We start from the raw sequence: 57458 nt of genomic DNA, 5'->3' as shown, positions 1-57458 counted from the left end.
CTTGTTCTGCTGCGCCCCCAGGATCTGCCGGGGGTCGTCCAGCGTCGACTCCACGACGGACACCATGTCGAGCGCGTACGACGGCGACTCGGGGTCGAGGAGGTCGAAGGCGGCCAGCGCGAAGGTCGACAGCGGCTGGTTCAGCGCGAAGTCCTGCTGGAGGTCGACGGTCAGCCGTACGATCCGGCCCTCGGCGTCGGGCGTGTCGAGCTGCTCGACCACGCCGCCGTCGAGCAGCGAGCGGTAGATGGCGATGGCCCGGCGGATGTGGCGGAGCTGCGCCTTGCGCGGCTCGTGGTTGTCCTCCAGGAGGTGGCGCATCGCGTCGAAGGCGTTGCCCGGACGTGCGATCACCGACAGCAGCATGGTGTGCGTGACCCGGAAACGGCTGGTCAGCGGCTCGGGGTCGGAGCCGATCAGCTTGTCGAAGGTGGACTCCGACCAGGCGACGAAGCCCTCCGGGGCCTTCTTCCTGACCACCTTGCGGCGCTTCTTCGGGTCGTCGCCCGCCTTGGCGAGCGCCTTCTCGTTCTCCACGACGTGCTCGGGGGCCTGCGCGACGACGAAGCCCGCCGTGTCGAACCCGGCCCGGCCGGCCCGCCCGGCGATCTGGTGGAACTCACGGGCGCGCAGGGTGCGGACCCGGGTCCCGTCGTACTTGGTCAGCGCCGTGAAGAGCACGGTGCGGATCGGTACGTTGACGCCGACGCCGAGGGTGTCCGTACCGCAGATGACCTTGAGCAGACCGGCCTGCGCCAGCTTCTCCACCAGGCGGCGGTACTTCGGCAGCATGCCCGCGTGGTGCACGCCGATGCCGTGGCGGACGTAGCGGGAGAGGTTCTGGCCGAACTTGGTGGTGAAGCGGAAGTTGCCGATCAGTTCGGCGATCTTCTCCTTCTCCTCCTTGGAGCACATGTTGATGCTCATCAGCGACTGGGCGCGCTCGACGGCCGCCGCCTGCGTGAAGTGCACGATGTAGACCGGCGACTGCCGGGTGTCGAGCAGCTCGGTGAGCGTCTCGGTGATGGGCGTCATCCGGTACTCGTACGACAGGGGGACCGGCCGGGTCGCCGACCGTACGACCGCCGTCGGGCGGCCGGTGCGCCGGGTGAGGTCCTTCTCGAACATCGAGACGTCGCCCAGCGTGGCCGACATCAGGACGAACTGCGCCTGCGGCAGCTCCAGCAGCGGGATCTGCCAGGCCCAGCCCCGGTCGGGCTCCGCGTAGAAGTGGAACTCGTCCATCACGACCTGGCCGATGTCCGCGTACTTGCCGTCACGCAGCGCGATCGAGGCCAGCACCTCGGCCGTGCAGGCGATGACCGGGGCGTCCGCGTTCACCGAGGCGTCACCGGTGAGCATGCCGACGTTCTCGGTGCCGAAGAGCTTGCAGAGGTCGAAGAACTTCTCCGAGACCAGGGCCTTGATCGGCGCCGTGTAGAAGGTGACCTTGTCCTGGGCCAGCGCCGTGAAGTGCGCACCCGCCGCGACCAGGCTCTTTCCGGAGCCGGTGGGCGTGGACAGGATCACGTTCGCGCCGGTGACCACCTCCATCAGCGCCTCTTCCTGCGCCGGGTAGAGGGCGATGCCCTGCCCCTCGGCCCAGGTCGAGAAGGCCTCGAAGAGGGTGTCGGGGTCGGCGTTCGGCGGGAGCTGATCGATGAGGGTCACGCCCCCCATCTTGCCCGGTGCCGGTACGGATCGCGGAACCGGAGGGTATGTGCAAGATCATCCCGGATAGGGTGGCGGACCAGCCCATCGGCGGCCGCGACTCAACTCGGCCGCGCCAGGGAAGAGATGGGGAACACACAACAAATGGGGCGGGAACGACCATGATGGGACCGGCGCACTCACTGTCGGGAGCGGCCGCCTGGCTCGGGGTGGGAGCCGCGGCCGCCGCAGCCGGCCACGCGATGCCCTGGCCGGTGCTCGTCGTCGGCGCACTGATCTGCGCGGGGGCCGCCCTCGCCCCCGACCTCGACCACAAGTCGGCGACCATCTCGCGCGCCTTCGGGCCGGTCTCCCGGCTGCTCTGCGAGATCGTCGACAAACTGTCGTACGCCGTCTACAAGGCGACCCGCACCAAGAAGGACCCGCGCCGCACGGGAGGCCACCGCACGCTCACGCACACCTGGGTGTGGGCCGTGGCCGTCGGCGCGGGCTGCTCGGCGGCGGCCATAGGGGGCGGCCGCTGGGCCGTCCTGGCCATCCTCTTCGTGCACCTCGTGCTGGCGGTGGAGGGCCTGCTGTGGCGGGCCGCCCGGGTCTCCAGCGACGTGTTGGTGTGGCTGCTGGGCGCGACCAGCGCGTGGATACTGGCGGGCGTGCTGGACAAGCCGGGTAACGGCGCGAACTGGCTGTTCGAGGCCCCCGGCCAGGAGTACCTGTGGCTGGGCCTGCCGATCGTCCTGGGGGCGCTCGTGCACGACATCGGGGACGCGCTGACCGTCTCCGGCTGCCCGGTCCTGTGGCCGATCCCCATCGCGGGCAAGCGCTGGTACCCGCTGGGGCCGCCGAAGGCGCTGCGGTTCCGGGCCGGGAGCTGGGTGGAGCTGAAGGTGCTGATGCCGGTGTTCATGCTGGCCGGGGGAGCGGGCGGGGCGGCGGCGCTCGGCTACATCTGAGCCGCCGACCACGCTGCGCGCCGCCGCCCGCCCCGGGTGCGGCGCTACGGTGGGGCCGGGGCGCGCCCGCCCCGCCCCCCGTGCTGTCCGACGCCAGGAGGCCCCGGCCGATGCCCGCTCCGTACCCGGTCCTTCCGCCCCACGACCACGGTCTGCTCGACGTCGGCGACGGCAACCGCGTCCACTGGGAGGTCTCCGGCAACCCCGCCGGCCGGCCGGCCGTCGTCGTGCACGGCGGCCCCGGCACCGGCAGCAGCCCGCGCAACCGGAAGCTCTTCGACCCCGACCGCTACCGCCTGGTCCTCTTCGACCAGCGCGGCTGCGGCCGCAGCACCCCGCACGTCGCCGACCCCACGACGAGCCTGGAGCACAACACCACCCCGCACCTGGTCGCCGACATGGAGAAGCTCCGCGAACACCTGGGGGTGGAGCGGTGGCTGCTCTTCGGCGGCTCTTGGGGCTCGACGCTGATCCTCGCGTACGCCCAGGCCTTCCCGGAGCGCGTGAGCGGGATCGTCCTCGCCGGGGTGACGACGACGCGGCGCTCGGAGACGGCCTGGCTGTACGGGGGAGTGGGCCGCTTCTTCCCGGAGGCGTACGCCAGGTTCCGGGCGGGGGTGCCGCAGGACGAGCGGGACGACCTGGTGGCCGCGTACGCGCGCCGGGCGTCCAGCACGGATCTCGCGGTACGGGACCAGGCGGTGGCGGACTGGTGCGCCTGGGAGGACGCGGTGCTGAGCCTGGAACCGGCGAAGCCGGCCGCCGCGCCCTACACGGGACGCCCGGAGGCGGGCCGGATCTCCCTGGTCCGGATCGCCTCGCACTACTTCGCGCACGGCGCCTGGCTGGCGGAGGGCGAACTGCTGCGCGGCGCGGGCAAGCTGTCGGGCATCCCCGGGGTCCTCCTCCAGGGCCGCCACGACCTGGGCAGCCCGCCGCACACGGCCTGGGAACTGGCCCGGGCCTGGCCCGACGCGAACCTGCACATCTTCGACGACTCGGGCCACATGGGCGGCACGGGAATGGGACAGACCCTCCAGCAGACCCTGGACCGGCTCGGCCGGGCGCCCCGCTAGGGGCGCGGGGAACCGCGCGAGCGACCCACCGCGAAGCCGCGCGGCCGAGCGCTTCAGGCGGAGGGGCGGGGCCGGGGCAGCGCCGCGGGCGACCGGGATTCCGGGCACGGCCCGCGGCGCGCCCGCACCGCAGCGACCCCGCCTGCCCTCGCCCGCCCCCCCGCCCGGCAGCGCACGTCCGCCCGGCCGGGAGCGGGCCCGGGGGGCCCGCACACACCCCCCGCCCGGCCTATCCGTGCCACGACCTCCACAACCCCGCGTACGCCCCCTCCGCCGCCACCAACTCCTCATGGCTGCCCAGCTCCGCGATCCGCCCGTCCTCGACGACCGCGATCACGTCCGCGTCGTGCGCGGTGTGCAGCCGGTGCGCGATCGCGATGACCGTCCGCCCCTCCAGCACCTTCGCCAGCGACCGCTCCAGGTGCCGGGCCGCCCTCGGGTCCAGCAGCGACGTCGCCTCGTCCAGCACCAGCGTGTGCGGGTCCGCCAGCACCAGCCGGGCCAGCGCGATCTGCTGCGCCTGGGCCGGCGTGAGGGCGAAGCCCCCGGAGCCGACCTCGGTGTCCAGCCCCTCCGCGAGCCCCTGCGCCCATCCGTCCGCGTCCACCGCGCCCAGCGCCGCCCACAGCTCGGCGTCCTCGGCGCCGACCCTGGCCAGCCGCAGGTTGTCCCGCAGCGAGCCGACGAACACGTGGTGCTCCTGGTTGACCAGCGCCACGTGCGCCCGCACCCGCTCCGCCCGCATCCGGGACAACTCCGCCCCGCCGAGCGTGAGTTCCCCCGTGCGCGGCGCGTAGATGCCCGCCATCAGCCGCCCCAGCGTCGACTTCCCGGCACCCGAGGGGCCCACCAGGGCGACCCGGGTCCCCGGCGCCACGTCGAGCGTCACCCCGTGCAGGACGTCGACGCCCTCCCGGTACCCGAAGTTCACCTCGTCCGAGCGCAGCCGCCGGCCGTCCGGGGCGAGGGTCTCGTCCCCGGCGTCCGGCTCGATGTCGTGCACCCCGACCAGCCGGGCCAAGGACACCTGGGCGACCTGGAGTTCGTCGTACCAGCGCAGGATCAGGTTGACCGGGTCCACCAGCATCTGCGCCAGCAGCGCTCCGGTCGTCAACTGACCCACCGTCAGCCAGCCCTGGAGCACGAACACTCCGCCGATCACGACCGACCCGCACAGAATGGTGACGTGGGTGGCGCTGACCACCGGGAACAGGACGGTGCGCAGCCACAGCGTGTAGTTCTCCCACGCGGTCCACTCCCGCACCCGCTGGTCGGACAGCGCGACGCGCCGCTCGCCGAGGCGGTGCGCCTCGACGGTGCGGCCCGCGTCGACCGTCTCGGTGAGCATCGCCGCGACCGCCGCGTACCCCGCCGCCTCCGAGCGGTACGCCGAGGGCGCCCGCTTGAAGTACCACCGGCAGCCGGTGATCAGCACGGGCAGCGCCAGCAGCACGGCCAGGGCCAGCGGCGGCGCGGTCACCGTCAGACCGGCGAGCAGCAGCACCGCCCACACCACGCCGATGGCGAGCTGCGGCACGGCCTCCCGCATCGCGTTCGCGAGTCGGTCGATGTCGGTGGTGATGCGGGAGAGCAGGTCACCGGTGCCCGCCCGCTCCAGCACGCCCGGCGGCAGGCCCACCGAGCGGACCAGGAAGTCCTCGCGCAGGTCGGCGAGCATGCGCTCGCCGAGCAGGGCGCCGTTCACCCTGGTCTGCCGTACGAAGAAGGCCTGGACCAGCAGCGCGGCGGCGAACAGTCCCGCCGTGCGCTCCAGTCGCAGGTCCTTCGCGCCCTCCGTCAGATCCTCGATGATCCCGCCGAGCAGGTACGGGCCGGCCATCGACGCGATCACCGCGAGGGTGTTGAAGCCGATCAGCGCGGCGAAGGCCTTCCGGTGCCGCCGCAGCAGCCCGGTGACGTAGTCGCGCACGGTCGCCGGGCTGCCCACCGGCAGCGTCGTCGCCGACTCGGGGGCGGCCGGGTCGTACGCGGGGGGAGCCACCCCGATGCTGGGGGCGCCCTTGGCCGTCGTGGCGCTCATGCCGATTCCTCGATCTCTTCTCGTACGGTCGTCTCACGGGCCGACAGTTCGTGTATCCGCGCGTCCGGGGCGGCCTCGTCGTCCGTCTCACGCGTGACGACCGCCCGGTAGCGCGGCTCGGTGCGCAGCAGCTCGCGGTGGTCGCCGACCGCCGCCACCGTCCCGTCGTGCACGAACACCACCCGCTCGGCCTGGTCGAGCAGCAGCGGGGAGGAGGCCAGGACCACGGTCGTACGGCCGGACCTGAGCCGGGAGACACCCGCTGCCACCCGGGCCTCGGTGTGCGAGTCGACGGCGGACGTCGGCTCGTCGAGGACCAGCACCTCGGGGTCGGTCACCAACGACCGTGCCAACGCCAGGCGTTGGCGCTGGCCGCCCGACAGCGACCGGCCGCGTTCGGTGATCCGGGTCTCCATCGGGTCGCCGTCCCCGGTGGCCGACGCCTGGGCGAGCGCCGCGAGGACGTCCGTGCACTGCGCCGCGTCGAGGGCCTCCGCCGCGGACACCTTCCCGGACGCGGGTACGTCCAGGAGTTCGCGCAGCGTGCCCGAGAGCAGCACCGGGTCCTTGTCCTGGACGAGGACCGAGGACCGCGCCGCGATGAGCGGCAGCTCGTCCAGGGCCACCCCGCCCAGCCGCACGGACGCGAGCTTCTCCGCACCGTCCTGCGCCCCCGCCGGATGCCCGCCGAGCCGCTCCGCGAGCCGCCCCGCCAGGTCCGGGTCCCCGCACACCACGGCCGTGAACACCCCCGAGGGGGCCAGCAGCCCGGTCACCGGGTCGTACAGGTCGCCGGTCGGCGACTGCGCGGCCTCCTGCCCGTCGCCGGGCGCGGTGCGGCGCAGGGCCAGCACCCGGGCCGCCCGCTTGGCGGACGGCTTCGAGAAGCTGTAGGCCATCGCGATCTCCTCGAAATGGCGCAAGGGGTACATCAGGAGCGTCACCGCGCTGTACACGGTGACCAGTTCGCCGACGGTCACCGTGCCCTGCCGGGCGAGCCCGGCCCCGTACCAGACCACCGCGACGAGCAGCAGACCCGGCAGCAGCACCTGGACGGCGGCGATCAGCGCCCACATCCTGGCGCTGCGGACGGCGGCCTTCCGGACCTCCTGGGAGGCCTCGCGGTAACGCCCGAGGAAGAGCTCCTCGCCGCCGATGCCGCGCAGCACGCGCAGGCCCGCGACCGTGTCGGACGCCAGCTCCGTCGCCCTGCCCGCCTTCTCGCGCTGCACGTCGGCCCGCGCGGTGGCCCGGGGGAGCAGCGGCAGCACGGCGAGCGCCAGGGCCGGGACGCCGACGGCGACGACCACGCCCAGCGCGGGCTGGTAGACCACCAGGCCGACACAGACGACCACGAGCGCGAGGACGGCGGCGGCGAACCGCGACAGCGCCTCGACGAACCACCCGATCTTCTCGACGTCACCCGTGGAGACGGCCACCACTTCGCCCGCCGCGACCCGCCGGGTCAGCGCGGCCCCCAGCTCTGCCGTCCTGCGCGCCAGCAACTGCTGCACCCGCGCCGCCGCCGTGATCCAGTTGGTGACCGCCACCCGGTGCAGCATCGTGTCGCCGAGCGCGAGCGCCACCCCCATCAGCACCAGCAGCCCCGCACCCAGCGCGAGCCCCTTGCCGGACCGGTCGACGACCGACTGCACGGCGATGCCCACGCCCAGCGGCAGCCCCGCCACGCCGAGCTGGTGCAGCAGTCCCCAGCCCATGGCCCTGACCTGTCCGCCGAGCTGGTTGCGTCCCAGCCACAGCAGGAACCGGCCCCCGGAGCGGACGTCGGGTTCGCCGGGATCGTGATACGGAAGATCCTTGATCTGCATGAATTCCTACGGGTCGGCGCGCCGCCGGTACACGGCGGGGTGCGGGTGCGGACGACGGGGGACGCGGACACGGGCGACGGCGGAGCGGAACCGGTCCGCCGCCGCAAACCGTGCAAGGTTCGCGCTTTTCGAGGCCCGCGGGCAATCGAATTACCCGCAGGCCCCCACAGAACCCGCCAAAAAGTCCGCGCCCCGCCGCCGGCCGGGACCGGCGTTCCCGCCGGTCCCGCGACCCACCCCGGTCGCAGCGCGCCACGCACACCGGGGACGGCGCGGCCACCCGGCAACCGGGCCGGGCCCGGCAGGGCCCGGCCCGGTTCGCCGCCTCAGGCCTTCGGCTTCGCCGAGTCCACGCCCGGCCGCGCCTTCTTCCACTCGCCCCGGGTGAAGTCCGGGATCTGCTGCGGGGCGCCCTTGGCCCGGATCGACAGATGGCTCAGCGGCACCGGCGCCGTCCACACGGCGGCGTCGTACACGTCGAAGTCCGGCACCAGCCCGAGCTGCATGCACTGCATCAGCCGGAACAGCATCAGGTAGTCCATGCCGCCGTGGCCGCCGGGCGGGTTGGAGTGCTCCTTCCACAGCCAGTGGTCCCACTCGGCGTACTTCTTGAAGTCGTCCCACTGGTCGTTGGTGTTGGCGGGCTCCAGATAGATCCGCGGCGGGTAGTCCTCGAAGAGGCCGAGCGTGCCGCCGAGGCTGTTGATCCTGCTGTACGGGTGCGGGGTCGACACATCGTGTTCGAGGCGGATGACGCGGCCCTTGGCGGTCTGGACGAGGCTGATCGTACGGTCGGACTCGATGTACGACTCCTTCCAGCTCGGGTCGCCCGGCGGCATGTGCTTCTTGCGGTACTCGGCCAGGCCCAGCGCGGGGGAGCCCACGCTGACGACGCTCACCGCGCGGTCGCCGCGGTTGACGTCCATGTAGTTGCCGACCGGGCCGAAGCCGTGGTTGGGGTAGAGGTCGCCGCGCAGCCGGGTGTGCCACAGGCGGCGCCAGGGGCCCTCGTAGTAGTCGGGGTCGAACATCAGGCCGCGCAGGTCGTGGTTGTAGGCGCCCGCCCCGTGCAGCAGGTCGCCGAACAGGCCCGCGTGCGCCATCCGCAGGACGCGCATCTCGTTCTTGCCGTAGCAGCAGTTCTCCAACTGCATGCAGTGGCGTCTGGTGCGCTCGGAGGTGTTGACCAGGTCCCAGATCTCGTCCATGCGCATGGCGAGCGGACACTCCACGCCGACGTGCTTGCCGTTGAGCATGGCGGTCTTGCACATCTCGTAGTGGAAGTCCCACGGGGTGGCGACGTACACGAAGTCGATGTCGCCGCGCTTGCAGAGGTTCTTGTAGTCGTCCTCGTTCTTCGCGTAGACGGCCGGAGCCGGCTGGCCGGCCTTCACGACCTTCGCGGCCGCCTTCTCCGCCTTGGCGCGGACCGGGTCGCAGACGGCCACGACCTTCACGTTCGGCAGGGCGAGGAAGAGGTCGATCATGCCGTCGCCGCGGTTGCCGAGGCCGATCATGCCGACGCGGACGGTGGAGCGCCGCTCGAAGGGGACGTTCGCCATGGTCTTGCCGTGGCGCCGGGGCGCCTCGTCGGGGGCCGGGGCGGCGTGCGCGGTCCCGGCCGCGCCGAGCATGCCGCCCGCGCCGAGGCCGAGCCCCGCGCCGACCGCGCCGGCGCTGCGCAGGGCGGAACGGCGGGTCACACCGTCGGGCCCGGGGGTGTCGTCAGGGGTCGGTGTCGCCGTGTCGTCGTACATCGGACCTCCGTGAAAGGCAATCAGGTGTCGATCACCCTCACGGAGGGTCCGGGTGGGGCACAAGGGGCCCGTGGGTAAAGGGATTTGCACTTGTTGGACTTGTCTTCCGCGGTTCATGGATTCTTGTGCGGGGAGGTTTGCAGGCCCGTCCCGCCCGGTCGGGTGGCGCGCTCCAGCTCCAGCAGTACGGAGCGGTAGGGGTGTCCCGTGGCGTGGTCCATGCCGACCTCGCACATCCGGTTCGCCGAGAGGTACGCGTCGTACTCGCGCCGCCCCACCTCGGCGGCCTCCCGGGCGGTGGCGGACTCCGTCAACTCCCGGTGCAGCAGCCCCCGGTCGCCCGCGAACGCACAGCACCGCAGGTCGTCCGGGACCACCACCTCCTCGGCGCACGCCTCGGCGACCCGGCGCAACTGCGCCTCGTCGCCCAGGTGCTGCATCGAGCAGGTGGGGTGCAGCACCGCGGACGCCACGGTGCGGTGCACGGTCAGCTCCGGCAGCAGCTCCTCGGCGGCCCACACGACGGAGTCCACGACGTCCAGCTCGGCGTGCAGCTCCCGGTTCTCCTCGGTGAGGTACGGCACCACCTCGTGCGCGATGCCCAGCGTGCAGGACGACGCGTCGACGACCAGGGGGAGCCGGCCGCCGGCCGTCCAGCCCCAGGCCGCCTCGACGATCCGGTTGGCCATCACGGTGTTTCCGTCCGCGTACCCCTTGGAGTGCCAGATGGTGGCGCAGCAGGTGCCGCGCACGTCGGCGGGGATCCACACCGGCTTTCCGGCGCGCGCCGACACGGCCACCACCGCCTCGGGGAGCGAGGGCCCCGGGTGCCCCTTCGGGCCGCCGAAGATGCGGTTGACGCAGGCCGGGTAGTACACGGCGTGCGCCGCGGACCGGGAGGTGCGGGGCAGGGTGCGGGCGGCGGCGCCCGGGATCTCCGGGAGCCACCCCGGGACGAGGTCGGGGCGCACCGCCTTACGGGCGAGGCCCGTCACGGAGGTCAGCAGCCGGTCGGAGATCCTGTCCGCGGCGGCCACCGCGAGGCGTGCCGAGGCCTCCACCGCCGCGAAGTTCCGCGCGGCGAGCGCCGCGACGCGCTCCTCGCGCGGCGAGTGCCTGCGGTGCCGGAAGTCCTTCATCAGCGCGCCGGTGTCGATGCCGACCGGGCAGGCGATCCTGCAGGTGGAGTCGCCCGCGCAGGTGTCCACGGCGTCGTACCCGTACGCGTCGAGGAGCTCGGCGCCGACCGCCGTGCCGGCGGGCTGGCGCATCAGCTCCCGGCGCAGCACGATGCGCTGGCGCGGGGTGGTCGTGAGGTCGCCGCTGGGGCACGTGGGCTCGCAGAAGCCGCACTCGATGCACGGGTCGGCCTCGGCCTCGACACGAGGGATGGTCTTCAGACCGCGCAGATGGGCCTCGGGGTCGCGGTTGAGGACGACCCGCGGGGCGAGCACGCCGTCCGGGTCGATCAACTCCTTGGTGCGCCACATGAGGTCGGTGGCCGCCCGGCCCCACTCCAGTTCCAGGAAGGGGCTCATGTTGCGGCCGGTGGCGTGCTCGGCCTTGAGGGAGCCGTCGAAGCGCTCGACCGTCATCCGGCAGAAGTCGTCCATGAAGTCCGCGTACCTGCGGACGTCGGCGGGGTCGCCCGCGTCGAAGGCGAGCAGGAAGTGCAGGTTGCCGTGGGCGGCGTGCCCGGCGACGGCGGCGTCGAAGCCGTGCCTCTCCTGGAGGCCGAGCAGCGCCTCGCAGGCCTCGGCGAGCCGGGCGGGCGGAACCGCGAAGTCCTCGGTGATCAGCGTCGTACCGGACGGGCGGGCGCCGCCGACCGCCGTGACGAAGGCCTTGCGGGCCTTCCAGTAACCGGCGGCGGTCGCGGCGTCGCGGGTGAAGGCATTGGTGACGGAGGGGACGGGCGCGACCAGGTCGAGGCGGCCGAGCACCTCGGCCGCCGCCCGCTCGTGGGCCTCCCGGCCCGCCTCGTCGGGGGCCCGGAACTCCACGAGGAGCGCGGTCGTCTCCTTCGGCAGGTCCGCCCAGTCGGCGGGGACGCCCGCCACGCTCACCGAGGCGCGCAGCGTGTTGCCGTCCATCAGCTCCACGGCCCGCGCACCCGCCTCGTTGAACAGCGGCACGGCGGCCGCGGCGGCGGACAGCGTGGGGAAGAACAGCAGGGCCGAGGAGAGGTGGCGGTCCAGCGGGAGCGTGTCGAAGACGACCTCCGCGATGAAGGCGAAGGTGCCCTGGGAGCCGACCATCAGCCCGCGCAGGATCTGCACGGGCGTCCCGCCGTCCAGGAAGGCGTCGAGCCGGTAGCCGCTGGTGTTCTTGAGCTCGTGCTTGGCGCGGATGCGGCGGACCAGTTCCGGATCCGCCTCGATCTCCCGCTTCAGTGCCAGCAGGCCCTCGCAGAGCGCGGGTTCGGCGTGGGCCAGGTCCTCGTCGGCGTTCGGGTCGGCCGTGTCGACGATGGTGCCGGACGGCAGGACGAAGGTCAGCGACGCCAGGGTGCGGTAGCTGTTGCGGGTGGTGCCCGCGGCCATCCCCGACGCGTTGTTGGCGACGACCCCGCCCAGCGTGCAGGCGACGGCGCTGGCCGGGTCGGGTCCCAGGACGCGGCCGTGCCGGGCGAGCGCGGCGTTGGCGCGGACGACCGTGGTGCCCGGCCGGACACGGGCGCGGGCGCCGCCGTCGAGCACTTCGACGCCCGACCAGTGGCGCCGCACGTCGACCAGGATGTCCTCGCCCTGGGCCTGCCCGTTGAGCGAGGTCCCGGCGGCCCGGAAGACCACCTCGCGGCCCTTGCCGTGCGCGTACGACAGGACCGCCGAGACGTCGTCGACGTCCTCCGCCACCACCACGACCTGCGGCACGAACCGGTACGGGCTGGCGTCCGCCGCGTACCGCACCAGGTCGGAGACCTTCCACAGCACCTTCTCCGCGCCGAGCAGCGCGCTCAGGTCCCGGCGCAGCGACAGCGGCGTGCCCTCCGCGAGCGCGGCGGGCACCCGGTCGGGGGCGGGGGCCTGCGGGGCGGCCGGGGCCAGGGCCTCCGGCTTCGGCTCCAGGAGCGGCATGGGGCGGGTCCTCTCGCGGCTGCGGCGGTACGGCGGCCCCGCTCAGCAGGGCGGCGGGCCCCCGTCCACCAGGGTGGACAGCAGACCGCCGAGGACCTTGCGCTCGTCGGCGGCCAATGGAGCAAGGATGTCCTCCACGGCGTCGCGGCGCGCGCTGCGCAACGCGTCCAGGGTGTCGCGGCCGGCGGCGGTGAGCTCGATGCGGACCGTCCGGCGGTTCTGCGGATCGGGCACCCGGCGCACCCGGCCCTGCTGCTCCAGGCCGTCCACCAGCGTGGTCACCGCGCGCGGCACGACCTCCAGGCCGCGGGCCAGGTCGGTCATCCGCGGCGCGGCGCCGTCGCGCAGGCAGTAGCGGGAGACGACGCGCAGCAGGCGGGCCTGCCCGGGGGTGATGCCGATGGGCTCCATCTGACGCTTCTGGGCGCGGTGCAGGCGCCGGGTCAGCCGCAGCAACTGCTCGGCGAGCAGGCCGTCATCCGAATGTGTGCTCATGCCGGGAACAATAACAGGACCAAGTGCATTGTGAGTATAGGTAACAATCAACTAGGCTCGATCGAAAAGACATGAATCCGCACCGCCCGTCCTGACACCCGCACCCCCGAGGGAGCCCATGCACCCCGACCGCCAGCTGACCCCCGAAAAGCTCTGGACGCCACCCGATCCGGAACCGGGCGGGCAGCAGCCGCCCGCCGAGGTCCGCCGCATCCTGCGGCTCTTCCGCCCCTACCGCTTCCGGCTCGCCCTCGTCGGCCTGCTCGTCGGCGCGTCCTCGCTGGTCGGCGTCGCCTCGCCGTTCCTGCTGCGCGAGATCCTCGACGTCGCCATCCCCCAGGGACGCACGGGCCTGCTGACCCTGCTCGCCCTCGGCATGATCGTCACCGCCGTCATGACGAGCGTCTTCGGCGTCCTGCAGACCCTGATGTCGACCACGGTCGGCCAGCGCGTCATGCACGACCTGCGCACCGCCGTCTACGCCCGGCTCCAGCGGATGTCGCTCGCCTTCTTCACGCGCACGCGCACGGGCGAGGTCCAGTCCCGGATAGCCAACGACATCGGCGGCATGCAGGCCACCGTCACCTCCACCGCGACCTCCCTGGTCTCCAACCTGACCGCCGTCGTCGCCACCGTCGTCGCCATGCTCGCCCTCGACTGGCGGCTCACGGTCGTCTCCCTGCTCCTGCTGCCGCTCTTCGTGTGGATCAGCCGCAAGGTCGGCCACGAGCGCAAGAAGATCACCACCAAGCGCCAGAAGCAGATGGCCGCCATGTCCGCCACGGTCACCGAGTCCCTCTCGGTCAGCGGCATCCTGCTCGGCCGCACCATGGGCCGCTCCGACTCCCTCACCAGGAACTTCGCCGAGGAGTCCGAGCGCCTCGTCGACCTCGAGATACGGTCCAGCATGGCGGGCCGGTGGCGCATGTCCACCATCGGCATCGTGATGGCCGCGATGCCCGCCGTCATCTACTGGGCGGCCGGCCTGACGATGAACGCGGGAGCGCCGGTGGTCTCCCTGGGCACGCTGGTCGCCTTCGTCTCGCTCCAGCAGGGCCTGCTGCGGCCCGCCGTGAGCCTGCTCTCCACGGGCGTCCAGATGCAGACCTCGCTCGCCCTCTTCCAGCGCATCTTCGAATACCTCGACCTGCCCGTCGACATCACCGAGCGCGAGAACCCGGTCCGGCTGAGCGCCCCCCGGGGCGAGGTCCGCTTCGAGAACGTCGACTTCGCGTACGACGCGGCGTCCGGCCCCGCCCTCACCGGCATCGACATCACCGTCCCGGCGGGCGGCAGCCTCGCCGTCGTCGGCCCCACCGGTTCCGGCAAGAGTACCCTCAGCCAGTTGGTGCCCCGGCTGTACGACGTGACCGGCGGCCGCGTGACCCTCGACGGCACGGACGTGCGCGACCTGGACTTCGACACGCTGGCCCGCGCGGTCGGCGTCGTCTCCCAGGAGACCTACCTCTTCCACGCCTCCGTCGCCGACAATCTGCGCTTCGCCAAACCCGACGCCACCGACGACGAACTGCGGGCCGCCGCCGAGGCCGCCCAGATCCACGACCACATCGCCTCGCTGCCCGACGGCTACGACACCCTCGTCGGCGAACGCGGCCACCGCTTCTCCGGCGGCGAGAAGCAGCGCCTGGCCATCGCCCGCACCATCCTGCGCGACCCGCCCGTGCTGATCCTGGACGAGGCCACCAGCGCGCTGGACACCCGTACCGAGCACGCGGTGCAGCAGGCCATCGACAGCCTCTCCGCGGGACGCACCACCATCACCGTCGCCCACCGCCTCTCCACGGTCCGGGACGCCGACCAGATCGTGGTCCTGGACGGGGGCCGCATCCGCGAGCGCGGGACGCACGAGGAACTGCTCGCCCGAGGCGGCCGCTACGCCGCCCTGGTGCGCAGGGATGCGCGGTTGACCACGAAGGCCGCCACCCCGGACGTCCTGGCCGCCCCGTGACGGGACCGGCCCCGTGCGCGGGACCGGCGGTGTCGGCGGGCCCGCGGGACCCGTCCCGGACATGCGGCGGCGCCGCCCCTCCCCTGGGACGGGGGAGGAACGGCGCCGTGGCGGGACCTCGGTCAGACCATCCAGCCCAGGAAGTGGAAGACGCCGGCGAGGAGGTCGGTGATGAGGTTCATGATCTGGGTTCTCCTTGTGCTGCGGCACCCGTGTGCCGCGTACTCGTACATGTGTGGGACAACGCGCGAACACGGTCTGCAGCCCGTCGCTTGCGCCCCGTAAGCATCGTGCGCCACAAGGGAGTTGAGCAAGGAAAGCCGGTACGATCACGCGTTCCAGCGAACACCCGATCCCCTGTTCGTGTGTTCCAGGGGATGCACCCATCAGGCCGAGGCGACAGCCGCACGCCGTCGCCCCCGGGTTAGCGTTCCGGTATGGAGTTCGAGTCCCGGGAAGTCCCGCCCCCGACGACGCGCCGCGGGTCGCGGCGGGGCGGCCGCATGATCGTGCTGGTGTGCACCTTCGTGGTGCTCGGCCTGGTGGCGGGGGCGGTGGTGCTGTTCCTGCTGTGGAAGAGGGAGAGCGGCCACGCCACGTCCCTGACCGTCCCCGAGGGCTGGCGTTCCGCTCAGGTGTACGACGCCGTGGACCGGGCCGTCGGGGCGGAACCCGGCACCGCGAAGAAGACGGCCGCCACCGCGGACCTGGGTCTTCCCGCCGCGGCCAAGGGCAACCCGGAGGGCTATCTGTTCCCGGCGACGTACCCGGTGAAGGACGGCGCCACGGCGCAGAGCCTGCTCACGTACATGGTGAAGACGGCGAAGGAACGCCTGGGCACGGGCCCCGGCGCGCACCGCGACCTGGTGATCGCCAGCATCGTCCAGGCGGAGGCGGACACCCCGCAGGACATGGGCAAGGTGGCCCGCGTCATCGACAACCGGATGGTCAGGGACATGCCGCTGCAAATGGACTCGACGCTCAACTACGCGATGAACCGCAGCACGCTCGACACCACGCACGAGGACACCCGGCTCGACAGCCCGTACAACACCTACCAGCGCAAGGGTCTGCCGCCGACCCCGATCGGCAACCCGGGCCTGGACGCCCTGCGCGCGACCCGCACGCCCCCGCCCGGGGACTGGCTGTACTTCGTCACGGTCAAACCGGGCGACACGCGCTTCACCCACGACTACGAGGTCCAGAAGCGGAACGTGGCGGAGTTCAACGAGAACCGCCGGAGGTCGTAGCACTCGCGGCGGCCGAAGGGGACGCGGGCTCGTTCCAGAAGCCCTCGGCGGGTGCCGCTACCGGCCGGAAGCCCCCGGCGGGTGCCGCTGCCGGACCCCGGCCCGCCCCCCGGCGAGGCCGATTCAGACTGCCTCACCCCCCCCGCCCGGCCCCCACCGCTACACCCCGGCCCGCACCCCCGCCCCCCGTACCACCCGCAGCGCGTTGCGCACCGCGACCCGGCCCGCCCGGTTCGCTCCGACGGTGCTGGCCGACGGGCCGTACCCGACGAGCTGGATCCGGGCGTCGCGCACCACGCGCGTCCCCTCCACCCGGATCCCGCCCCCGGGCTCCCGCAGCCGCAGCGGCGCCAGATGGTCGACGGCCGCCCGGAAGCCGGTCGCCCACAGGATGACGTCCGCGCCGACGGTGCGCCCGTCGTCCCAGGCGACGCCGGCCTCCGTGATCCGGTCGAACATCGGCAGCCGGTCCAGCACCCCGCTCGCCCGCGCCGCACGTATCGCGTCGTTCACCGGAAGGTCCGTCACCGACACCACGCTCTCCGGAGGCAGTCCCCGCCGCACCCGCTCCGCCACCCGCGCGACCGCGGCCCGCCCCCACTCCTCGGTGAACTCGCCGTCACGGAAGACCGGCGGCCGTCGCGTCACCCAGGTGGTCGCGGCGGCGTACGGAGCGATCTCCATCAGGTGCTGCGTGCCCGACGCGCCCCCGCCCACCACCACGACCCGCTGCCCCGCGAACTCCTCGGGTCCCGGGTAGTTCGCGGTGTGCAGCTGACGCCCCCGGAACAGCTCCTGGCCCGGGTAACGCGGCCAGAACGGCCGGTCCCAGGTGCCGGTTCCGCTGATCAGCGCCCGCGTCCGCCACACCCCCTGCGAGGTCTCCACCCGGAGCCGCCCGTCCTCGCCCTCCCGCACGGCCTCCACGTGCACCGGCCGGCGCACCCGCAGGCCGAAGGTCTCCTCGTAGGCGGCGAAGTACTCCGCGATCACCTCCGACGAGGGCCGCGCCGGATCGGCGTCCGTCAGCTCCATGCCCGGCAGCGCGTGCATGCCGTGCACCTTGGCGTACGTCAGGGACGGCCACCGGAACTGCCAGGCGCCACCGGGCCCCGGGGCGTGGTCCAGGACCACGAAGTCCCGGTCCGGCACCAGCCCGGACCTGCGCAGGTGATATGCGGCCGAAAGCCCGGCCTGCCCGGCCCCGATGACGACGACGTCCACGTCCCGCACCCCGAAGTTGTTCATGTTTCTACCAACAGGTCGCAGGTCACGGATCTTCCCGCCGCCCGGCGGTTTTCCGGCGCGCTCGACGTCCGGCGACCGCCCCCAGAACCCCACGGGCGGACATGCGCGAACATGGCAGCATGGCCGACACCTTCAGCACCCGCGTCCTGCACCTCACCACGGGCTCGACGGAGACCGTCACCGATCTGACCGAGGCCTGCGCCGACTTCCTCGCCGACGCCGCGTCCGGCCGCGACGGCCTCCTCAACGTCTTCGTCCCGCACGCCACCGCCGGAATCGCCGTGCTCGAAACGGGCGCGGGCAGCGACGACGACCTGCTCGCCGCCCTGCGCACGCTCCTGCCCGCCGACGACCGCTGGCAGCACGCCCACGGCACCCCCGGCCACGGCCGCGACCACGTCCTCCCGGCCCTCGTCCCCCCGCACGCGACCCTCCCGGTCATCGCGGGCCGCCTGGAACTGGGCACCTGGCAGTCCGTCTGCCTGGTCGACACCAACGTCGACAACCCGGACCGCAAGGTCCGCCTCAGCTTCCTGGGCTGACCGCGATCGTCCTGGCCGTGGCCGCCGCAGAACCGGTCGTCGACATGCTGCTGATCGTTCCGGACCCCGGGCGCGAAACGAGCGGATGTCGCGATTCCGGGACCGACCGCGCGGCCACGCGGGCGATCTCAGTGCCGGTCCGCCGTGCCGTGCGCGTCGTCGTGGCCCGCTTCCGGGGCAACCGGGTCGCCGGGCCGTGCGGCCGGGCCCGCCTCGACCGTGAAGGCCGCCGTGCGGACCGTGCCCCCGTGCTGGAAGTCCAGGAAGAGGCGGTACGTTCCCGGGCTCGGGGCCGTCACGCTGAACGCGACCTCCGGGCCCGGGCGGGTGGCGCCGTCGCCGGGGGCGCCGTGCGGGTGGACGTGGAGGTGGGCGATGTCGCCCGAGCGCAGGGCGACGAGGTGACCGTAGGCGCCCAGGTACGGCTGGAAGTCGGTGACGGGTTCGCCGTTCCGGGAGACCTTGAGGGTGAGGGTGCTGCTCTTGGCGGGCTTGAGGGCGCCGGCCAGGGTCACCTCGTAACCGTCGACCTCCGCCGTACGGGAGGGGGCGGGCAGGGGGTTGGGCGCGTAGGTGCCGGAGACGGCCAGGTCCGCGCCCAGGGTGAGGGCCTCCGCCCCCTTCTTCGCGGGCTTGAAGTCGGCGAAGGCGCGGTAGCCGCCCGCTGCCGGGAGGTCGGCGGTGGTCGACCAGGTGCCGTCGGCGGCGCGGGTCGGGTGCAGATGGCGGAAGACCGTCAGGTCGCGTGAGGCGACGATGAAGTGCAGCTCCTTCTCGTGCTCCCGGGTGTACGCGGTGACCTTGCGGCCCCGCGCGTCCCTGATGGAGAAGCGGAGCGGAGTGCGCTCGCCGGGGGAGACCCGGGGGGTGTCCAGGACGAGGGTGTACCCGGCCGCCGAGACCTGGAGGCCGCCCGCGGAGGAGGCCGCCTTCCGGTCGCCGGGGCCCGGTTCCGTGTGCGGTCCGGCGGCATGGGCGGGCCGGGTGTCCTCGCCGAGCGGGCCGACGCCCTTGCCGACTCCGTAGGCCGCGCCGAAGGTCGCGGCGACGGCCGTGCCGAAGGCGGCGATCCTCAGTCCTGTGTTCATGGCGGTCTCCTCGACGTCAGGGGGGTGGAGTGCGGTGCGGTGCGGTGCGGTCGGCCGGTCCGTGGTGCTGCCGCAGCACTCACCATACCCCTGGGGGGTATACAGTCAAGAGGTGTCGGGAGGGCGGGGGAGGGGGTCAGGGCTTCTTTGAGGTGCCATAAGTCGGCCTTATGAGGTCATAGATCCGACCCGGCTACTGACTTAGGTTTGCCTTAGTTTAGGCTTCGGGGTGATCCAGCTCGCCGCAGCTTGATTCCGCCTGCCGTTCCTCGAAGGGAAACTGATCATGCCTCGCCCCCTGCGGGTAGCAATTGTCGGAGCCGGCCCCGCCGGGATCTACGCTGCCGACGCGCTGCTGAAATCCGCCGTGGCGGTCGAACCCGGCGTGTCCATCGACCTCTTCGAGCGGATGCCGGCCCCCTTCGGCCTGATCCGGTACGGCGTCGCCCCCGACCACCCGCGCATCAAGGGCATCATCACCGCCCTGCACCAGGTGCTCGACAAGCCGCAGGTGCGGCTGTTCGGGAATGTCGACTATCCGAGCGACATCAGCCTCGACGACCTGCGGTCCTTCTACGACGCGGTGATCTTCTCCACCGGCGCGACGGCCGACCGGGCCCTCGACATCAAGGGCGTCGACCTCGACGGGTCCTACGGCGCCGCCGACTTCGTCTCCTGGTACGACGGCCACCCGGACGTCCCCCGCACCTGGCCGCTGGAGGCCGAGAAGGTCGCCGTCCTGGGCGTCGGCAACGTGGCGCTCGACGTCGCGCGCATCCTCGCCAAGACCGCCGAGGAACTGCTGCCGACCGAGATCCCGCCGAACGTCCACGAGGGGCTCAAGGCCAACAAGGCGCTCGAGGTCCACGTGTTCGGCCGCCGTGGCCCCGCGCAGGCCAAGTTCAGCCCCATGGAGCTGCGCGAGCTCGACCACTCGCCGAACATCGAGGTCATCGTCGACCCCGAGGACATCGACTACGACGAGGGCTCCATCGCCACCCGGCGCGGCAACAAGCAGGCCGACATGGTCGCCAAGACCCTGGAGAACTGGGCGATCCGCGACATCGGCGACCGCCCGCACAAGCTGTTCCTGCACTTCTTCGAGAACCCGGCCGAGGTCCTCGGCGAGGACGGCAAGGTCGTGGGCCTGCGCACCGAGCGCACGGCGCTGGACGGCACGGGCAACGTGAAGGGCACCGGCGAGTTCAAGGACTGGGAATTCGGCGCCGTGTACCGCGCCGTCGGCTACCTGTCGGACGAGCTGCCGAAGCTGCCGTGGGACGTCGCGTCGGGCACCGTTCCGGACGAGGGCGGGCGCGTCATCGAGGAGTCCGGGCAGCACCTTCAGTCGACGTACGTCACCGGGTGGATCCGGCGCGGGCCGGTCGGCCTGATCGGGCACACCAAGGGCGACGCGAACGAGACGGTCGCGAACCTGCTGGAGGACTTCGCCGGCGGGCGGCTGCACGAGCCGGCCGCGCCGGAGCCGGCGGCCGTCGAGGCGTTCCTCGGCGAGCGGAACGTACGGTTCACGACGTGGGAGGGCTGGTACAAGCTCGACGCGGCCGAGAAGGCGCTGGGCGCGCCGGAGGGGCGTGAGCGGGTGAAGTACGTCGAGCGGGAGGACATGCTGAGGGAGAGCGGGGCCTAGGTTCCGGCTTGAGCTCGTGAGTTGAGGGGCCCGGTGCGGGGAGCGCGCCGGGCCCCTTCGCCGTGCCGCCGCGGGCCGACGCGCTGAGCCCTTTTGCGCCGCGCCGCAGGCCGATGGTCGGGTCCCTTTGCCGTGCCGTCCCGTGCCGGGGCCCTTCCCTGTCGCCCGGCCCGCCTCCGTCAGGCTTCCGCCCCTGGCCCTGGCCCGTCCCGGAGCGCGGACATGGCTGTGCCCGGGACCCGTCACCTCGGGTCCCGGGCACAGCCGGGGAATTCAGCGGAGCCGGTGGCCTGCGGGCCGGCCGGTCACCGGCTCCGCCGGCTCAGCGGGAGACGCGGATGCGGTGGGCCTGGTCCTGGCGCTCCGGGCCCACGGCGGACTTGTCCACGACGAACGCCGTGCCGCGCGTCGCCGTCACGTGGTTCGGGTTGGCGCCCGTCGCCAGGGTCTCCACGACCGCGCCCTTGCGGGGGTCGACGACCGTGACGTTGCCCGCGCCGCGGTTCGCGACCAGGACCTTGCCCGTGCGGGTGTCCGCCGCGACCGAGAGCGCGCCGGCGCCCGTCGGGACGGTCTTGGTGACCTTGCCCTCGCGCAGGTTCAGGACCGAGAGGGTGCCCGCGGCCTGGTCGGCGGTGTACGCGGTGCGGCCGTCGGCCGACAGGGCGACCGAGATCGGGCCGTCGCCGGTCGGGATCAGGCGCGGCTCCTTGGCGTAGGGGGAGACCTCGACGAGACGGTCGCCGCCCAGGTCGGCCGCGTACACCGTGCCCGTCCGCTTGTTCAGGGCGAGGCCCGTGGGCTGGGTGCCCGCCACCGTGACGCGCTTCTTCTCCTTGAACGTACGGGAGTCGAAGGCCACCAGCGTGCCGTCGCCGAACGCGCTCGCCCACACCGTGTTGCGGCGCTCGTCGACGACGACCTCCCGGGCGTGCGCCACGTTCGGCAGGCTCGCCAGGTGCTTGCCGTCGCGCTGGCTGTAGACGGAGACCGAGTTGTTGCGGGTGTTGGTCGTCCAGACGGTGTTGTGCTCGTCGTCGACCGCGACGCCGTAGACGGCCTCGACCGCGCCGGTCGCCGCGTCGGTGACCGGCGGGGTGTACGTCGCCTTCACCTTCAGCGAGTACGGATCGACCTTCATCAGCGAGGACTTGGTGACCGGCGGGCGGCCCACGGCGGCGGTCGCCCACAGCACGTGGTTCCGCTCCGAGTACGAGGACTGGTAGAGACCCGCGGTGAGCTGGGCGGAGGTCACCGTCGAACCGGCGGCCGGTTTGCCCTGCGCGGTGGCGGTGCCCGTCAGGGCGAGGGAGCTGCCCGCGGCGAGGGCGACGGCGGTGGCTGCGGTGCGACGGAAGCGGCGGGTGATGGTGGACATGCCGAGTCGATCTCCGATACGTCAAGTGCCTCCGGGTGGGAGGCGGACAGGAGTTAACTTAGCTTAGGCTTGCCTAAGTGGCGACGCCGGAAGATGTGGCTCCGGTCACATCCGCCTGCAACTCGCAGGCTCCACACGGCTCTTGGCTGGAAAACGACGTACGAAAAGCAGCTCTTCCCCCGACTCGGAGGCCAGGGGAAGAGCTGCCGCGACGAACCCGTGACGCGTGACGCGTGAGGTCAGCTCACCCGCACCGTCACGTCGTCCACCACGAAGGAGGTCTGGAGCGACTGGTCCTCCGTGCCGTCGAACTTCAGCGCGACCGTCTGCCCGGCGAACTGCGCCAGGTCATAGGTCTTCTCCACGTAGCCGGTGGTGGCGTCCACGTTGGAGAAGGACTGGAGCGTCTGGCTGCCGACCGCGACGGTGAACTTGTCGTACGCCACGTTCTCGTTCTCGTCCGTGTCGATGTGGAGGAAGAAGGAGAGCTTGTACGAGGCGCAGCCGGCCGGAATCGTCAGCGTTTGGGCCACGTTGTCGGTGCGCGGGGTGCCCCAGCCGTTCAGCCACGCCTTGTAGCTGCCGCCGTGCGGGGGCTGGCCCGCCTGGGTCGTGATGACACCGCTCGTGGCGGTCCAGCCGCTCTGGCCGCTCTCGAAGCCGCCATTGGCGACCAGTTGGCCCGGTGTGCAGCCGGTGCCGCCGCCCACGGTGAGCGTGTAGGTGGTGCTGCGGGCGGCCGTTCCCGTACCGGTGACGTTCAGCGTGTACGTACCGGGAGCCGCGCTCGTGCCCACCGCCACGGACAGCGTCGCGCTGCCGCCGGACTGCACGGAGGCGGGGCTCACGGTGGCGGTCACGCCCGCCGGCGCTCCGGAGACCGCGAGGGCGATCTGCTGCGGATCGCCGCTCACCGTCCGGGTGGTGACCGTCGCGGTGGTGCTGCCGCCCGGACTGGCGCTGCCCGCCGCCGGGTCGACGCCGACCGAGAAGTCCTGGGCTGGTGTGCCGGTGCCCACCGAGGTCTTCCAGATGCCGTGCGCGATGCCGTCGGCGCTGCGGTCCAGCGCCGTCGCGTTGATGTTGTTCACGGTGTCGCAGGCGCTGTGGTAGCAGGAGTCGTACGCGGCGTTCGCCGTGCCGCCCCACTTCTGTGCCTGCGCGGCGGTCTTGCGGGCGCTCGCCCCGGCCGCGTACCCCGAGGTCGGGACGCCGACGGCCTGGAAGGAGGCGTCGTCACTGCGGCCCTGGCCCTCGACGTTCTCCTCGGGGGCGAGGTTGAGGGAGGCCCAGTAGGCCTTCAGGGGGGCGGAGAGGGCCGAGTTGACGTTGTTGACGAAGTAGCCCGCGTTGGTCGAGCCGACCATGTCGAAGTTGTAGTAGCCCTTGATCGCCGAGCGCTGCGCCGCCGTCAGGCGGGCCACGTAGAACTCGGAGCCGTTGAGGCCCTGCTCCTCGTCCGTCCACCAGGCGAAGCGCACGTGCTTGGTCATCGTCGGGTTCTTCTGCGCGAGGACGAGCGCGTTCTCCAGCAGGGCCGCCGAGCCCGAGGCGTTGTCGTTGATGCCCGGACCCGCCGAGACGCCGTCCAAGTGCGCGCCCAGCATGATCGTCTGGTCCGCCGGTCCGCCCGGCCAGTCGGCGATCAGGTTGTTCGAGGGGTACGTGCAGGTGGTGCAGGTCTGCTCGGACACCTGGTAGCCGGCGGCCGTCAGCTTGCCCTTCACGTAGGCCAGGGACTGGGTGTAACCGGCGCTGCCCGCACGGCGGTTGCCGCCGTTCTGCGAGGCGATCGTGCCGAACTGGGCGAGGTGCGCCCGGACCTTGGCGACGTCGATGTCCGGCGGGTCGTTGGACGGCACGGTGCCGCCGACGTTCAGCACGTAGTCGACCGTGTGGGAGAGCGTGGCGCCCTGGCCCTTGACGCTGATCGTGGTCGCGCCCGGAGCGGCGTTCGCCGACGCGGTCAGCGTCAGCACGGAGGACTGGCCGGACTGCACGGTCGCCGGGCTGAAGGACGCGGTGACCCCGGCGGGCAGGCCGCTCGCGGTCAGCGCCACCGACTGGGCGTTGCCGGTCGTGGTGTTGGTGGTGACCGTGGTGGTGACCGAAGCACCCTGCTGGACGGTGCCCGAGGCCGGATTCAGGGCCATCGAGAAGTCGTTGTTCTGGCCGCTGGGCGTACAGGTCGGATCACCGGCCTGGGCGGGCACGCTGATCGCGTCCCAGGCCGCTTTGGTCTTGTTGAACAGGTTGCAGGTGGCCAGGTCCAGGTTCTTCGCCGAGGTCAGCGTCGCCGTGCGGTACTTCTTGTACGACATGCTGCTGGTCTTGAGCAGCATCCCCCCGTAGAAGATCTTGCCGGCGTTCTGGATGCCGACGCCGGTCAGCGTCGACTGGTTGCAGGTGCTGGAGTTCGGCTTGCCGCCGCCGGGGCTGGTGCCCTCGGCGAGCAGGTAGAACCAGTGGTTCATCGGACCCGCGGCGGCGTGCGTCTCGGTGCCGGGGATCGAGGAGCTGTAGCAGGCGGGGTCGTTGTTGACGGCCGGCGGGTTGTACATGTTGCGGATCGGGCCGCGCCCCTGGAGGTTGATCATCTCGCCGACGGTGTAGTCGGGGACGTCGTACGGAGCCGGCTGGTTCATGTACGCCTCGGTCAGCGCCCCGAAGATGTCACCGGTCGCCTCGCCGAGCCCGGACTCCTGGCCGCTGGTGCCGCCCGGGGTGGTGGAGTCGATCGCGTGCCCGTACTCGTGGGCGACGACGTCGGTGCCCGCTATCCACTCGCCCGCGCTGTTGCGGCCGATGGTGACGGAGCTGCCGTCCCAGTAGGCGTTGAGTTCGTTCAGCCCCACCTTGGCGGGGAAGGAGCGGCCCTGTCCGTTGACGCCGTTGCGGCCGAGCCACTGGGAGAGCATGTCCCACTGCTTCTGCGCGCCGAACATCAGGTCGGTGCAGCCGGTCTCCTTGGACGTGGGGTTGCCGGTGCCCCAACTGTCCGTCGTCTTCGAGAAGACCTGGCCGCCGTTGTAGTCGGCGCAACTGAGCCCGGGACGGTTCGGGTCGCGCAGGCTGTAGGTGCCGTTGGAGGCGGTGGTGTCGATCTGGAGCGGGTTCGGTCCGTTCCACTTGCTGTTCCCGGTGCCCGCGACGACCTCGTCGTACTGGTCGACGATCTTCCCCGTCCGCGCGTCCACGAAGACGTGCAGCTTGCTCGGCGCCTTCGCCTGACGGCCGGTCAGGGTGGTTTCCCAGGCCAGGACCTGCCTGCCGTCCTTCAGCCTGACGACGAGGCGGCTGCCGCTCACCCGGTCGGTCTTCGCCAACTGGGTGCGCGCCACCGACTCGGCGCGCCGCGCGGAGACCGACGGCTGGACCGACACGTCGATGCGGGTCTGCGAGGCCGACTGGAGGGAGCGTACGTTCCCCTCGCCGTCGGCGAGCACGACCGCGTCGCCGCCGACCACCGGAAGCCCCCGGTATCTTCGCTCGTACGCCACCGAGTACAGGCCTTTCACCCAGGGCGTGACCTGCTGTCTCTCATACGTCTCGGATGCCGCGTTGACAGCGGCGTCGAAGCCGCTGCGCACGGCGGCGTCGGCCGCGGCGATCGCGCGGGCCGCGGGGGTGGCGCCTGACTGGGGTGCGGGCGGGGGCTTCGCCGCAGCCGCCGCGGGGCTCGCGAGGGTGCTCACGAGCCCCGTGGTCAGCGCGAGCGCCGCCACTGTCGCCGTCCATCTGGTGGGTCGCAACGTCCACTCCGTTCATGGGTGGGGGTGGGAGAGCTGTGCGTTGCCGTACGCGCGGGTGACGGGGTGCCGTGCCCGCGGTCGGGTGCGCGGCATGACCCGTACGTCACACGCGCTTCACATGTACGTCGCGAGTATGGGCGTGGACATGACGACCTGGATCATCCCGGAAGGGCATACGCCACGTGTTATGGGCCCGGCGCGGTCCTGGCGGCCGGCCCCCGTGAGGACGCGCGCCGGGGGGCGGGCTCGCCGAGCCGGTGCGGAGGGGAAGTGGCGGACGCGGGCCCTGTCGGCCGACGGGAGGGCCCGCGTCCGTTCAGGACAGGCCCAGCCAGACCCAGGCGGCCTCGGCGGTGAAGTCGGCCTGACCACCGGTGAAGAGCAGGTCGGCGGTGTCGAAGGCGGGGTCGAGCGGGGCGGGTTCCGTAGTGCTCGGTTCACTCAGGGCACTAGAACCACTCGGGTCGCCCGGATCACCCAGGCCGCTCGGGTCACTGGAATCACTCGGATCGCCCCAGCCGCCCCAGTCACTCCGGCCACCGAGATACGGGATCGCCGCGCACCGCATCCCCGCCGCGAGCGCCGCAGTGACGCCCGGGGCGGCGTCCTCGAACACCGCGCAGTAGCCGGGCTCGGCGCGCAGCCGGGCCGCGGCCGCCAGGAAGACGTCCGGGGCGGGCTTGCCGTGCGGCACCTCGTCCGCCGACACGACCACCCCGCCCGCCGCCTCGCCCAGGTACGCGTCGAGACCGGTGCCCTCCAGCACCGCCATGATCGCCTCGCGCGAGGAACCCGACGCCACCGCCGTCGGCACGCCCCGCGCGTGCAGCCGCTCCACCAGCTTGCGCATCTCCGGGAAGACCTCGGTGGAGGCGCGGGCGAGCTCCAGGTACAGCCCGTTGTACTCGGCCAGCAGCGCGTCGAGGCCGACGTCGATCGCGTACCTCTCCCGCAGGGTCTCCAGCGTCTCGCGCGTCCCGATGCCGATGAACCGGGCGTTCTCCTCCCAGGTGAAGTCGGGCACGCCGTACCGCTCCAGGAGCCTGCGGCCCGTCTCGTAGTAGTTGGGCTCGCTGTCGACCAGGGTGCCGTCGAGATCGAAGAGGACCGAAAGGGGCCGCGGAGTGCTCATGGGTCAAGCATGACCCAGGCGATCACCGCCCCTTCGCGGCCCTCCCGATCGCCTCCACCAGCGGCAGCAGCCGGTGCGGCACCCGCTCCCGCAGCGCGACCTCCGTCCGCGTGCGCACCACGCCCGGCACCTGGATCAGCCGCTGGATCACGTCCTCCAGATGACCGGCGTCCCGGGCCACCACCCGCGTCATCAGGTCACCGCCGCCGGTGATCGAGAACGCCTCGACGATCTCCGGCACCCCGGCGAGCGCTTCCCCCACCTCGTCCAGATGCCCCTGCGTCACCTCGACGTGCACGAACGCCAGTACCGGATGCCCGAGCGCGGCGGGGGAGAGGGTGGGCCCGGAGCCGGTGATCACCCCCTCCCGCTCCAGCCGGTCCAGCCGCGCCTGGAGCGTGCCGCGCGCGATGCCCAGGAGCCGGGCGTACTCGCGCACGCTCGTACGCGGCTCCTCGATCAGCAGTCGCAGAATCCGGGTGTCCAGCTCATCGACGGACAAGTCGCACCACCATGGTCCGTTGGCCTCCTTGTGGCTCATCGTTCCGCTCGACGACTGGGCCAATGGCACAGCCCGTGCAGGACGAGTTGAGCCACTGTCCCACGTGATGCTTTCCTGTGCCTACTGATGGCGCCGCGCAGCGCCCGGCCCGGCGACGCCGCCGGACCGGACCAGCGGCGCCTTTTCCATGTCCGAAACGGTGAGGATTCCGTACACGACCGAGGGGGCGGGGCTGCCGCTGTGAAGAGGATGTTCCACGCACCGGACCCGGGGCTGCTGCGACTGCGGGTCTCCTCCCGCGCCGTCATCGGCATCGGCGGCGCGGTCGCCGTCGCCGAACTGTGCGGCATGTCCCTGACCGCGTCCATCGTCGGCGGCCTCGCGGCCCTGCTGGCGCTCTTCACCGTCCAGGACCCGACCGTGCCCCGCCAGGCACTCACCACGTTCCTGCTGCCGGTCGCCGGCTTCCCCGTCCTCGCCCTGGCCACCCTCCTGCACGACCACCCGCTGCCGCGCGACCTGGCCTTCCTCGCGGTGGTCCTGACGGGGGCGTACGCACGGCGGTGGGGGCCGCGCGGGCACGCGCTCGGCACGTTCGGCTTCATGATGTTCTTCGTCACGCAGTTCCTGCACGCGGTGCCCGGTCAGCTGCCCGAGCTGTACGGAGCGGTCGCGCTCGCGATCGCCGTGTCCGCCGTGGTCCGCTTCGGGCTCTGGCCCATCGAGCGCCGCACCCCGCCGCCGGCCGGACCCGCGCCGCTCACCGGGCTCGGGTTCGCCCGGCCGACCACGCGGCAGGCCTTCCAGGTCACCGCCGCCTGCGCGTTCGCACTCGCGATCGGGCAGGTGCTTTCGGAGGACCGCTGGTACTGGGCGGTCGGCGCGGCCTGGTGGATCTTCGTCAACACCGTCTCGCGCGGCGAGACCCTGGTGCGCGGCTTCCGCCGGGTGCTCGGCACGGTCGTCGGCATCGCGGCCGGCTTCCTCGTCGCGATCCCGCTCGACGGGGCCCCCGCCCCCACGGCGGCCCTCGTCGCGGTCTGCGTCTTCGGCATCTTCTACACGGCCGGCCCCAGCTACTCCTGGATGATGTTCTTCGTCACCGTCATGGCCGGACTGCTGTACGGGCTCCTGGGCGTCCTGCACCCCGGGCTGCTGGCCCTGCGGGTGCAGGAGACGGTGGTCGGCGCGCTCGGCGCGGCCCTGGCCGTCGCGGTCGTCCTCCCCGTGACCACGCACGCCTGCACCGACGCATGGATCCAGCGGGCCCTGCACTGCGTACGCGCGTGCACCAGTGAGGCCGCCCGCCGGCTGGCCGGTCACGCCGCCGCCGATCCGGCCCCGCACGCCGCCGAACTGGAACTGCTGCTCGGTCGGGTCCGGCTCTCGCTGGCCCCGCTCGTCCACCCCCTGAGCCCGCTGCGGGCCCGCAAGGCCAGGGCCCGTCAGGTGCTGGAACTCCTCGACGACTGCGCGCGCCTGGTCCGGGCGTTCGCCGCCGTGGCCGCCGACCCCGATGCCTCGCACGACGCACGGCTGACCGCCGCGTGCGAGCGGGTGGAGGCGGCGGTGGCGGCCCTGGTCGCCCCGGCACCGGTGCCCGAACCGGCGTCCGCGCCCGTGCCGTTGACGGCGCCGGCACCGGCCGTGGTGGCGGTCGTGCCGCTTGCGGTGCAGCGGCAGCACCACCCCGGAGCGGAGGCGGCGCTCTCGCACCTCGCCGAATTGGAAGGGGCGCTCGCCGCGCTCGCCGCGCCCCTGCGCACTTCTCCACGCTCACCCCTGGTGAACGCGTAATCGGATGATCCGCCCGCATCGGGGGTAAACCCGGCGGCATCATGCGGGAGGAACGGCCCGCGGAGGCGAACGTGTCGCTTTTGCCGGGCGTGAATCGTCGATGCCCGGGGATGCGAGCAGGATGCGCAATGATCTTCAGCGAGCCGAGGACCGGATATCCGGCAGAACACCGGCCCCCGAGAGGGCTGCCGGGGCAGCCCCCGGCGCTCTCACGGACGTGAGCTGCCCGGTCCCCGCTCCCGATCCGGGCTTCGCCTCCGGCCCGGGCGGCGCGGTCGGCGCGGGGCTCGGCCCCGGGCCACTGGACGGGGCGAACGCGGACTTCGCCGACGGCTCGGTGAACGGGGCGCAGCCGGGCCCCACCCCGCCGGGGCCTGCTTCCGGTGCCGCTCACGACTCGGGAGCGCCGGGCCTGCCGACGGGCCGCACGACCCGCCCTTCTGCGTCGGCCGCGGCCGAAGGCGTCACCGCGAGCGGCGAACCCGAGTCCGGGTCCTGCTCTTCCTGGCCCGGCGACACCGGTGACGCCCGGCCGGAAGCCGCACGACCCGGGCCCGTCCCGCAGGGGATCACGCACCCGGAGCTCCCGGGTCCCGGCGGGGCCCAGCCTCCGGGCCCGTCGGGCGCAGAGACGCACCAGGCGCTGCCCGGGACGCCCCCAGCCGTGTTCCCCGCCCCCGGGGTGCCCCGCCAGGACCGCGGGCCGCGGCCCGCCTCCGCCGGGCCCTCCGCCGCCGCGCCGCACGGGCTCCCCGCCCAGGGCACCGCGAGCTGCCCCGCCACGCCGCAGGGCCTTCCGGGCCTCCCCGGTCGGCCTGTCCCGTCATGGGCCGGGCAGGGCCCCGTCACCCCGCTCCACGCGGCCAAGCTGCCCGGAACACCGGCATCCGGCCCGGCCGCGCCCGAGCGGTCCTCCCTCGCCCCGCACGCCGCCCCCGACCGGGCGAGTGCCCCGCACCCCGGCATCGACCCGCCGCGTGCCCCGCACCCCGCCCCCGACCGCCCGGGGTCGCCGTGGCCTCCGTCCCTTCCCGCCCCCTCCGGAACGGACGCCCCGGCCCACGATCCGGTCCCGCGTCTCCCGGTCGCCCCGGAGCGCCACGACCGGGACGAGGCCGTCTCCGGTGCCGCAGCGGCCGCCCGCACCGGCTCCGGCGGGGAGAGCGCCGCCCGGTGTCCCGTCGCGCACGGCGGGCCGCTGCCCGAGCCGCGTCGGGCGGCGGCCGGGCAGCCCGAGAACCGGGCGTACGCCCTCGGTCTCGACACCCTGCACCGCCTCGCCGACGACTTCGTCCGGCTGCACCACCGCGAGGTCCCCGCCCACGGCGACCCGGGGCCGCGCCTGGCCGCCGTGCACGCCGAGATCGACGCCACCGGGACGTACCGGCACACCCCCGGCGAACTCGCCTTCGGCGCGCGCGTCGCCTGGCGCAACAGCAACCGCTGCATCGGCCGCCTCTACTGGAACTCCCTGCGCGTGCGCGACCGCCGCCACGTCAGCGACGCCGACACCGTCGCCCAGGAGTGCGTCGAGCACCTCAAGGAGGCGGGCAACGGCGGCCGAATACGCCCCCTCATCACCGTGTTCGCCCCGGACACCCCCGCCCGGCCGGGGCCGAGGATCTGGAACGAACAGCTCATCCGGTACGCGGGCCACACCGGCGCCGACGGCGGGATCGTCGGCGACCCGCGCAACACCGGCCTCACCGGCCTCGCCGAGCGGCTGGGCTGGCGGGGCGACCCCGGCAGCCCCTTCGACGTACTGCCCCTGATCGTGCAGGGCAGCGACGACAAGCCGCAGTTGTACGAACTGCCCGACGAGGCCGTGCTCGAAGTGCCGCTCCAGCACCCCGAGGACACCTGGGCCCAGGACTGGGGCCTGCGCTGGCACGCCGTCCCCGCGATCTCGCACATGTGCCTGGAGATCGGCGGCATCTGCTACCCGTGCGCCCCCTTCAACGGGTGGTACATGGGCACCGAGATCGGCGCCCGCGACCTGGCCGACACCGACAGGTACAACCTGCTGCCGCGCCTCGCCGAGCACCTCGGTCTCGACGTCAGCAGCGACCGCTCGCTGTGGAAGGACCGGGCGCTGGTCGAGCTCAACCGGGCCGTCCTGCACTCCTTCGACCGCGCGGGCATCAGCATCACCGACCACCACACCGAGTCGGAGCGTTTCCTCACCCACCTCGACCGCGAGGAGAGCAAGGGCCGCCAGGTCGGGGCCGACTGGTCGTGGATCGTGCCGCCGATGTCGAGCGCGGCGACGGGCGTCTTCCACCGCACGTACGACAACACCGAGCTCACGCCGCTGTTCACGCACCACGACGACGCCCTGGCACGGGCGCGGGGCGAGGCGCTGCTCTAGCGCCCGTGCGAGCGGCCGAGCCGCTGGTCTAGACCCCCTGCTACCGTCGCCCCACGCACACGCATTCGTACACGCACACGTACACACCAACTCGTGGAAAGGGGCTGCACGGTGAGCAGCAGCAGCGCATCGGGGTCGCCGTCCCAGGAGGCACGCGCCTTCATCGGTTCGTTCACCTCGGCGGGCGGACGCGGCGTCCTGTCGGCGGCCGTCGACCCGGGGACGGGCGCGCTCACCGTGCTCGGCGCGAGCGACGCCGTCGCCGACCCCTCGTACCTGGCGCTCGCCCCCGGCGGACGGCTGCTGTACGCGGTCAGCGAGACCGAGCAGGGCGCGGTGGCCGCGTTCGACGTGAGCGACGCGTTGCCCCGCCCGGCGGGGGAGCCGGTGCCGGTCGGCGGCGGCTCGCCCACCCACCTGGCGCTGACCGCGGGTCACCTCGTCGCCGCCAACTACGGCTCCGGCAGCGTCTCCGTCCTGCCGCTGCGCGCCGACGGCACCCCCGGCCAGGCGTCCTGCGTGCTGCACCACCGGGGCAGCGGGCCCGACACCGGCCGGCAGGAGGGCCCGCACGCCCACCAGGTGCGCCCCGACCCCTCCGGCCGCTGGGTGCTCAGCGTGGACCTCGGCACCGACTCGGTGCGGGTCTGCGCGCCGGACCCCGACGCCGGCACCCTCACGGTGCACGCCGAGGTGGCGCTGCGCCCGGGCACCGGACCGCGCCACCTGGCCTTCCACCCCACGGGCGCGTACGCGTACGTCGTGAACGAGCTGGCCCCCACCGTCACCCTCTGCCGCTGGGAGGCCGCCACGGGCACCCTCACGCCGCTCTCGGAGGCATCCCTGCTGTCCGAGGAGCCCGCGGAGCGCAGCTACGCGTCCGAGGGGGTGGTCGCGCACGACGGCCGCTTCCTGTGGGTCGCCAACCGGGGCCACGACAGCATCTCCGTCCTGGAGCTGACCGCGGAGGGCGAGCGGGCCGTCCTGCGCACCACCGTGCCGTGCGGCGGCCACTGGCCGCGCGATCTGGCGCTGGACCCGACGGGCAGCCGCCTGTACGCGGCCAACGAGCGCTCCGGCGACGTCACCTGGTTCGACATCGATCCGGCGACGGGCGTTCCGCGCCGGGCGGGCTCGGTGGCGGCCCCGGCGGCGTCCTGCGTGGTCTTCGGCTGATTCGTCGTTCGTACGCCGCCCGGCTGCCCGGCCGTACGCGCGCGCAAGCTCGTGCACCGCACGGCCCGTCGGCCGTACGCGTGCGAAAGGCCCGCACCCCCGGCGGCGGGGGGCGGGCCTTTCGCACGCGTACGGGTACGTCCGTCAGTGGACCGGCGCCGCCTGCTGCGGCGTGATGCCCAGCACCGACGCGTACTGCGACAGCACCAGCTTGCCGATCGCCGGGTAGGCGCCGAGCGGCTCGGCGAACGCGCAGCCCGCCTCCTTCGCGGCGGTCTCCAGCAGGTCGCCGGCGACCTCCGGGCCGATCAGGTACGGGGCCAGCGCCAGGTTCCCGGAGCCCGAAGCGCGGAGCTGCTCGGCGACCGAGGCGATGGAGCCCTCCTGGTCGAGCGCGGCGGCCATCACCGGCACGGCCAGACGGGCGGCCAGCAGCATGCCGGTGATCCCGGCGGCCCGCACGGCCTCCTCGCCGCCCACGGTGGCCAGGACGATGCCGTCGGCCGCGGTGGTGACCGTGAACAGGCGGGCGCGGTCGGCGCGCGAGAGCCCGGCCTCGGACAGGCGGACGTGCAGCGCTTCGGCGAGCAGCGGGTGCGGGCCGAGGACGTCGGTCAGCTCGGCGGCCGCGTGGCTGTCCACGAGAGCCTGCCGTATCCGCCGCATCGTGGATGCCTCGGGCCCGGCCAGCAGCGGCACCACGACGGCGACGGGGCCCTCGGGGGCCGCCACCTCGCGGCCGGCGGCCAGGGCCAGCTCGTACCGGGCGGTGCGCTCGTTCGCGGTGTGCGCGAGCACGGCGTCCAGCGTCGGGTACTCGGGGTAGTCGCCCCGGTCGTCGCCGTCCAGGTAGCCGATGCGGGCGTCGAGGCCCGGCAGCTCGGAACGGGCGATGCTCAGAAGTTCTTCCGCCAGGCTGCGGGTGGCGGTGGTCGGCTCGCCGGGAACGGCGAGGAGAAGTGCGGGCGCGCCCTCGGGAGCCGCCACGGGCTCCGGGCGGCGGTGTCGCCCGGGCTGGCGGGGGCGCGGCATTCGTACAGGCAGGCCGGAAGCGGGCCCAGTGGGGGAGCTCATGGCGCCGCATGCTACTGGCTTTGCGGGTGCGGCCGTTCGGGGAGGGTGTATTCGAGAGGTATCTGTCCCGTTTTATCCAGGGAATGACGGCGAATGCACGCGAATTCAACAGTTTCACTGTCCGGATACGTGCAACATGCGTGGATCGTACGGAAATGCCAGGCGGTCGGCGGCGAGCGCGACGCCGATCAGCAGCGCACCGTCGAGCGGGCTCCCCAGCGCCTCCGCCCGCCGCGCGTACGGCAGCGCCCGTGCGAACCGTTCGTGCAGCGGTACGAGGAGGGGCGCGCCCAGTCGCAGCAGCCCGCCGGTGAACGCGACCTCGGGCACCACCCCGGCGACGGGCCGTGGGCACACCGCGGCCGCCGTCACGGCGATGTGCCCGGCCGCCTCCGCCATCACCCCCGCGGCTGCCGGGTCCCCCTCGGCGGCGCACGCGGCGACCTCCGGCGCGAACGACGCGAGGACCGCCGGGCGGTCGGTCCGCGGATAGAGCAGTCCCGGCAGCTCGCCCGGCGGCCCGAACACCGCCTCCAGCCGTCGCAGCAGCGCGGCGGAACCACCCGCGCGGCCGTCGTGCGCGCGCATCGCCGCCTCCAGCCCGGCCCGGCCGATCCACGCCCCGCCGCCGCAGTCGCCCAGCAGGTGACCCCAGCCGTCGGCCCGCCGCCACGCGGTGAGATCGGTGCCCACGCCGATGAGCCCGGTGCCCGCGGCGAGGACCGCCCCCGGCCGCTGCCCCAGTGCTCCCGCGTATGCGGTCACCGCGTCGGCGGCGAGCGCCACCCGCCGCACCCCGAACTCCTGCGCCAGCACCCCGGGCAGCCGCGCCCGCACCTGGTCGCCCAGCGTCGCCAGCCCGGCCGCGCCGACGCAGACCGCCGCCAGGCGGCCACCGCCCACGCATGCCAGCAACTCCCGGGCGGCGGGCACCAGATGCCCGGCCAGGGCGTCGGCGTCGAGCCCGCCGGGCCCGGTGGGCACGGGCACGCCCGACACCACGGGCGGCGACGCGTGCGTCACCGTCCTCCCGTCGTCCCGTACGGGCGCGAGCGCGACGCGCACACCGGAGCCGCCCGAATCGACCCCGAGCGCGTACCTCTCACCGGACCCCATGACGCCCCTCTGCTACGGCAGCTTCCAGTCGATCGGAGCGGCCCCCTGCTGGGCGAGCAGTTCGTTGGTCCGGCTGAACGGCCGCGAACCGAAGAACCCGTTGTCCGCCGACCGGGGCGACGGGTGTACCGACTCGACCACGGGCACGCTGCCCAGCAGCCGCTTGAGGCTGCGCGCGTTGCTGCCCCACAACACCGCCACCAGCGGCTTGCCGCGCGCCGCCAGCGCTGTGATGGCCTGCTCGGTGACCTGCTCCCAGCCCTTTCCCTGATGGGCGTTGGGCCTGCGGGGCGCGGTGGTGAGCGCCCTGTTGAGCAGGAGCACCCCCTGCCGCGTCCAGGGGGTGAGGTCCCCGTTGGACGGGCGGGGATGTCCGAGGTCGGTGTGCATCTCCCAGAAGATGTTGTCCAGGCTCGGCGGCACCGGGCGGACGTCGGGCGCGACCGAGAAGCTCAGCCCCACCGCGTGCCCCGGTGTCGGATACGGGTCCTGACCCACGATCAGCACCCGTACCTCGTCGAACGGCTGCTGGAACGCCCGCAGGATGTCGGGACCCGCCGGGACGTAACGGCGTCCCGCGGCGACCTCCGCGCGCAGGAAGTCGCCCATCGCGGCGATCTGTCCGGCCACGGGCTCCAGCGCGTCCGCCCAGCCGGGCTCGACGCTCTCTTTCAATGATCTTGCTGCCACAGCGCGTCACTCTACTGGGCCAGTCCGACAACGGCCCCCGCGCTCCCGCCGCCGGCCCGGGCTCCCGGCTTGTCGTCCCCTTCAGCCGATCACCGCCGCCCGCACGCACAGCACGTCCGGCAGGTGCGAGGCGAGCTGCCGCCAGTTGTCCCCGTCGTCGTCGCTCGCGAACACCTCACCGTTGCGGTTGCCGAAGTACACCCCGGCGGCGGGCGCGTTGTCGTCCGTGCAGAGGGCGTCGCGCAGCACCGTGCCGAAGTGCTCCTCCTGCGGCAGGCCCGCCGTCAGCGGCTCCCAGCTCTTGCCCGCGTCCCGGGTCCGGTAGACCCGGCACCTGCGGTCCGCGGGCACCCGGTCGGAGTCCGCGGTGATGGGGAAGACGTACGCGGTGTCCCCCCGGTGCGGGTGCGCGGCCACCGCGAACCCGAACGTGGACGGCAGCCCCTCGCCGATGTCCGACCAGTTGGCCCCGGCGTCGTCGCTGCGGAACACACCCCAGTGGTTCTGCAGATACAGCCGGTCCGGATCGGCCGCGTCCTGGGCGATCTTGTGCACGCACTGCCCGAACTCCGGGTTCGGGTCCGGCAGGAAGACCGCCGACACCCCCTTGTTGGACGGCGCCCAGCTCGCCCCGCCGTCCCGGGTGCGGAACACCCCGGCCGTGGACACCGCCACCGTCACCAGGTCCGCGTCCCGCGGGTCCGTGACCACGGTGTGCACGGCCTCGCCGCCCCCGCCGGGCACCCACTGCGCGCGCGTCGGGTGCTCCCACAGCGGCCGTACGAGTTCGAAGGTCTCGCCCCGGTCCGCCGACCGGTACAGCGCGGCGGGCTCCGTCCCCGCGTAGACCACCCCCGGGGCGGCGGGCCCCGCCGGATGCAGTTGCCAGACCCGCTCCAGCGAAGTGCCGGTGTCCTTCGGGAACTTCACCGCCGGTTCGTCCGGCTCGGTCCACGTCCTTCCCAGGTCGTCGGAGTGGAAGACCGAGGGGCCCCAGTGCGCGCTGTCCCCGCCGACCAGCAGCCGGGGGCGGTCCCCGCCGCGGTCGATCCCCACCGAGTACACGGCCTGCGCGTTGAAGTGCGGGCCGTCGAACTCCCACTCCCCGCCGCCGCGCCTGCGGCCGAGGAAGAGTCCCTTGCGTGTGCCTACCGCGAGCAGTACGTCGGACATGGCCGACACCTCCCAGACGTCGTTGTCTCCAGGTATCGGCCAGTCTGCACCCCACCACTGACAATGGCCCCGGGATCCCGCGTCCGCCCAGTTCAGAGCGGTAAGCCGGGATTGCGGGGGGCCTTTGCGCGGGCCCGGTGCGCACCGCGCTCCGCGGGTTTCCGGGTTTCCGGCCGAACTCCTTGACAGCGCCTCCCCGCTTGACGACCATCCAGCCGGTACGCCCCGGACGGCCCGCAGCGCACCCCGGCCGACGGTCCGACCACGACCCGACCGACGAGGAGAGTCAGCCATGACGTCCCCCACCCTGGACCAGGTCACCGCCGCCGCGGACCACACCGCCGTCCCCGCGCCCGGCCTGTCCGGCTGACCGGGCAGCGGGCCGTCCTCCCGTGGATCTCGCCGCCGTCGCCCTGCCGGTCGCCCTCGCGGTCATCATGCTGGGCCTCGGGCTCGGCCTCACCCCCGCCGACTTCCGCCGCGTCCTGGCCCACCCGAAGGCCACCCTCGTCGCCCTGGGCTGCCAGGTGGTCCTGCTGCCCGCGGTCTGCTTCGGCCTGGTGAACGCCTTCGGGCTGCCGCCGGTCCTGGCGGTGGGCATGATGCTGGTCGTCGCCTCGCCCGGCGGCACCGCGGCCAACCTCTTCAGCCACCTCTACGGCGGTGACGTCGCCCTCAACGTCACGCTGACCGCCGTCAACTCGGTGATCTCCGTCGTCACCCTGCCCCTGGTGTTCAACCTCTCGGCGCGGCACTTCCTCGGCGAGGGCACGGAGCTCGGCCTCCAGTTCGCCAAGACCCTCCAGGTGTTCGCCGTCGTCCTGGTCCCCGTGGTCGTCGGCATGTGCGTGCGCGCGCGTGCCGGGGCCTTCGCGCGGCGCATGGACCGGCCGGTGAAGATCGCCTCGGTGGTCATCCTGGTGGCGATCATCCTCGGCGCCGCCCTCCAGGAGCGCGCGAACCTCCTCGACTACCTGCGCTCCACCGGACCCGTCGCCGTCGCCCTGCTGGTGCTCAGCCTCGCCGTCGGGTACTGGGTGCCGCGCCTGTGCCGGGTGGAGCGCGGCCAGGCGATCGCCTCCTGCATGGAGATCGGGCTGCACAACACCACCCTGGCCATCACCATCGCCATGGGCATTCTGCGCAACACCGAGATGGCCGTCCCCGGAGCCACGTACGGGGTGCTGATGTTCTTCGCCGCCGCCGTCGCCGGACTCCTCCTGCGCAGAGCGGCGCGCACCTCCGACGCCGGGGGAGCGGCCCCCGTACCCGACGACGCGGCGAAGGCGGCTCCCGCCCCCGGCCATCCGGGGAAAGCGGCCCCCGTACCCGACCACGCACTTCCCGAGAGCGAGCGTCCATGACCCACCTGGCCGGCCGGGGCATCTCCGACATCACCGGGGAGGCCGCCGAGTGCGGCATGCTCGGCTACGGAAAGGCCGGCCAGCAGACCACCGGGCTGCACACCCGCCTGCGCGCGCGGGCCTTCGCCTTCGCCGAGGGCGCCGGCCCCGGCGACAGACGCGTCCTGCTGGTGGTGTGCGAACTCCCGCTGATGTCCGGCGGGATCGTCCGGGAAGTCGTGCGCAGACTGCCGCCCGAGTGGACCGAGTCCAACGTCATGCTCACCGCCACCCACACCCACTGCGGCCCCGGCGGCTACTTCCACCACGCGCTGTACAACAGCAACACCGGCGGTTTCCGCCCCAAGACGTACACGGCCGTCGTCGACGGCATCACCGAAGCCGCCCGCGCGGCCCTCGACGACCTCGCCCCCGCCGAACTCTCCCTCGCCCACGGCGAACTCCACGGCACCAGCGCCAACCGCTCCCGCCGCGCCTTCGACCGCAACCCCGAGGCCGACCGCGCCCACTTCCCCGAGGGCGTCGACCCGCACACCACGCTGCTGCACATCGCCCGGGACGGCGCGTCCGTGGGCGCCGTCCACTGGTTCCCGGTCCACAACACCAGCATGACCAACGCCAACACCCTGATCAGCAGCGACAACAAGGGCTACGCCGCCTACGCTTGGGAGCGCCTGGACGGCCGCGCGGACTACCTCGCTCCCGAGCCGCCCGCGCTGATCACCGCCTTCGCCCAGACCAACGCGGCCGACATGTCGCCCAACCTCAACCTGCGCCCCGGCAGCGGACCCACCGAGAACGAGTACGACAACACCCGCATCACGGGCGCCCGCCAGCAGGAGTCCGCCACCGCGCTGATCGCGGAGGCCGTCCCGCTCACCGGTCCCCTCGACCACCGCGTCACCCACCTCGACCTCTCCCGCGCCGACGTGGGCCCGCAGTACACCGGAGACGGCCGCGCGCACCGTACGGGCGCTCCCGTGGGCGGTGCGGCGGCCCTCGCCGGGGCCTGGGCCGACGGCAGGGGCTTCGCGGGCTTCCGCGAGGGCCGCAACCCCCTCTGGGACGCCCTCTCGCGACGTGTCGTGTACGCCCTCTCGCCGGCCCTGCGCGACGCCCAGGCCCCCAAGGCGCTGGTCCTGCCCGCGGGGCCGCTCAACAGGCTCCGCCCCATGGTCCAGGAGCGGGTGCCCGTCCAGCTCCTGCGGATCGGCCGGCTGTACCTCATCGGCATTCCCGGAGAGGTCACCGTCGTGGCCGGGCTGCGCCTGCGCCGCACCGTGGCGGCCGTCGTCGGCGCGGACCTCGCCGACGTCCTCGTCGCGGGCTACAGCAACGGCTACTTCCACTACGTCACCACTCCCGAGGAGTACGACGCCCAGGAGTACGAGGGCGGCAGCACCCTCTTCGGCCGCTGGCAGCTCCCCGCGCTCTGCCAGACGGCGGCCGCCCTCGCCGCCGCCATGCGCGACGGCCGCCCGGCCGACCCCGGCACGCCCGAGCCCCTGCCGCGGGCCCGCCCCCGGCGGCGTGCCGCGCCCGCGGACCGGCCGTCCCCCGGCCAGGCGTACGGCGACCTGCTCTCCTTCGCCCGCGTCGGCGACCGGGTGACCGCCGCCTTCGTGGCCGCCCACCCCGCCAACGACCTGCGCAGGGGCGACACGTACCTCGCCGTGGAACGCCGCACCGCCGACGGCGCCTGGACCCGTGTCGCCGACGACGGCGACTGGTCGACCGCCTTCCGCTGGACGCGCACCGGCCGTGGCACGTCCGCCGCGACGGTGACCTGGACCGTCCCGGCGGACACCCCTGCGGGCGCCTACCGGCTGCGCTACTTCGGCAACAGCGCGGCTGACGAACCCTTCAGCGGTGCGACGGAGCCGTTCGACCTGCCCTGAGGGCGCTCAGATCGCCCAGCCGTACTGGTCCGGGGCGGCCACCGCGCCGCCCAGTTCCCGGGCCGCGCGGCGGGCCCAGGACGGATCGCGCAGGAGTTCCCGGCCGAGCAGGACGGCGTCGGCCTCCGCGTTGGCGAGGACCTTGTCGGCCTGCGCGGGTTCGGTGATCAGGCCCACCGCGGCCACCGGCAGGGTGGTCTCCGCCTTGACCCGGGCGGCGAAGGGCACCTGGTAGCCGGGGCCGACCGGGATGCGGACAGTTGCGGCGTTGCCGCCGGACGAGACGTCCAGCAGGTCCACGCCGTGCTCCTGGAGCAACCGCGCGAACCGAACGGTGTCGTCGGCGTCCCAGCCGCCGGCCTCCAGCCAGTCGGTCGCCGAGACGCGGAAGAACAGCGGCAGGTTCTCGGGCCACACGGCGCGCACCGCGTCCACGACCTCCAGGGCGAACCGGACCCGGTTGTCGAACGATCCTCCGTACTCGTCGGTGCGCTTGTTGGAGTGCGGGGAGAGGAACTCACCGATCAGGTAGCCGTGCGCGCCGTGCACCTCGGCGACCTGGAAGCCCGCCTCCAGGGCCCGCCGCGCGGCGTCGGCGAACTGCCCCACGATCTCCCGGATCTGTTCGGCCGTCAGCTCGGTCGGCACGGGATGGCCGTCCTTGAACGGCACCGGGCTCGGCCCCACCGGCTGCCAGCCCTCCGTCTCCGCGCCCACCGACCCGCCGCCCCGCCACGGTCGGTCGGTCGAGGCCTTGCGGCCCGCGTGGGCGAGCTGGATGCCGGGCACGGTGCCGTGCGCCGTGAGGAAGCCGGTGATCCGCCGGAAGGCGTCCTTCTGGGTGTCGTTCCACAGGCCCAGGTCGGCCGGGCTGATGCGCCCCTCCGGTGACACGGCGGTCGCCTCGACCAGGACCAGGCCCGTGCCGCCGGTGGCGCGGGCCGCGTAGTGGGCGAAGTGCCAGTCGTTCGCCACGCCGGCGTCCGGGCCGGACGTCTCGGCGCTGTACTGGCACATCGGGGCCATCCAGATCCGGTTGGGGAAGGTCACATCGCGCAGGGTGAAGGGCTGGAAGAGGCTGCTGCTCACGGCGAACTCCGTATCGGTGAAGGGCCTGTTGCTGCTTGTACGATACCCATCGTAGTACGGCATCTGTCAAACTACGAGAGGTCTCGTACAATGACGGGAACCGTCGCCGACGCCGCCCCGAAGGAGACCACCGTGGCCACCGCAGCAGTGCACGCCGGCCGTGAACTCGCGCACCCCGACCGCGCGGAGATGCGGCTGGAGAACGTGCTGCACGCCCTCTCCGACCCGATGCGGCTGCTCATCGTCCGCGACCTCGCCCGCACCGACGACGAACTGGCCTGCTCCGCCTTCGAGCTGCCCGTCTCCAAGTCGACGACCACGCACCACTTCCGCGTCCTGCGCGAGAGCGGCGTCATCGTGCAGGTCTACCGGGGCACCGCGAAGAAGAGCGCACTGCGCCGCGACGATCTGGAGGAGCTGTTCCCGGGGCTGCTCGCGGCGGTGCTGGAGGCCGCGGACCTCCAGGAGGCGCGCGACGGAGCCTGAACGCTCAGGTGCCGGTGCCGCCCGCCGCCCCCAGGAGCCCCGCCCAGTCGTGGAGCTTCACCGAGCGCCGCCCCAGGGACGCCCCGAGCGCGGCCTCCGCCGCCTCGATCGCCAGCCACCCGGGCCATTCCACCGGCCGCAGCCCCGACGCGCGCAGCGCGTCCAGGGGGTCGCCCGGCAGCGTGCGGCGCGTCAGGGCGCCGGCGTCCGCGAGGAGGGAGGCCGCCGTCTCCTTGGCGCACGGCCGGTTCGTTCCGATCACGCCCGTCGGACCGCGTTTGATCCACCCGGCCACGTACTCCCCGGCGGAGGGAACCCCGTCCCGCAGCACCCGTCCGCCCGCGTGCGGCACCGTTCCCCGCCCCTCGTCGAAGGGCAGGCCGGGCAGCGGCACGCCCCGGTAGCCCACCGAGCGCAGTACCAACTGCGCCTCGATGTCCTCGTGCGTCCCCGTGCCGCACACCCCGCCCGCGCCGTCCGGCACGGTCCGCTCGAACCGTACGGCGGCCACCCGGCCCGCCTTCCCGAGGATCTCCACCGGCCGCAGGTGGAAGCGCAGCCGCAGCGAGCGCGCCCGCGCCGGGGGCGGTCGCAGCGCCCAGCCGCGCAGCACCTCCACGTTGCGGCGCAGGGCGCCGGGCAGCGCCGACGGGTCGCCGTAGCCGGGGTCGAGCTCCAGCTCCGACGGCTCCACGGACACCGAGGCGTCCGGCAGGCCGCCCAGCTCCCGCAGCTCCTTGGTGGTGAACCGCGCCTGCGAGGGGCCCCGGCGGCCCACCACGTGCACCTCGCGCACGGTGGAGCCCCCGAGCAGGTCCAGGGCCCCCTGCGGCATGTCCGTGGGCAGCAGCTCACCGGCCCCGCGCGCCAGTATCCGCGCCACGTCCACCGCCACGTTGCCGACGCCGATCACCACGGCGGAACGCACCCCGAGCGCGAAGCCGCCCGGGTCGGCGTCCGGATGCGCGCTGTACCAGGAGACGAACTCGGTTGCCGAGAAGCTGCCGGTCAGGTCCTCGCCCGGTATCCCGAGCCTGCGGTCGGCGGCCGCGCCGACGCAGTACACCACCGCGTGGTAGAGCTCCCGCAGCCGTCGCGCGGGCAGTTGCGGCGTGCAGGCCTCCACGTTGCCGACGAAGGTGATCCGCTCGTGCTCCAGGACCGTGCGCAGCGACCCCTGCAGGGACTTGATCTTCTCGTGGTCGGGGGCGACCCCGTACCGCACGAGTCCGTACGGGCACGGCAGCCGGTCCAGCACGTGCACCCGCACATCGGGCACGGCGGACTGCTGGACGAGGGCCTGGGCCGTGTAGAGGCCGCTGGGCCCCGAACCGACGACTGCGACGCGAAGCACGGCGGAGCTCCCTTCCGCAGGGTGCTTCCAGCATCGCACCGCGGGAGCCGCGGCGGCAGAGGCGTGCAGCGCGCGCGAGGGCCGCCGCGGGGGGCGGGTCGTACGGCTCTGCGTCCCGGAAGGTGCCGGGGAGCGGGGCGGGGCGGCGTGCCCGACGCGGCCGGGGCGCGCCCGTGGCCCGGGCGTCGACCGGCCCCCGGCGTCAGCCGGACCTGAGCATCCGGGCCATCCGGTTGATCTCGGTCGTCTGCTGGGCGACCAGTTCCGTCGCCATCTCCTCGATCGTCACGTCGTTGCCGTCCGACAGGACCTCACCGGCCATGGTCAGCGCCCCCCTGTGGTGCGTGATCATCAGCTCCAGGAACAGCCTGTCGAAGGCCTTGCCCTCGGCGGCCTTCAGAGCGGCGAGCTGCTGCGGGGTCGCCATGCCCGCCATGGACGCGTGGTCGTGCGGGGTCTTCGGCCGTTCGTCCGCCCCGTTGCGGGTCTCCCAGGCCTTCATCGCCCCGATCTCCGGCTTCTGGGCCGCGGCGATGCGCAGCGCGAGCTGCTTGACGCCCTCCGACGAGGCACGCGCCGGGACGAGATCCGTCATCACCAGGGCCTGCCCGTGGTGGACGACCATCATCTCCGTGTAGGCGAAGTCCGCCGAGTTGGGCTTGTCGCCGGGGGCCTCCTCGCGTGCCTCCTCCGCGCTGAGGGTGCGCGCGGGCTCGCCGGGCCTTCCCGGGGCGACGACCGAGGACGCGCCCTGCGGCTTCGCCCGGGTGTCGTCCTCCGGGGCCCCGTCGCAGCCGGACAGGGCGAGCAGGGCGCCGGTCGCGAGCAGGGCCGTCACGGCCAACCCGCACCGAAGCCCGCCGAATCGACGCGTGTGCACGGCAACCTCCTCAGACGCACGGGGCAGTTGGTGACCGGTCTAGCACGCTTCCGCACACGGATGATCAGAGAACTGCATTACATCTCTGTTGCCATCTGTTGAGATGTACATGAGAAGGCAGATACTTCGCACGTCCCGCACCCGTCCAACTGCGAACCGAAGCAAGGGAGTACGCAGTGGCATCGTTGAACAATCCCCACGTCACGAGACGCAGACGAATCGGCGTGGCAGCAGCCGCGGCCGGCCTGCTCGCGGCGCTCCTCACGGCGGGCCCCGCCGCCGCGACCCCCGAGCCCGGCGACACCCCCGCCAAGCGGCAGGGCGTCTCCGCCTCGCAGCAGGAAGAGGTCCGCGAGGCCATCCGGAGCGGCGAGACACCTGGCGTGGACGAGATCGTCCACAGCAAGAACGTCGAACACCTGGCGAACATCCCCAAAGACGCCCTCAAGGGCCTCAACACGGACCTCGCCTTCCAGGGCAAGTACGCCTTCGCGGGCAACTACGACGGCTTCCGGATCTTCGACATCAGCAACCCGAAGAAGCCGAAGACCGTCACCCAGGTCCTGTGCCCCGGATCGCAGAACGACATCTCCGTCTCCGGGAACCTGGTCTTCCTCTCCACGGACTCCTCGCGCAGCGACAACTCGTGCTCCAGCACCACGCAGCCCGCCACGGAGAAGTCCTCCTGGGAGGGCATGAAGATCTTCGACATCAGCGACATCCGGAACCCGAAGTACGTCGCCGCCGTCGAGACCGCCTGCGGTTCGCACACCCACACCCTGGTGCCCGAGCGCAAGAACGTCTACGTGTACGTCTCCTCGTACGCGCCGCTCGCCGCGTACCCGGACTGCCAGCCTCCGCACGACGGCATCTCGATCACCAAGGTGCCCCGCAAGGCGCCCCAGAAGGCCGCGGTCGTCGACTTCCCGGTGCTCTTCCCCGGCGGCGGCAACCCCGGCGGCGGCCCGGCCAACCCGGACCTCTCCGAGACCACCGGCTGCCACGACATCACGGTGCTCCCCTCGAAGGACCTGGCGGCCGGCGCGTGCATGGGCGACGGCATCCTCTTCTCCATCAAGGACCCGGAGAAGCCCAAGGTCATCGACCGCGTCCAGGACAACGTGAACTTCGCGTTCTGGCACTCGGCGACCTTCAACGAGCGCGCCGACAAGGTCGTCTTCACCGACGAGCTCGGCGGCGGCAGCGGCGCCACCTGCAACGCGGAGGTCGGCCCCAAGCGCGGCGCCAACGGCATCTACGAGATCAAGGGCCACGGCGACAAGCGCAGGCTCGCCTTCAAGAGCTACTTCAAGATCCCGCGCCACCAGGCCGACACCGAGAACTGCGTCGCCCACAACAGCTCACTGATCCCCGTTCCGGGCCGCGACATCATGGTCCAGGCCTGGTACCAGGGCGGTGTCTCCTTCTGGGACTTCACCGACTCCTCGAACCCGAAGGAGATCGGCTACTTCGAGCGCGGCCCGCTCTCCACGACGACCCTCTCCACCGCCGGCTCCTGGTCGGCGTACTACTACAACGGCCACGTCTACTCCAACGACATCGCCAAGGGCTTCGACGTCCTGAGGATCAACGACCGTCGGACCGACCCGGCGAAGTGGTTCCACCAGCGCGAACTCAACGTGCAGACGCAGCCCGACTACCTCTGACCACCCGGCGGTCACGCGGTGGTTCCGGCCTCCGTGCCGCCGGGCGGGCCACCGTCCGGCGGCACACCGAGCTCCCAGTCCAGCCCGTACCGCTGGAACAGCTCCGCGCGCAGCCGTACCAGCGGCATCGGCGCGCCGGGCAGCAGCAGGGCGAACACCGCGCCCATCAACAGCGCCCGCAGCAGCGGGTACTCACTGTCCGGATCGCGCACCCCGTAGCGGATCATCGCGCCCCGCAGCACCTCGGCCAGCCGCTGCTGCTCGGGACACCGCACGAAGCCCTCGGCCTGGAGGATGCCCGCCATGTGCGTGCGCATCAGCACCGGGTTCTCCAGCGCCAGCCCCAGCACGGCGTCCATCGCCCGCGCCAGGACCTCGCGGCCGTCCGCCGGTTCCGGTGCGCGCTCGACGGCCGCCCGGACCGTCAGGTGCATCAGCCGGTGCACCGCGGACTGGAGCAACTGCCGCTTGCCGGGGAAGTAGTACGACACCAGCCCCCGCGCGGAGCCGGCCCGGTCGGCGATGGCGCCGAGCGTGGTGGCCTCGTAACCGCGCTCGCCGACCAGTTCCACGGTCGCCCGCAGAATCCGTTCGCGCGAACGTCTGCGCAGTTCCTCGTTGACCGATGCGCTGCGCGGGGACATCCTGTTAACTCCTGCGTTGACTGGCTCCGAGCCAATATACTCATCGCGGTTCGTGCGCACCCCTCACCGGGTGGGCGCGGAACAGCTGCCCGCCTCGGGCGACGCGGGGGATCGTCCGAGGCGGGCAGCGCCATGTCCGCGCACCACGTCCGGGCCGTCAGGGCCGAGGTCGTGCCCGCCGCGCCTCCCGGCGCGCGTGCAGGCCGGCCGCCGTCAGCGCGACCGCCGCGCCGAGCAGCCAGCCGCCCAGCACGTCGGTGAACCAGTGCACCCCCAGGTAGACACGGGTGAACCCGACCCCCAGCACCGACACCGCCGCGAGCACCAGCAGCGCCGCCAGCGCCACCCGCGAGGCCGTGAACCGCGCCAGCAGCCACAGCAGCAGACCGAAGGTGACCGTCGCCGTCATCGCGTGACCGGAGGGGAAGGCGGCGTAGTGAGCGGTGTCGACCGGATCGGACCACACCGGGCGCTCCCGGCCGACAGCGGCCTTGAGCGCCTGCTGCACGATCGCGGCCACCGCACTGGTCACCGCGATCCACACGGCGAGCGTGCGCTCCCCGTGCGCCAGCAGCCAGCAGAAGAGCACCGCGATCACCGCACGCATCGCCCACGGGTCCCACACCCAGTCGGACAGCACCCGCATGACCCCGGTCGTCGCGGGGTCGCCGACCGCCCAGCGGTGCAGACCGTCCGCGATGCCGCGGTCGAGGGAGACCAGCGGCCCCCAGGAGACGGCCACCAGCACGAGCAGCACGGCGGACGCGGCAGTCAGCACGGCGCCCGCGACGAACGCCGGCGCGCGCGACGCCGCGGGGGCGCCGGAAGGCGGCGGCGAAGGGAGACCGGGCGGCGGCGGCGAACCGGGGAGAGGGGGCGGCGCGGGGGGACCGGGAGGTGACGACATGGGGGGATCCTTGCCGACATGCGGCCGATCACGCCCCATCAGCACGCCGATTCACCGGCCGAAGTCGCTATCCCAGCGCCCGCAGCCCCGGTATGAAGGCGACCACCAGCGGCACCGCCGGCACCAGCGCCGACGTCGCCGTCAGCCGCAGCCGCTGTCCCGGGGAGAGCCGGGGCACCGGGGCCAGCAGCCGGTTCACCCGCTGCGGGAGGCCCGCGTCCGGCGCGGAGGCGGGCCCGAACACGCCCCGGTCCTCGTTCAGCTCCACCAGCGCCAGCGCCGTCGTCAGACGGCCGAAGCGGCGGGAGGCCATGTCGTCGGCGGCCAGCTCCACCAGCCGGTGCATCTCGTCGCGGAACGCCGCGAACACCGGGATCTGCGGGAAGCCGTTCGCCAGCGCCGACGAGCAGTGCAGCAGCCAGTCGTGCCGGGCCCGGGCGTGCCCCTGCTCGTGCGCCACCACCGCGTCCAGTTGGCGGCCCTCCAGGCGGCGCAGGGCCGCCGTGGTGATGACCAGCCGGGGCCGGGCGCCGGGCAGCCACCGCACGTCCGGCCGCTCGCCCTCCAGGACGACCAGACGGCCGCCGGACTCCTCGCCGGGCAGCGCCGGAGCCCGTACCAGCAGCTCAGCCCGGTGCTGCCGGCGCCGCGTCCGCGCCCGGTGGATCTCCCGGACCAGCATCGCGCCGGTCCACACGCCGCAGCCGGCCAGCACCACCGCGAGCACCGCCGACCACGGACCGTACGCACCCAGCGCGTACGCCTCGACGACCCCGCGCGGCGCCGACGCGAAGACGTGCCCGCGCACCAACTGCCAGGCCGCGGCGGCGCTGAACGTCATGGCCAGCGCGAAGCACAGCAGCACCGCCCCCACCACGCACTGCCACATCCACAGCGCGACCACGGGTTCCCGGTCGCGCCAGTGGGCGCCCGCGAGCAGACGCGGGGCCAGCACGGCGGTCAGCAGGCCGAGCAGCAGCAGCGACAGGGAGACCATCATGGGCCCCAGCCTATGAGGGCGGGCCCACCCCCGGGTACGGGCCCGGTGGGGGAGTGACGTACGACTCACCGCCGTGCGCGGCCCGTTCGGCGGCGCGGCACGCGGTTCACAGCGTCAGCAGCATCGTCAGCATGCCCAGGGCCATGGACAACCGGCAGGCGAGCGCCAGCTCCGGCCGTGCTCCCCAGGACACCGTCCCGCCCGCGGGGGACGCCGCCGCCGGAACCGGCATCAGCCGCGCCCCCACGCGCAGTACGTACACCGCGTAGTACGCCAGCAACAGGCCCGTCAGCAGCGGCACTCCACCCGACTGGGCCCCGTGCGCGCCGTGCCCGCCACCGCCGTCGGCCGGGTGGGCCATCGCCACCGCCATGTAGACCATCGCGGCGGAGCCGATCAGGTGGTGCCCGTGGTGCGAGCCCCGGACCCCGCCGCGCACCCACCACAGCGCCCGCAGCGCAGCGGCGCCGAACACCGCGACGTACACCAGACCGCTCCACCGCGGCGGCGCGAAGACGGCCGCGGGCACCGCCATCACGGCCATCCCCACGCCCATCAGCGCCTCGCCGCGGGCCACCCCGCGCTCCTGTCGGGGGCCGCTGCGCGACCGCAGCAGGCAGTAGGCGCTCGTCACCCCGCACAGCACCACCAGCAGCCAGCCGGACATCGCCGGTCCGTGCACGGCGTACCTCCCCGTTCGGGTCCACCACCACATGTCGACAGGTCGAGGAGTCGATGCCCGCAACGGCCGGGGCGCACGCACGCGCAACGGCACACGGGGGGAGCGCGCGGTGGCGTTAGGGTCAGCAGGATCGCCGTCCCAGGGAGCCGTACGGAGCCGCACTGAGCGGCACGGAGCCTGAACACAGTCACGTGGAACCGCACGGGACCGGACAAGAGAACAGAGGGGCACACCCACCATGGACACCACTTCGCGCCCGGCCCCCGGGGAACTCGTCTTCCGCGACGCTGCCGAGAGCGACGCGCCGGCGCTCGTCGCGCTCGTCGAGTCCGCGTACCGGGGCGACAGCAGCCGCGCGGGCTGGACCACCGAGGCCGACCTCATCGAAGGGCCGCGCACCGACCCCGAGGGCGTCCTCGCCGTCATCACCGCCCCCGGCAGCCGTCTGCTCACCGTGGAGCGCGACGGCGAACTCGTCGCGTGCTGCCAGCTCGAACACCGGGGCCCCGCCGCGTACTTCGGGATGTTCGCGGTCCGCCCCGGGCACCAGGGCGGCGGCCTCGGCAAGCGGATCATCGCTGAGGCGGAGCGGCAGGTGCGGGAGACCTGGGGCGCCACGGAGATGCACATGACGGTGATCTCCGTACGGAACGACCTGATCGCCTGGTACGAGCGCCGCGGCTACCGCCGTACGGGGAGGATGAGCCCCTTCCCGTACGGCGAGGAGCGCTTCGGCATCCCGCGGCGCGACGACCTCGCCTTCGAACTCCTGGTCAAGGAGCTCTGAGGGGCCTCCGGGGCCGGGCGGACCCGCGCTCACGCCATGAAGCGGACCCGCGCTCACGCCATGAAGCGGCCGGTCCTGCGGATCTCGGGGAAGTCCGTGGTCACCCCGTCCAGCTCCAGCGCGTGGGCGAGCCGCAGTTCCTCCGTGGTGTTCACCACCCAGCCGATGACGCGCAGCTTCTGCCCGTGCGCCCGCCGCACGGTCTCCAGGGTGAGCCGCTGCAGGTCGAGCACCACGGCCGCCGCCCCCACGGCCACCGCCCGGTCCACCACCTCGGGGCCGTAGAACTCGGCGACCAGCGCCGTCCGCACCCCGGGCACCAGCGCCGCGATCCGCGTCAGTGCCTCGTCGTGGAACGACAGCACCTCCACGCGCTCCACCAGCTCGCGCCGCAGCATCACCTCGGCGAGCGTCCGGGCGACGGCCACGTCCTTGACCTCCGCCTGGATCGGCGCGGAGACCGCGTCGAGCACCTCCTCGAAGAGCGGGATGCGCTCGCCGTCGCCCGCGTTCAGGGCGCGCAGTTCGGCGAGCGACAGGGCGGCGACCGGGCCGTGGCCGTCCGTGGTGCGGTCGACGTCGGCGTCGTGCAGGACGACGAGCGCGCCGTCCTTGCTCAGGTGCAGGTCGAGTTCGATGACGTCCATGCCCGCCCGCTGGGCGTGGAGGAAGGAGCTCAGGGTGTTCTCGGGCTCGACACCCATGACTCCGCGATGACCGATGGTGAGGAAGGACACGGCGATCTCGCTTCCGTCGACGGCGGCACAGAGCCCGGAGCGCCGGGCTCGGAACTCACAGCGAGATTAGCGGCCTGCCTCCGCGACGGAACCCGTCCGGCGCGAGGAACCGGAGTCTTCCGCCGGGGCGTTCGCGATGCCCAGCAGAAGACCGGTGACGACGGCGGCGAGAAGGACGGCGCGCATGCTCATGGGGTACGGCTCCAGGCACATCGGGAAGTGACCTCCGCGCGACCGGCGCACAGCGCGCGCGGACGGCGACGAGGACAGGGTGCGTCCGTCCTACCCCCGCCCGTGGCCGGGACCGCGCCACATCACCCGTCCGAGGTCGTGCCGGACAGAGGTTGACCCCCGGCGTCCGGCGGGCCCGTCCCGCTCCGGGCGTCCGGCGGGCCCGACCGGTCCGGGTCCTCCAGCACCGCCCGGGCCGGCTCCGGTTCCGCGGGGCAGCCCAGCCGGACGCGCAGCACGAGCGGATGCTCCAGCAGCGGAGCTCCCGCGCCGTGCGCCCCGTCCGCCCACGGGCGCGCGAGAACCGGGCGGCCCCGGGGGCCGACCCGCGGGACGGGAGCCATCGCCGCCGCAGGACGGTGCGACAGGAAGAATTCCGGTGATCTGGGGGGTTGCGCAGGATAATTTATCCCGGCTCCTCTTGTGCGGAAGAACCTCGCGTGGATACGGTTTCTTGACGCGAGGTTCTCCCGTGGAGGAAGTGACATGACGCAGATGTTGGTGCAGGACATTGCTGGTGAAGGCATAGCCGAGGCCTCGCGAGTGGTCGACCACCCGGCCTGGGGCGCGCTCAGGGCCGCGGTCGAGGAGATCCGCCCCTGGCAGAGCCCCGACGGCTCCGTCGACCTGGACGCCGAGGGCGCCCCGGCCCGTACCGCCGTGGACGCCGCCGTGGAGCGGGTGATCACCGGGGTCGAGGAGCTCTCCCCGCTGCTGCCGCACGACGCCGCCTACCACCGCGCCCTGGTCGCCGACCTGCGCGCCTGGGCGGCGTCCGGGTACGACGTACCGGACTTCCTGGACTCCCTGCTGGCCTTCCAGCCCGCCCAGTCGCGCGCCGACGGTCTCCAGCACCTCGTCGTCTTCCCGATGTACACCCAGAACGGCAACCCCGACCGCAACCTCGAAGCGGTCGTGCTGCGCATGGTGTGGCCCGAGTGGCTGGCCGAACTGGAGCGCACCCGCTACGACAACCCGCTGTTCTGCGGCATCACCTTCGAGGACTTCACCTCGGGCTACGACACCAACTCCGCGGTCCTCTTCCCCGAGACGATCGCCGTGCGCCAGGCGCCGGAACGGTTCACCTGGGGCGGCATCTTCTGCGACCGCGAGGCGGCCCGCTTCCGCCGCGTCACCGAGGCCGCCGTCGACATCCTCGGCGTCGACCTGCCCGACGACATCCGCGCGCTGGTCGCCGACCAGGACCGCTGCCAGCAGGCCTTCGTGCTCTGGGACATGGTCCACGACCGCACGCACAGCCACGGCGACCTGCCGTTCGACCCCTTCATGATCAAGCAGCGCCAGCCGTTCTGGATGTACGGCCTCGAAGAGCTGCGCTGCGACCTCACCGCCTTCAAGGAGGCCGTGAAGCTGGAGGCCGACGGCGTCCCGCAGGGCCGCGACGTGCAGTTCGCCGTGCTCTTCGACCGCATGTTCCGCTTCCCCGTCACCGGCGAGCGCGTCCGCAACTACGACGGACTCGGCGGCCAGCTCCTCTTCGCGTACCTGCACAAGCACGACGTGGTGCGCTGGACCGACAACACCCTGAAGATCGACTGGGAGCGGGCCCCGCAGGTCACCAACCAGCTCTGCGCCGAGATCGAGGACCTGTACCGCGCGGGCATCGACCGCCCGAAGCTGGTGCACTGGTTCGCCGCGTACGACCTGGTGTCGACGTACCTGGCCCCGCACCCGGGATCGCGCTGGGCCAAGGGCCCCGACGCGCTGGACCTGTCGCTGCCGCCGCGGAAGCTGGTCGACGACGTGCTTCCGGACGAGTTTCCGCTCAGCATGTTCTATGAGGCGCTTTCCAAGAAGCTCAAGTCAGTGATCGCCTCGACCAAGGGGATCACCGCGGCGGGCGCCGAGCGGGTGGCCGCGTGAGCCCCCGCGCCCAGGAGGCGACCGACATGAACGCGACCAACCCCCCCGAGGGCCCCCTGGACGGAGCCGTCATCGCCGTGGCCGGAGCGGCCGGCCCGGCGGGCCGCGCCACCCTGCTGAGGCTCGCCGAAGCGGGCGCCACCGTCGTGGGCGCGGACGCCGACGTGGCCCGCCTCGCCGAGGCCGTCGACGCCGCCCGGTACGCACACGGCGGCGCCACCGTCATCGGCGAGACCGTCGACCTGCTCGACCTCGACGCCACCCGGGCCTGGGCGGAGAAGACCGAGAAGGAGTTCGGCCGGATCGACGGCATGGTCCACCTGGTGGGCGGCTGGCGCGGCTCCGCGACCTTCGCGGAGACCGACCTCGCCGACTGGGAACTGCTCGAAAAGCTGCTGATCCGCACCGTCCAGCACACCTCACTCGCCTTCCAGGCGGGCCTCCAGCGCAGCGACAACGGCCGCTACCTGCTGATCAGCGCCGCCGGCGCCACCAAGCCGACCGCCGGGAACGCCGCGTACGCCGCCGCCAAGGCCGCCGCCGAGGCGTGGACGCTCGCGCTCGGCGACGCCTTCCGCAAGGCGGGGGGCGAGGACGGGCCGCGCACCGCCGCTGCGATCCTGGTGATCAAGGCACTGGTGCACGACGCGATGCGCGCCGAGCGCCCGAATGCGAAGTTCGCGGGCTTCACCGACGTGACGGAACTGGCGGACGCCATCGCCGGAGTCTGGGAGAAGCCCGCCCCGGAAGTGAATGGACAGCGCCTGTGGCTGACCCCCAAGCCGTGACGGACCACACCGCGGACCCGGTGACCGGAGCCGTGACCACCACGACCACCACGACCACGACGGTCACCACCGACACCCCCCGCAACCCGCCGCGCACGGACGCCCGCCGCCACCACGACCCCGCGGTACGCGGTTTCGCCAGCGACAACTACGCGGGCGCCCACCCGGAGGTCCTGGCCGCGCTCGCGCTCGCCAACGGCGGCCACCAGGTCGCGTACGGCGAGGACGACTACACCGCCCACCTCCAGCAGGTGATCCGCTCGCACTTCGGTCCGTCCGCCGAGGCCTTCCCGGTCTTCAACGGGACCGGGGCGAACCTGGTCGCCCTCCAGGCGCTCACCGACCGCTGGGGCGCGGTGATCGCCGCCGAGAGCGCCCACATCAACGTGGACGAGGGCGGCGCGCCCGAGCGCAGCGGCGGCCTCAAGCTGCTCACCGTGTCCACCCCGGACGGCAAGCTCACCCCCGAGCTGATCGACCGGCAGGCCTGGGGATTCGACGACGAGCACCGGGCGATGCCCCAGGTCGTCTCGATCACCCAGAACACCGAACTCGGCACCGTCTACACGGTCGACGAGATACGCGCGATCTGCGACCACGCCCACCAGCACGGCATGAAGGTCCACCTCGACGGCGCCCGGATCGCCAACGCGGCGGCCTCCCTGGACGTGCCCATGCGCGCCTTCACCAACGCGGTGGGCGTCGACATGCTGTCGTACGGCGGCACCAAGAACGGCATGCTGTTCGGCGAGGCCGTCGTCGTCCTGAACCCGGACGCGGTGCGCCCCACGGCGATGAAGCGGCTGCGCAAGTCCTCCATGCAGCTCGCGTCGAAGATGCGCTTCGTGTCGGTGCAGTTGGAGGCGCTGCTCGCCCGCGACCTGTGGCTGCGCAACGCCCGGCACTCCAACGCGATGGCCCAGCGGCTCGCCGCCGGCGTGCGCGGTGTCGACGGCGTGGAGGTCCTCTACGAGGTGCAGGCCAACGCGGTGTTCGCGCGCCTGCCGCACGAGGTGAGCGAGCGCCTCCAGAAGCGCTTCCGCTTCTACTTCTGGGACGAGGCGGCGGGTGACGTGCGCTGGATGTGCGCGTACGACACGACGGAGGACGACGTGGACGCCTTCGTCCAGGCGCTCAAGGAAGAGATGGCGCGCTAGGCTCCCGCCGTACCGTCTGCATGAATATGCGGCTGCCCGTAAAGTCATTGACTCGCGGGTGGTCGCATTTCTATGCTCGTACGCCATGGAGCTGATCCAACAAACCCCGGAACTTTCCGCCTACTTGGCTGCTGACGACGTCATCGACCATCACCACCCCACCGTCCGCGAGACGGCTGCCCGGCTCGCCGCGGACGCGGCGGACTCGTATGAATATGCGCGGGTGGCCTATGAGTTCGTACGCGACACCATTCCGCACTCGGCGGACACCGGCGATCTCCGCGTCACCTGGCGGGCCTCCGACGTCCTGGCGCGGGGCACCGGCATCTGCCACGCCAAGGCACACGCGCTCGCGGCCCTGCTACGGGCCGAGGACGTCCCCACGGCCCTGTGCTACCAGCGGCTGGAGTACGACGGGGCGCAGGGGCACTGCCTGCACGGGCTCGTCGCCGTGCGGTTCCGCGGCACCTGGCACCGCCAGGACCCGCGCGGAAACAAGGAGGGCGTCGACGCGCGCTTCTCGCTCGACGGGGAACGGCTCGCGTGGGTGCCGCGGGAGGGGCGCGGCGAGGAGGACTTCCCACTCCTGTACGCCGCGCCCCACCCGGAGGTCGTGCGCGCCCTGCGGGAGGCGCCCGACCGGCCCCGCCTGTGGGAGGCCCTGCCGAACGCCCTGTAGCGCGGCCTCTCAGCCGGTCGCCTCGCGCAACTGGGCCGGCGTGGGCGCGGTGCCGCCCAGGTGGGCCGGGATCCACCAGGTGTCCTTGTCGTCCTTCGGGCGCACCGGGTAGGCCCGCTGAGCGGCTTCCAGCAGCTCCTGGACGCGCTCGCGCAACCGGCGGGTGACCGCGCCCGCGTACTCGCCGGCGGCGGCCTCCACGGGCTTGCCCACCCGGATCGTGATCGGGATGTGGTTGCGGCCGAAGTTGCGCGGCCTGCCCTTGGTCCAGATGCGCTGGGTGCCCCAGACCGCCATCGGGATCAGGGGCACGCCCGCCTCCTGGGCGAGCCGGGCCGCACCCGACTTGAAGCTCTTGAGCGTGAACGACTCGGAGATGGTCGCCTCCGGGAACACACCGATGATCTCGCCCGAGCGCAACGACTCCAGCGCGTGCCGGTACGCGTTCTCGCCCTGCTTGCGGTCCACCGGGATGTGCTTCATGCCGCGCATCAGCGGGCCCGACACCTTGTGCCGGAACACCGACTCCTTCGCCATGAAGCGCACCAGGCGCTTCTGCGGCAGGGCGGCCAGACCGTTGAAGACGAAGTCGAGATAGCTGATGTGGTTGCTGACCAGCACGGCTCCGCCGGAGCGGGGGATGTTCTCAGAACCCTGCGTGTCGATCTTCAGGTCGAGCGCCTTGAAGAGCGTGCGCGCGGCGCCGACGACCGGCCGATAGACGAGTTCTGCCATGACGGGGACCCTTCTCTGACCGGGGAGGGCTCTCCCGGTACGAAAGTTACGCTGCCGTAGGTTTTCGGCGTTGGGCAGATCGTGCCCCATGAGCGCCCGAGTAGCCAGTCCCCGAGTACCCGCGACGCGAGATTCTCATCACGTCGAACGATGTCTGTTCCCGCCCTGACCTGGTGCGGGCCGCTGACAAGTGTCGTACGTCCGCGGGAATCGCCGCACCGCGCCGCACGCTGCACACTGTGACAAGCAGTGCGTAAGGGGAGGGTGAAATATGCCGGAACGAGACGGCGGGCGACGACTGGGCGCGGCCGAACTCGGCGTCGAGCCGGGGGAGCGGGCCACCCTCGTGCAGTTCTCCAGCGCCTTCTGCCAGCCCTGCCGGGCCACCCGCAGGACCCTGGAGGAGGTCGCGGCGATGGTGGACGGCGTCGCGCACGTCGAGATCGACGCGGAGGACAACCTCGCGCTCGTACGGGAACTGGACATCCGGCAGACGCCCACCGTGCTCGTCCTGGACGCGCGGGGGCGGATCGTGCGCCGGGCGGTGGGGCAGCCGCGCCGGGTGGACGTCATCGCGGCGCTCGGGCTGGCCGTGGCGTGAGGGTGTGTGGTGGCGTGAGCGGGCGGTGCACGGGAGGCGGGGTGCCGCGGGGCGAGAGGCGACGTGATCAATCCCACCGGTCGGCGGCCGGTGCGCGCTTGACGGTGCGCACCCGGAATCGTCAGTCTGACGTCATGCCGCCGGAACTCCGTCCCCCCGGGCGGGCCCGGGTGAACCCGGGCCGCCACGCGAGTGCGCGCTGTCCGGGTGTCTGAACAGCCGCGGACTCGAGAAGTGCGCACTCCGTTTCCGCCGAGGGACAGCTCCATGACGCTCCAGCCGACTCCCGCCGCTCCCCGGCGGGCCGCTCCCGAGCTGCTCCGCTCGGTCTTCCGACGGCACGCCGCGGGCGTCGCCGTCATCACCGCGGCCGGCCGTGACGGCCGCCCCGTGGGGTTCACCGCCACCTCTCTCAACTCCGTCGCAGCGGAGCCGCCGTTGATCTCCTTCGGCATCGGCACGGGGTCCTCGAGCTGGCCCGTGGTGGCCGACGCCGACTGCGTCGGCGTCCACATACTCGGCGATCACCAGGAGGCCCTCGCCGCGACGTTCGCCCGCAGCGGCGCCGACCGTTTCGGCGCGCCCACCCGGTGGCGGGCGGGGCCCGAGGGCGTTCCCGTACTGGACGGCGTCCTCGCGTGGCTGGTGTGCCGCGTGGTGGCACGGGTGCCCGCCGGGGACCACCGCATCGTGCTCGCCCAGGCCGTCGCGGGGGACCCGACGGGGGAGGGGCGGCCGCTCCTCTACCACCAGGGGCGCTTCAACGCGCTGCGCGACTGAGAGTTCCCGAAAGCGCCGCTTTTGTCGGCGATCGCACAGCGTTGGCAAGGTCACAGTTGCCTGCGCTTGCCTGGCGGGAACCCTCTGGGTGTACTGACGAGTAATATTTCGGCTGGAGCGCAACCCGCCCCGACCGGAAACCGCCCCTTCAGGCGCCTATGCTGCCTGCAACGAGGCAGCCGACAAATAGACGATGCAGTAGGAGACCCGGCGTGAGCTTGAGGATCGTTGTCTGTGTGAAGTACGTGCCCGATGCCACTGGCGACCGGCACTTCGCCGATGACCTGACGGTCGACCGGGACG

The 57458-nt window shown here is 72.9% G+C and carries 46 protein-coding genes and 1 pseudogene (1 of these 47 running past the window's edge); 21 read left to right on the top strand and 26 right to left on the bottom strand.

Annotated elements, in window-relative coordinates:
* On the bottom strand, nucleotides 1-1671 hold the 5' portion of the coding sequence (locus ACZ56L_RS31265) for a DEAD/DEAH box helicase (RefSeq protein WP_345225399.1). Its footprint begins 843 nt before the window's first position; 1671 of the gene's 2514 nt are visible here — the first part of the coding sequence; it begins with the start codon at nucleotides 1669-1671; its stop codon lies beyond the left edge, outside the window.
* Nucleotides 1672-1832: 161 nt separating this feature from the next.
* Here ACZ56L_RS31265 and ACZ56L_RS31260 point away from each other — a divergent pair, with 161 nt between their 5' ends.
* Nucleotides 1833-2624, top strand: a complete 792-nt coding sequence (locus ACZ56L_RS31260; protein WP_345225401.1) for a metal-dependent hydrolase — start codon at nucleotides 1833-1835, stop codon at nucleotides 2622-2624.
* 110 nt (nucleotides 2625-2734) lie between these two features.
* Entirely contained in the window at nucleotides 2735-3700 is a 966-nt protein-coding gene (pip, locus tag ACZ56L_RS31255) for a prolyl aminopeptidase (protein ID WP_345225404.1), read from the top strand.
* Between the two features lie 229 nt (nucleotides 3701-3929).
* Here the strand turns inward: pip and ACZ56L_RS31250 are convergent, their stop codons facing one another.
* The 5 genes from ACZ56L_RS31250 to ACZ56L_RS31230 all read right to left on the bottom strand — a co-directional run bounded on the left by ACZ56L_RS31250 (nucleotide 3930) and on the right by ACZ56L_RS31230 (nucleotide 12899).
* Nucleotides 3930-5741, bottom strand: coding sequence for an ABC transporter ATP-binding protein (locus ACZ56L_RS31250; protein ID WP_471067871.1), 1812 nt, complete (start codon nucleotides 5739-5741; stop codon nucleotides 3930-3932).
* A complete protein-coding gene (locus ACZ56L_RS31245) occupies nucleotides 5738-7570 on the bottom strand; it encodes an ABC transporter transmembrane domain-containing protein (protein ID WP_468688968.1) in 1833 nt (610 codons plus the stop codon). The genes ACZ56L_RS31250 and ACZ56L_RS31245 overlap by 4 nt, the downstream gene beginning before the upstream one ends.
* Nucleotides 7571-7896: 326 nt before the next feature.
* Nucleotides 7897-9327 carry a Gfo/Idh/MocA family protein gene (locus tag ACZ56L_RS31240; protein ID WP_471067868.1) on the bottom strand — a complete coding sequence of 477 codons (1431 nt, stop codon included), beginning with the start codon at nucleotides 9325-9327 and terminating at the stop codon, nucleotides 7897-7899.
* Nucleotides 9328-9440: 113 nt separating this feature from the next.
* The gene (locus ACZ56L_RS31235) at nucleotides 9441-12404 is read right to left on the bottom strand and encodes an FAD-binding and (Fe-S)-binding domain-containing protein (RefSeq protein ID WP_471067865.1); all 2964 of its coding nucleotides are present in this window, start codon (nucleotides 12402-12404) and stop codon (nucleotides 9441-9443) included.
* A gap of 42 nt (nucleotides 12405-12446) precedes the next feature.
* The gene (locus ACZ56L_RS31230) at nucleotides 12447-12899 is read right to left on the bottom strand and encodes a MarR family winged helix-turn-helix transcriptional regulator (protein ID WP_345225416.1); all 453 of its coding nucleotides are present in this window, start codon (nucleotides 12897-12899) and stop codon (nucleotides 12447-12449) included.
* A 118-nt stretch (nucleotides 12900-13017) separates the two neighbouring features.
* Here ACZ56L_RS31230 and ACZ56L_RS31225 point away from each other — a divergent pair, with 118 nt between their 5' ends.
* Entirely contained in the window at nucleotides 13018-14868 is a 1851-nt protein-coding gene (locus tag ACZ56L_RS31225) for an ABC transporter ATP-binding protein (RefSeq protein WP_401763655.1), read from the top strand.
* 437 nt (nucleotides 14869-15305) lie between these two features.
* Entirely contained in the window at nucleotides 15306-16118 is an 813-nt protein-coding gene (gene mltG, locus ACZ56L_RS31220; RefSeq protein WP_468688974.1) for an endolytic transglycosylase MltG, read from the top strand.
* Nucleotides 16119-16277: 159 nt separating this feature from the next.
* On the opposite strand, the gene ACZ56L_RS31215 is transcribed toward mltG, so the two are convergent.
* The gene (locus ACZ56L_RS31215) at nucleotides 16278-17366 is read right to left on the bottom strand and encodes an NAD(P)-binding domain-containing protein (protein ID WP_471067862.1); all 1089 of its coding nucleotides are present in this window, start codon (nucleotides 17364-17366) and stop codon (nucleotides 16278-16280) included.
* A gap of 119 nt (nucleotides 17367-17485) precedes the next feature.
* On the opposite strand from ACZ56L_RS31215, the gene ACZ56L_RS31210 reads away from it, so the two are divergent.
* Nucleotides 17486-17908, top strand: coding sequence for a YjbQ family protein (locus ACZ56L_RS31210; RefSeq protein WP_345225424.1), 423 nt, complete (start codon nucleotides 17486-17488; stop codon nucleotides 17906-17908).
* A gap of 128 nt (nucleotides 17909-18036) precedes the next feature.
* On the opposite strand, the gene ACZ56L_RS31205 is transcribed toward ACZ56L_RS31210, so the two are convergent.
* Nucleotides 18037-18996, bottom strand: coding sequence for a hypothetical protein (locus ACZ56L_RS31205; protein ID WP_471067858.1), 960 nt, complete (start codon nucleotides 18994-18996; stop codon nucleotides 18037-18039).
* A gap of 286 nt (nucleotides 18997-19282) precedes the next feature.
* Here ACZ56L_RS31205 and ACZ56L_RS31200 point away from each other — a divergent pair, with 286 nt between their 5' ends.
* A complete protein-coding gene (locus tag ACZ56L_RS31200) occupies nucleotides 19283-20647 on the top strand; it encodes an FAD-dependent oxidoreductase (RefSeq protein ID WP_471067855.1) in 1365 nt (454 codons plus the stop codon).
* A 322-nt stretch (nucleotides 20648-20969) separates the two neighbouring features.
* On the opposite strand, the gene ACZ56L_RS31195 is transcribed toward ACZ56L_RS31200, so the two are convergent.
* From ACZ56L_RS31195 to ACZ56L_RS31180, 4 genes are all read right to left on the bottom strand, one after another.
* Nucleotides 20970-22025 carry a YncE family protein gene (locus ACZ56L_RS31195; protein WP_345225448.1) on the bottom strand — a complete coding sequence of 352 codons (1056 nt, stop codon included), beginning with the start codon at nucleotides 22023-22025 and terminating at the stop codon, nucleotides 20970-20972.
* A 239-nt stretch (nucleotides 22026-22264) separates the two neighbouring features.
* Complete coding sequence (locus tag ACZ56L_RS31190; RefSeq protein WP_471067851.1) at nucleotides 22265-25777, bottom strand: M28 family peptidase; 3513 nt, start codon at nucleotides 25775-25777, stop codon at nucleotides 22265-22267.
* Between the two features lie 316 nt (nucleotides 25778-26093).
* Nucleotides 26094-26909: an HAD family hydrolase gene (locus ACZ56L_RS31185; protein ID WP_468688986.1), complete on the bottom strand. Its 816-nt coding sequence runs from the start codon at nucleotides 26907-26909 to the stop codon at nucleotides 26094-26096.
* Nucleotides 26910-26931: 22 nt separating this feature from the next.
* Nucleotides 26932-27411: an Lrp/AsnC family transcriptional regulator gene (locus ACZ56L_RS31180; RefSeq protein WP_345225452.1), complete on the bottom strand. Its 480-nt coding sequence runs from the start codon at nucleotides 27409-27411 to the stop codon at nucleotides 26932-26934.
* A 249-nt stretch (nucleotides 27412-27660) separates the two neighbouring features.
* Between ACZ56L_RS31180 and ACZ56L_RS31175 the strand changes: the two genes are divergently transcribed.
* From ACZ56L_RS31175 to ACZ56L_RS31165, 3 genes are all read left to right on the top strand, one after another.
* On the top strand, nucleotides 27661-29208 hold the full coding sequence (locus ACZ56L_RS31175) for an FUSC family protein (protein WP_471067848.1): 1548 nt from the start codon (nucleotides 27661-27663) through the stop codon (nucleotides 29206-29208).
* A 217-nt stretch (nucleotides 29209-29425) separates the two neighbouring features.
* Nucleotides 29426-31576, top strand: a complete 2151-nt coding sequence (locus ACZ56L_RS31170) for a nitric oxide synthase oxygenase (protein ID WP_471067845.1) — start codon at nucleotides 29426-29428, stop codon at nucleotides 31574-31576.
* A gap of 111 nt (nucleotides 31577-31687) precedes the next feature.
* Entirely contained in the window at nucleotides 31688-32752 is a 1065-nt protein-coding gene (locus ACZ56L_RS31165) for a lactonase family protein (protein WP_471067842.1), read from the top strand.
* A 144-nt stretch (nucleotides 32753-32896) separates the two neighbouring features.
* On the opposite strand, the gene ACZ56L_RS31160 is transcribed toward ACZ56L_RS31165, so the two are convergent.
* From ACZ56L_RS31160 to ACZ56L_RS31145, 4 genes are all read right to left on the bottom strand, one after another.
* A complete protein-coding gene (locus ACZ56L_RS31160) occupies nucleotides 32897-33826 on the bottom strand; it encodes a sirohydrochlorin chelatase (protein ID WP_345225458.1) in 930 nt (309 codons plus the stop codon).
* 114 nt (nucleotides 33827-33940) lie between these two features.
* A complete protein-coding gene (locus ACZ56L_RS31155) occupies nucleotides 33941-34942 on the bottom strand; it encodes an N-acetylglucosamine kinase (RefSeq protein WP_471067839.1) in 1002 nt (333 codons plus the stop codon).
* 12 nt (nucleotides 34943-34954) lie between these two features.
* Entirely contained in the window at nucleotides 34955-35632 is a 678-nt protein-coding gene (locus ACZ56L_RS31150) for a uracil-DNA glycosylase (RefSeq protein ID WP_345225461.1), read from the bottom strand.
* Nucleotides 35633-35713: 81 nt separating this feature from the next.
* Nucleotides 35714-36805, bottom strand: coding sequence for a WD40/YVTN/BNR-like repeat-containing protein (locus tag ACZ56L_RS31145; protein WP_401763318.1), 1092 nt, complete (start codon nucleotides 36803-36805; stop codon nucleotides 35714-35716).
* Between the two features lie 392 nt (nucleotides 36806-37197).
* Here ACZ56L_RS31145 and ACZ56L_RS31140 point away from each other — a divergent pair, with 392 nt between their 5' ends.
* Together ACZ56L_RS31140 and ACZ56L_RS31135 are read left to right on the top strand one after the other, a co-directional pair.
* Complete coding sequence (locus ACZ56L_RS31140; protein WP_471067835.1) at nucleotides 37198-38169, top strand: bile acid:sodium symporter family protein; 972 nt, start codon at nucleotides 37198-37200, stop codon at nucleotides 38167-38169.
* Nucleotides 38166-40067, top strand: a complete 1902-nt coding sequence (locus ACZ56L_RS31135; protein WP_471067832.1) for a neutral/alkaline non-lysosomal ceramidase N-terminal domain-containing protein — start codon at nucleotides 38166-38168, stop codon at nucleotides 40065-40067. Before ACZ56L_RS31140 ends, ACZ56L_RS31135 begins: the two co-directional genes overlap by 4 nt.
* Nucleotides 40068-40073: 6 nt before the next feature.
* Here the strand turns inward: ACZ56L_RS31135 and ACZ56L_RS31130 are convergent, their stop codons facing one another.
* On the bottom strand, nucleotides 40074-41093 hold the full coding sequence (locus ACZ56L_RS31130; RefSeq protein ID WP_471068034.1) for an NADH:flavin oxidoreductase/NADH oxidase: 1020 nt from the start codon (nucleotides 41091-41093) through the stop codon (nucleotides 40074-40076).
* A 153-nt stretch (nucleotides 41094-41246) separates the two neighbouring features.
* Here ACZ56L_RS31130 and ACZ56L_RS31125 point away from each other — a divergent pair, with 153 nt between their 5' ends.
* Complete coding sequence (locus tag ACZ56L_RS31125; RefSeq protein WP_380837602.1) at nucleotides 41247-41642, top strand: ArsR/SmtB family transcription factor; 396 nt, start codon at nucleotides 41247-41249, stop codon at nucleotides 41640-41642.
* Nucleotides 41643-41646: 4 nt separating this feature from the next.
* On the opposite strand, the gene ACZ56L_RS31120 is transcribed toward ACZ56L_RS31125, so the two are convergent.
* Together ACZ56L_RS31120 and ACZ56L_RS31115 are read right to left on the bottom strand one after the other, a co-directional pair.
* Nucleotides 41647-42996, bottom strand: a complete 1350-nt coding sequence (locus tag ACZ56L_RS31120) for an FAD-dependent oxidoreductase (RefSeq protein WP_471067830.1) — start codon at nucleotides 42994-42996, stop codon at nucleotides 41647-41649.
* 202 nt (nucleotides 42997-43198) lie between these two features.
* Nucleotides 43199-43876 (bottom strand): DUF305 domain-containing protein, encoded by a 678-nt coding sequence (locus tag ACZ56L_RS31115; RefSeq protein ID WP_471067827.1) that lies wholly within the window; start codon nucleotides 43874-43876, stop codon nucleotides 43199-43201.
* Nucleotides 43877-44052: 176 nt separating this feature from the next.
* Between ACZ56L_RS31115 and ACZ56L_RS31110 the strand changes: the two genes are divergently transcribed.
* Complete coding sequence (locus tag ACZ56L_RS31110) at nucleotides 44053-45543, top strand: LVIVD repeat-containing protein (protein ID WP_471067824.1); 1491 nt, start codon at nucleotides 44053-44055, stop codon at nucleotides 45541-45543.
* Between the two features lie 11 nt (nucleotides 45544-45554).
* Here the strand turns inward: ACZ56L_RS31110 and ACZ56L_RS31105 are convergent, their stop codons facing one another.
* The 4 genes from ACZ56L_RS31105 to ACZ56L_RS31090 all read right to left on the bottom strand — a co-directional run bounded on the left by ACZ56L_RS31105 (nucleotide 45555) and on the right by ACZ56L_RS31090 (nucleotide 48776).
* A complete protein-coding gene (locus ACZ56L_RS31105) occupies nucleotides 45555-46187 on the bottom strand; it encodes a TetR/AcrR family transcriptional regulator (RefSeq protein ID WP_345225477.1) in 633 nt (210 codons plus the stop codon).
* A gap of 157 nt (nucleotides 46188-46344) precedes the next feature.
* Nucleotides 46345-46965, bottom strand: a complete 621-nt coding sequence (locus ACZ56L_RS31100; RefSeq protein WP_345225479.1) for a phosphatase PAP2 family protein — start codon at nucleotides 46963-46965, stop codon at nucleotides 46345-46347.
* A gap of 196 nt (nucleotides 46966-47161) precedes the next feature.
* The gene (locus ACZ56L_RS31095) at nucleotides 47162-48094 is read right to left on the bottom strand and encodes a M56 family metallopeptidase (protein ID WP_345225481.1); all 933 of its coding nucleotides are present in this window, start codon (nucleotides 48092-48094) and stop codon (nucleotides 47162-47164) included.
* A 106-nt stretch (nucleotides 48095-48200) separates the two neighbouring features.
* The gene (locus tag ACZ56L_RS31090; protein WP_345225483.1) at nucleotides 48201-48776 is read right to left on the bottom strand and encodes a DUF5134 domain-containing protein; all 576 of its coding nucleotides are present in this window, start codon (nucleotides 48774-48776) and stop codon (nucleotides 48201-48203) included.
* A gap of 238 nt (nucleotides 48777-49014) precedes the next feature.
* On the opposite strand from ACZ56L_RS31090, the gene ACZ56L_RS31085 reads away from it, so the two are divergent.
* Nucleotides 49015-49563, top strand: a complete 549-nt coding sequence (locus tag ACZ56L_RS31085; protein ID WP_345225485.1) for a GNAT family N-acetyltransferase — start codon at nucleotides 49015-49017, stop codon at nucleotides 49561-49563.
* Between the two features lie 53 nt (nucleotides 49564-49616).
* Here the strand turns inward: ACZ56L_RS31085 and ACZ56L_RS31080 are convergent, their stop codons facing one another.
* Both ACZ56L_RS31080 and ACZ56L_RS31075 read right to left on the bottom strand, forming a co-directional pair.
* Nucleotides 49617-50300 carry a glycerophosphodiester phosphodiesterase gene (locus ACZ56L_RS31080; protein WP_345225487.1) on the bottom strand — a complete coding sequence of 228 codons (684 nt, stop codon included), beginning with the start codon at nucleotides 50298-50300 and terminating at the stop codon, nucleotides 49617-49619.
* Nucleotides 50301-50366: 66 nt separating this feature from the next.
* Nucleotides 50367-50492, bottom strand: coding sequence for a hypothetical protein (locus tag ACZ56L_RS31075; RefSeq protein ID WP_345225489.1), 126 nt, complete (start codon nucleotides 50490-50492; stop codon nucleotides 50367-50369).
* Between the two features lie 525 nt (nucleotides 50493-51017).
* Here ACZ56L_RS31075 and ACZ56L_RS31070 point away from each other — a divergent pair.
* From ACZ56L_RS31070 to ACZ56L_RS31055, 4 genes are all read left to right on the top strand, one after another.
* Nucleotides 51018-52415 carry a DUF6421 family protein gene (locus tag ACZ56L_RS31070; RefSeq protein ID WP_401763289.1) on the top strand — a complete coding sequence of 466 codons (1398 nt, stop codon included), beginning with the start codon at nucleotides 51018-51020 and terminating at the stop codon, nucleotides 52413-52415.
* A 26-nt stretch (nucleotides 52416-52441) separates the two neighbouring features.
* Nucleotides 52442-53203, top strand: a complete 762-nt coding sequence (locus ACZ56L_RS31065) for an SDR family NAD(P)-dependent oxidoreductase (protein ID WP_401763286.1) — start codon at nucleotides 52442-52444, stop codon at nucleotides 53201-53203.
* Between the two features lie 32 nt (nucleotides 53204-53235).
* A complete protein-coding gene (locus ACZ56L_RS31060; RefSeq protein WP_471068031.1) occupies nucleotides 53236-54360 on the top strand; it encodes a threonine aldolase family protein in 1125 nt (374 codons plus the stop codon).
* 85 nt (nucleotides 54361-54445) lie between these two features.
* Nucleotides 54446-55039, top strand: coding sequence for a transglutaminase domain-containing protein (locus ACZ56L_RS31055; RefSeq protein WP_471067817.1), 594 nt, complete (start codon nucleotides 54446-54448; stop codon nucleotides 55037-55039).
* Nucleotides 55040-55048: 9 nt separating this feature from the next.
* On the opposite strand, the gene ACZ56L_RS31050 is transcribed toward ACZ56L_RS31055, so the two are convergent.
* On the bottom strand, nucleotides 55049-55774 hold the full coding sequence (locus ACZ56L_RS31050; RefSeq protein WP_345225499.1) for a lysophospholipid acyltransferase family protein: 726 nt from the start codon (nucleotides 55772-55774) through the stop codon (nucleotides 55049-55051).
* 271 nt (nucleotides 55775-56045) lie between these two features.
* On the opposite strand from ACZ56L_RS31050, the gene ACZ56L_RS31045 reads away from it, so the two are divergent.
* The 3 genes and pseudogenes from ACZ56L_RS31045 to ACZ56L_RS31035 form a co-directional block, all read left to right on the top strand.
* Complete coding sequence (locus ACZ56L_RS31045) at nucleotides 56046-56375, top strand: TlpA family protein disulfide reductase (protein WP_471067814.1); 330 nt, start codon at nucleotides 56046-56048, stop codon at nucleotides 56373-56375.
* A gap of 267 nt (nucleotides 56376-56642) precedes the next feature.
* On the top strand, nucleotides 56643-57155 hold the full coding sequence (locus ACZ56L_RS31040) for a flavin reductase family protein (RefSeq protein WP_468689020.1): 513 nt from the start codon (nucleotides 56643-56645) through the stop codon (nucleotides 57153-57155).
* A gap of 212 nt (nucleotides 57156-57367) precedes the next feature.
* Nucleotides 57368-57458, top strand: a pseudogene (locus tag ACZ56L_RS31035) (electron transfer flavoprotein subunit beta); the annotation flags it as partial.

This window comes from Streptomyces sp. NPDC039736, assembly GCF_055596485.1.
This window is presented reverse-complemented; position numbering and strand designations above follow the sequence as displayed.

Coding starts and splice junctions, on each gene's coding strand:
- ACZ56L_RS31160 (WP_345225458.1), bottom strand. CDS start 33,826: ATGAGCTCCCCCACTGGGCCCGCTTCCGGCCTGCCTGTACGAATGCCG.
- ACZ56L_RS31040 (WP_468689020.1), top strand. CDS start 56,643: ATGACGCTCCAGCCGACTCCCGCCGCTCCCCGGCGGGCCGCTCCCGAG.
- ACZ56L_RS31240 (WP_471067868.1), bottom strand. CDS start 9,327: ATGTACGACGACACGGCGACACCGACCCCTGACGACACCCCCGGGCCC.
- ACZ56L_RS31135 (WP_471067832.1), top strand. CDS start 38,166: ATGACCCACCTGGCCGGCCGGGGCATCTCCGACATCACCGGGGAGGCC.
- ACZ56L_RS31215 (WP_471067862.1), bottom strand. CDS start 17,366: ATGAACAACTTCGGGGTGCGGGACGTGGACGTCGTCGTCATCGGGGCC.
- ACZ56L_RS31205 (WP_471067858.1), bottom strand. CDS start 18,996: ATGAACACAGGACTGAGGATCGCCGCCTTCGGCACGGCCGTCGCCGCG.
- ACZ56L_RS31235 (WP_471067865.1), bottom strand. CDS start 12,404: ATGCCGCTCCTGGAGCCGAAGCCGGAGGCCCTGGCCCCGGCCGCCCCG.
- ACZ56L_RS31105 (WP_345225477.1), bottom strand. CDS start 46,187: ATGTCCCCGCGCAGCGCATCGGTCAACGAGGAACTGCGCAGACGTTCG.
- ACZ56L_RS31155 (WP_471067839.1), bottom strand. CDS start 34,942: ATGGGGTCCGGTGAGAGGTACGCGCTCGGGGTCGATTCGGGCGGCTCC.
- ACZ56L_RS31210 (WP_345225424.1), top strand. CDS start 17,486: ATGGCCGACACCTTCAGCACCCGCGTCCTGCACCTCACCACGGGCTCG.
- ACZ56L_RS31175 (WP_471067848.1), top strand. CDS start 27,661: ATGTTCCACGCACCGGACCCGGGGCTGCTGCGACTGCGGGTCTCCTCC.
- ACZ56L_RS31245 (WP_468688968.1), bottom strand. CDS start 7,570: ATGCAGATCAAGGATCTTCCGTATCACGATCCCGGCGAACCCGACGTC.
- mltG (WP_468688974.1), top strand. CDS start 15,306: ATGGAGTTCGAGTCCCGGGAAGTCCCGCCCCCGACGACGCGCCGCGGG.
- ACZ56L_RS31130 (WP_471068034.1), bottom strand. CDS start 41,093: ATGGCCCCGATGTGCCAGTACAGCGCCGAGACGTCCGGCCCGGACGCC.
- ACZ56L_RS31225 (WP_401763655.1), top strand. CDS start 13,018: ATGCACCCCGACCGCCAGCTGACCCCCGAAAAGCTCTGGACGCCACCC.
- ACZ56L_RS31050 (WP_345225499.1), bottom strand. CDS start 55,774: ATGGCAGAACTCGTCTATCGGCCGGTCGTCGGCGCCGCGCGCACGCTC.
- ACZ56L_RS31075 (WP_345225489.1), bottom strand. CDS start 50,492: ATGAGCATGCGCGCCGTCCTTCTCGCCGCCGTCGTCACCGGTCTTCTG.
- ACZ56L_RS31250 (WP_471067871.1), bottom strand. CDS start 5,741: ATGAGCGCCACGACGGCCAAGGGCGCCCCCAGCATCGGGGTGGCTCCC.
- ACZ56L_RS31145 (WP_401763318.1), bottom strand. CDS start 36,805: ATGTCCGACGTACTGCTCGCGGTAGGCACACGCAAGGGACTCTTCCTC.
- ACZ56L_RS31095 (WP_345225481.1), bottom strand. CDS start 48,094: ATGATGGTCTCCCTGTCGCTGCTGCTGCTCGGCCTGCTGACCGCCGTG.
- pip (WP_345225404.1), top strand. CDS start 2,735: ATGCCCGCTCCGTACCCGGTCCTTCCGCCCCACGACCACGGTCTGCTC.
- ACZ56L_RS31085 (WP_345225485.1), top strand. CDS start 49,015: ATGGACACCACTTCGCGCCCGGCCCCCGGGGAACTCGTCTTCCGCGAC.
- ACZ56L_RS31200 (WP_471067855.1), top strand. CDS start 19,283: ATGCCTCGCCCCCTGCGGGTAGCAATTGTCGGAGCCGGCCCCGCCGGG.
- ACZ56L_RS31045 (WP_471067814.1), top strand. CDS start 56,046: ATGCCGGAACGAGACGGCGGGCGACGACTGGGCGCGGCCGAACTCGGC.
- ACZ56L_RS31055 (WP_471067817.1), top strand. CDS start 54,446: ATGGAGCTGATCCAACAAACCCCGGAACTTTCCGCCTACTTGGCTGCT.
- ACZ56L_RS31125 (WP_380837602.1), top strand. CDS start 41,247: ATGACGGGAACCGTCGCCGACGCCGCCCCGAAGGAGACCACCGTGGCC.
- ACZ56L_RS31185 (WP_468688986.1), bottom strand. CDS start 26,909: ATGAGCACTCCGCGGCCCCTTTCGGTCCTCTTCGATCTCGACGGCACC.
- ACZ56L_RS31260 (WP_345225401.1), top strand. CDS start 1,833: ATGATGGGACCGGCGCACTCACTGTCGGGAGCGGCCGCCTGGCTCGGG.
- ACZ56L_RS31195 (WP_345225448.1), bottom strand. CDS start 22,025: ATGTCCACCATCACCCGCCGCTTCCGTCGCACCGCAGCCACCGCCGTC.
- ACZ56L_RS31070 (WP_401763289.1), top strand. CDS start 51,018: ATGACGCAGATGTTGGTGCAGGACATTGCTGGTGAAGGCATAGCCGAG.
- ACZ56L_RS31065 (WP_401763286.1), top strand. CDS start 52,442: ATGAACGCGACCAACCCCCCCGAGGGCCCCCTGGACGGAGCCGTCATC.
- ACZ56L_RS31230 (WP_345225416.1), bottom strand. CDS start 12,899: ATGAGCACACATTCGGATGACGGCCTGCTCGCCGAGCAGTTGCTGCGG.